At 75.0% G+C, this 56,282-nt stretch carries 46 protein-coding genes, 1 pseudogene and 1 riboswitch (2 of these 48 running past the window's edge); of the genes and pseudogenes, 10 read left to right on the top strand and 37 right to left on the bottom strand.

The genetic code is table 11. The features are described 5' to 3' along the window. The 5 genes from cbiE to ACL02R_RS06790 all read right to left on the bottom strand — a co-directional run. A protein-coding gene (gene cbiE / locus ACL02R_RS06810) for a precorrin-6y C5,15-methyltransferase (decarboxylating) subunit CbiE (RefSeq protein ID WP_412795943.1) crosses the window boundary here: on the bottom strand, positions 1 to 984 show its 5' portion. 354 nt of this gene lie to the left of the window's left edge; the window shows 984 of its 1,338 coding nt (coding positions 1-984); its start codon is at positions 982 to 984; the stop codon falls past the left edge of the window. Between the two features lie 67 nt (positions 985 to 1,051). Beyond that, positions 1,052 to 1,648, bottom strand: coding sequence for a GNAT family N-acetyltransferase (locus ACL02R_RS06805; protein ID WP_412795942.1), 597 nt, complete (start codon positions 1,646 to 1,648; stop codon positions 1,052 to 1,054). 141 nt (positions 1,649 to 1,789) lie between these two features. Next, positions 1,790 to 2,656, bottom strand: coding sequence for a MetQ/NlpA family ABC transporter substrate-binding protein (locus tag ACL02R_RS06800; RefSeq protein ID WP_412795941.1), 867 nt, complete (start codon positions 2,654 to 2,656; stop codon positions 1,790 to 1,792). Positions 2,657 to 2,739: 83 nt separating this feature from the next. Next, complete coding sequence (locus ACL02R_RS06795; RefSeq protein ID WP_362967406.1) at positions 2,740 to 3,411, bottom strand: methionine ABC transporter permease; 672 nt, start codon at positions 3,409 to 3,411, stop codon at positions 2,740 to 2,742. Then, positions 3,408 to 4,454 (bottom strand): methionine ABC transporter ATP-binding protein, encoded by a 1,047-nt coding sequence (locus tag ACL02R_RS06790; RefSeq protein ID WP_412795940.1) that lies wholly within the window; start codon positions 4,452 to 4,454, stop codon positions 3,408 to 3,410. Before ACL02R_RS06790 ends, ACL02R_RS06795 begins: the two co-directional genes overlap by 4 nt. 381 nt (positions 4,455 to 4,835) lie before the next feature. Between ACL02R_RS06790 and ACL02R_RS06785 the strand changes: the two genes are divergently transcribed. Then, positions 4,836 to 5,213 (top strand): hypothetical protein, encoded by a 378-nt coding sequence (locus ACL02R_RS06785; RefSeq protein WP_412795939.1) that lies wholly within the window; start codon positions 4,836 to 4,838, stop codon positions 5,211 to 5,213. Further along, positions 5,206 to 5,631 (top strand): hypothetical protein, encoded by a 426-nt coding sequence (locus tag ACL02R_RS06780; RefSeq protein WP_398843664.1) that lies wholly within the window; start codon positions 5,206 to 5,208, stop codon positions 5,629 to 5,631. Before ACL02R_RS06785 ends, ACL02R_RS06780 begins: the two co-directional genes overlap by 8 nt. A 254-nt stretch (positions 5,632 to 5,885) precedes the next feature. On the opposite strand, the gene ACL02R_RS06775 is transcribed toward ACL02R_RS06780, so the two are convergent. Together ACL02R_RS06775 and ACL02R_RS06770 are read right to left on the bottom strand one after the other, a co-directional pair. Further along, entirely contained in the window at positions 5,886 to 6,380 is a 495-nt protein-coding gene (locus tag ACL02R_RS06775) for a GNAT family N-acetyltransferase (RefSeq protein WP_412795938.1), read from the bottom strand. A 171-nt stretch (positions 6,381 to 6,551) separates the two neighbouring features. Next, complete coding sequence (locus tag ACL02R_RS06770) at positions 6,552 to 7,730, bottom strand: glycerophosphodiester phosphodiesterase family protein (RefSeq protein WP_412795937.1); 1,179 nt, start codon at positions 7,728 to 7,730, stop codon at positions 6,552 to 6,554. A 198-nt stretch (positions 7,731 to 7,928) separates the two neighbouring features. On the opposite strand from ACL02R_RS06770, the gene ACL02R_RS06765 reads away from it, so the two are divergent. Continuing rightward, positions 7,929 to 8,606 (top strand): lysophospholipid acyltransferase family protein, encoded by a 678-nt coding sequence (locus tag ACL02R_RS06765; RefSeq protein WP_412795936.1) that lies wholly within the window; start codon positions 7,929 to 7,931, stop codon positions 8,604 to 8,606. A 19-nt stretch (positions 8,607 to 8,625) separates the two neighbouring features. Here the strand turns inward: ACL02R_RS06765 and ACL02R_RS06760 are convergent, their stop codons facing one another. The 6 genes from ACL02R_RS06760 to ACL02R_RS06735 all read right to left on the bottom strand — a co-directional run bounded on the left by ACL02R_RS06760 (position 8,626) and on the right by ACL02R_RS06735 (position 22,356). Continuing rightward, positions 8,626 to 9,600 (bottom strand): aldo/keto reductase, encoded by a 975-nt coding sequence (locus ACL02R_RS06760; protein WP_412795935.1) that lies wholly within the window; start codon positions 9,598 to 9,600, stop codon positions 8,626 to 8,628. 366 nt (positions 9,601 to 9,966) lie between these two features. Further along, positions 9,967 to 11,790, bottom strand: a complete 1,824-nt coding sequence (locus ACL02R_RS06755) for a hypothetical protein (protein WP_412795934.1) — start codon at positions 11,788 to 11,790, stop codon at positions 9,967 to 9,969. Continuing rightward, positions 11,787 to 15,329, bottom strand: a complete 3,543-nt coding sequence (locus ACL02R_RS06750; protein ID WP_412795933.1) for a DUF5682 family protein — start codon at positions 15,327 to 15,329, stop codon at positions 11,787 to 11,789. The genes ACL02R_RS06755 and ACL02R_RS06750 overlap by 4 nt, the downstream gene beginning before the upstream one ends. 6 nt (positions 15,330 to 15,335) lie before the next feature. After that, complete coding sequence (locus ACL02R_RS06745; RefSeq protein WP_412795932.1) at positions 15,336 to 16,523, bottom strand: ATP-binding protein; 1,188 nt, start codon at positions 16,521 to 16,523, stop codon at positions 15,336 to 15,338. Continuing rightward, positions 16,520 to 21,505: a hypothetical protein gene (locus ACL02R_RS06740; RefSeq protein ID WP_412795931.1), complete on the bottom strand. Its 4,986-nt coding sequence runs from the start codon at positions 21,503 to 21,505 to the stop codon at positions 16,520 to 16,522. The genes ACL02R_RS06745 and ACL02R_RS06740 overlap by 4 nt, the downstream gene beginning before the upstream one ends. Next, a complete protein-coding gene (locus ACL02R_RS06735; RefSeq protein WP_412795930.1) occupies positions 21,502 to 22,356 on the bottom strand; it encodes a DUF4132 domain-containing protein in 855 nt (284 codons plus the stop codon). The genes ACL02R_RS06740 and ACL02R_RS06735 overlap by 4 nt, the downstream gene beginning before the upstream one ends. A 103-nt stretch (positions 22,357 to 22,459) precedes the next feature. On the opposite strand from ACL02R_RS06735, the gene ACL02R_RS06730 reads away from it, so the two are divergent. Beyond that, complete coding sequence (locus ACL02R_RS06730) at positions 22,460 to 23,464, top strand: Gfo/Idh/MocA family protein (protein ID WP_412795929.1); 1,005 nt, start codon at positions 22,460 to 22,462, stop codon at positions 23,462 to 23,464. A gap of 34 nt (positions 23,465 to 23,498) precedes the next feature. Here the strand turns inward: ACL02R_RS06730 and argH are convergent, their stop codons facing one another. Beyond that, positions 23,499 to 24,944, bottom strand: coding sequence for an argininosuccinate lyase (gene argH, locus ACL02R_RS06725; RefSeq protein WP_412795928.1), 1,446 nt, complete (start codon positions 24,942 to 24,944; stop codon positions 23,499 to 23,501). Positions 24,945 to 25,214: 270 nt separating this feature from the next. Between argH and ACL02R_RS06720 the strand changes: the two genes are divergently transcribed. Both ACL02R_RS06720 and ACL02R_RS06715 read left to right on the top strand, forming a co-directional pair. Then, the gene (locus ACL02R_RS06720; protein ID WP_412795927.1) at positions 25,215 to 25,571 is read left to right on the top strand and encodes a VOC family protein; all 357 of its coding nucleotides are present in this window, start codon (positions 25,215 to 25,217) and stop codon (positions 25,569 to 25,571) included. 232 nt (positions 25,572 to 25,803) lie between these two features. Continuing rightward, entirely contained in the window at positions 25,804 to 26,862 is a 1,059-nt protein-coding gene (locus tag ACL02R_RS06715; RefSeq protein WP_412795926.1) for a polyprenyl synthetase family protein, read from the top strand. Positions 26,863 to 26,883: 21 nt separating this feature from the next. Here the strand turns inward: ACL02R_RS06715 and ACL02R_RS06710 are convergent, their stop codons facing one another. From ACL02R_RS06710 to ACL02R_RS06660, 11 genes and pseudogenes are all read right to left on the bottom strand, one after another. After that, on the bottom strand, positions 26,884 to 27,198 hold the full coding sequence (locus ACL02R_RS06710; RefSeq protein WP_412795925.1) for an NIPSNAP family protein: 315 nt from the start codon (positions 27,196 to 27,198) through the stop codon (positions 26,884 to 26,886). A 65-nt stretch (positions 27,199 to 27,263) separates the two neighbouring features. Next, positions 27,264 to 27,836 carry an arginine repressor gene (locus ACL02R_RS06705; RefSeq protein WP_412795924.1) on the bottom strand — a complete coding sequence of 191 codons (573 nt, stop codon included), beginning with the start codon at positions 27,834 to 27,836 and terminating at the stop codon, positions 27,264 to 27,266. A gap of 14 nt (positions 27,837 to 27,850) precedes the next feature. After that, the gene (locus ACL02R_RS06700) at positions 27,851 to 29,050 is read right to left on the bottom strand and encodes an acetylornithine transaminase (RefSeq protein WP_412795923.1); all 1,200 of its coding nucleotides are present in this window, start codon (positions 29,048 to 29,050) and stop codon (positions 27,851 to 27,853) included. Continuing rightward, complete coding sequence (gene argB, locus ACL02R_RS06695; protein ID WP_412795922.1) at positions 29,050 to 30,000, bottom strand: acetylglutamate kinase; 951 nt, start codon at positions 29,998 to 30,000, stop codon at positions 29,050 to 29,052. Before argB ends, ACL02R_RS06700 begins: the two co-directional genes overlap by 1 nt. Further along, positions 29,997 to 31,124 carry a bifunctional glutamate N-acetyltransferase/amino-acid acetyltransferase ArgJ gene (gene argJ, locus ACL02R_RS06690; protein WP_412795921.1) on the bottom strand — a complete coding sequence of 376 codons (1,128 nt, stop codon included), beginning with the start codon at positions 31,122 to 31,124 and terminating at the stop codon, positions 29,997 to 29,999. Before argJ ends, argB begins: the two co-directional genes overlap by 4 nt. Beyond that, a complete protein-coding gene (gene argC / locus ACL02R_RS06685; protein ID WP_412795920.1) occupies positions 31,121 to 32,149 on the bottom strand; it encodes an N-acetyl-gamma-glutamyl-phosphate reductase in 1,029 nt (342 codons plus the stop codon). The genes argJ and argC overlap by 4 nt, the downstream gene beginning before the upstream one ends. 289 nt (positions 32,150 to 32,438) lie before the next feature. Next, entirely contained in the window at positions 32,439 to 33,554 is a 1,116-nt protein-coding gene (locus ACL02R_RS06680) for an FAD-dependent oxidoreductase (protein ID WP_412795919.1), read from the bottom strand. A gap of 56 nt (positions 33,555 to 33,610) precedes the next feature. Continuing rightward, positions 33,611 to 34,450, bottom strand: a pseudogene (locus ACL02R_RS06675) (alpha/beta fold hydrolase). An 80-nt stretch (positions 34,451 to 34,530) separates the two neighbouring features. Further along, positions 34,531 to 36,915: an ATP-binding cassette domain-containing protein gene (locus tag ACL02R_RS06670; protein ID WP_412795918.1), complete on the bottom strand. Its 2,385-nt coding sequence runs from the start codon at positions 36,913 to 36,915 to the stop codon at positions 34,531 to 34,533. A gap of 120 nt (positions 36,916 to 37,035) precedes the next feature. Then, positions 37,036 to 37,488 (bottom strand): hypothetical protein, encoded by a 453-nt coding sequence (locus ACL02R_RS06665; protein WP_412795917.1) that lies wholly within the window; start codon positions 37,486 to 37,488, stop codon positions 37,036 to 37,038. 128 nt (positions 37,489 to 37,616) lie between these two features. Further along, positions 37,617 to 38,510, bottom strand: a complete 894-nt coding sequence (locus ACL02R_RS06660) for a phospholipid scramblase-related protein (RefSeq protein WP_412795916.1) — start codon at positions 38,508 to 38,510, stop codon at positions 37,617 to 37,619. 364 nt (positions 38,511 to 38,874) lie between these two features. Here ACL02R_RS06660 and ACL02R_RS06655 point away from each other — a divergent pair, with 364 nt between their 5' ends. After that, positions 38,875 to 39,228 (top strand): hypothetical protein, encoded by a 354-nt coding sequence (locus ACL02R_RS06655; RefSeq protein WP_412795915.1) that lies wholly within the window; start codon positions 38,875 to 38,877, stop codon positions 39,226 to 39,228. Between the two features lie 407 nt (positions 39,229 to 39,635). Here ACL02R_RS06655 and ACL02R_RS06650 read toward each other — a convergent pair whose 3' ends face one another. The 8 genes from ACL02R_RS06650 to ACL02R_RS06615 all read right to left on the bottom strand — a co-directional run bounded on the left by ACL02R_RS06650 (position 39,636) and on the right by ACL02R_RS06615 (position 49,956). Then, positions 39,636 to 40,607: an ECF transporter S component gene (locus ACL02R_RS06650; protein ID WP_412795914.1), complete on the bottom strand. Its 972-nt coding sequence runs from the start codon at positions 40,605 to 40,607 to the stop codon at positions 39,636 to 39,638. Then, positions 40,604 to 42,235, bottom strand: coding sequence for an ABC transporter ATP-binding protein (locus ACL02R_RS06645; protein ID WP_412795913.1), 1,632 nt, complete (start codon positions 42,233 to 42,235; stop codon positions 40,604 to 40,606). Before ACL02R_RS06645 ends, ACL02R_RS06650 begins: the two co-directional genes overlap by 4 nt. After that, positions 42,232 to 43,362, bottom strand: a complete 1,131-nt coding sequence (locus ACL02R_RS06640) for an energy-coupling factor transporter transmembrane protein EcfT (protein ID WP_412795912.1) — start codon at positions 43,360 to 43,362, stop codon at positions 42,232 to 42,234. Before ACL02R_RS06640 ends, ACL02R_RS06645 begins: the two co-directional genes overlap by 4 nt. Beyond that, positions 43,359 to 44,366, bottom strand: coding sequence for a hypothetical protein (locus ACL02R_RS06635; RefSeq protein ID WP_412795911.1), 1,008 nt, complete (start codon positions 44,364 to 44,366; stop codon positions 43,359 to 43,361). The genes ACL02R_RS06640 and ACL02R_RS06635 overlap by 4 nt, the downstream gene beginning before the upstream one ends. A gap of 150 nt (positions 44,367 to 44,516) precedes the next feature. Further along, a riboswitch (cobalamin riboswitch) is annotated at positions 44,517 to 44,637 on the bottom strand. Positions 44,638 to 44,770: 133 nt separating this feature from the next. Further along, positions 44,771 to 46,588: a glycoside hydrolase family 2 protein gene (locus ACL02R_RS06630; RefSeq protein WP_412795910.1), complete on the bottom strand. Its 1,818-nt coding sequence runs from the start codon at positions 46,586 to 46,588 to the stop codon at positions 44,771 to 44,773. Between the two features lie 126 nt (positions 46,589 to 46,714). After that, positions 46,715 to 47,626, bottom strand: a complete 912-nt coding sequence (locus tag ACL02R_RS06625; RefSeq protein ID WP_412795909.1) for a carbohydrate ABC transporter permease — start codon at positions 47,624 to 47,626, stop codon at positions 46,715 to 46,717. Between the two features lie 2 nt (positions 47,627 to 47,628). Continuing rightward, on the bottom strand, positions 47,629 to 48,564 hold the full coding sequence (locus ACL02R_RS06620) for a carbohydrate ABC transporter permease (protein WP_412795908.1): 936 nt from the start codon (positions 48,562 to 48,564) through the stop codon (positions 47,629 to 47,631). A 21-nt stretch (positions 48,565 to 48,585) separates the two neighbouring features. After that, complete coding sequence (locus ACL02R_RS06615) at positions 48,586 to 49,956, bottom strand: extracellular solute-binding protein (RefSeq protein WP_412795907.1); 1,371 nt, start codon at positions 49,954 to 49,956, stop codon at positions 48,586 to 48,588. A 291-nt stretch (positions 49,957 to 50,247) separates the two neighbouring features. On the opposite strand from ACL02R_RS06615, the gene ACL02R_RS06610 reads away from it, so the two are divergent. Next, a complete protein-coding gene (locus tag ACL02R_RS06610; RefSeq protein WP_412795906.1) occupies positions 50,248 to 51,270 on the top strand; it encodes a LacI family DNA-binding transcriptional regulator in 1,023 nt (340 codons plus the stop codon). A 12-nt stretch (positions 51,271 to 51,282) separates the two neighbouring features. On the opposite strand, the gene ACL02R_RS06605 is transcribed toward ACL02R_RS06610, so the two are convergent. Beyond that, entirely contained in the window at positions 51,283 to 51,843 is a 561-nt protein-coding gene (locus ACL02R_RS06605; protein ID WP_362968026.1) for a histidine phosphatase family protein, read from the bottom strand. Between the two features lie 187 nt (positions 51,844 to 52,030). Here ACL02R_RS06605 and ACL02R_RS06600 point away from each other — a divergent pair, with 187 nt between their 5' ends. Then, on the top strand, positions 52,031 to 53,311 hold the full coding sequence (locus ACL02R_RS06600; protein WP_412795905.1) for an acyltransferase family protein: 1,281 nt from the start codon (positions 52,031 to 52,033) through the stop codon (positions 53,309 to 53,311). Positions 53,312 to 53,506: 195 nt separating this feature from the next. Here the strand turns inward: ACL02R_RS06600 and ACL02R_RS06595 are convergent, their stop codons facing one another. The 3 genes from ACL02R_RS06595 to ACL02R_RS06585 all read right to left on the bottom strand — a co-directional run bounded on the left by ACL02R_RS06595 (position 53,507) and on the right by ACL02R_RS06585 (position 56,135). Next, entirely contained in the window at positions 53,507 to 53,722 is a 216-nt protein-coding gene (locus tag ACL02R_RS06595) for a hypothetical protein (RefSeq protein ID WP_412795904.1), read from the bottom strand. Next, positions 53,722 to 54,561, bottom strand: a complete 840-nt coding sequence (locus ACL02R_RS06590) for an MFS transporter (RefSeq protein WP_412795903.1) — start codon at positions 54,559 to 54,561, stop codon at positions 53,722 to 53,724. Before ACL02R_RS06590 ends, ACL02R_RS06595 begins: the two co-directional genes overlap by 1 nt. A 122-nt stretch (positions 54,562 to 54,683) precedes the next feature. Then, complete coding sequence (locus ACL02R_RS06585) at positions 54,684 to 56,135, bottom strand: PLP-dependent aminotransferase family protein (RefSeq protein WP_412795902.1); 1,452 nt, start codon at positions 56,133 to 56,135, stop codon at positions 54,684 to 54,686. On the opposite strand from ACL02R_RS06585, the gene ACL02R_RS06580 reads away from it, so the two are divergent. Beyond that, positions 56,134 to 56,282, top strand: the 5' end (the start) of a protein-coding gene (locus tag ACL02R_RS06580) for a DMT family transporter (protein ID WP_412795901.1). The gene runs 760 nt beyond the window's last position; the window shows 149 of its 909 coding nt (coding positions 1-149); its start codon is at positions 56,134 to 56,136; its stop codon lies beyond the right edge, outside the window. The genes ACL02R_RS06585 and ACL02R_RS06580 overlap by 2 nt on opposite strands.

Here is a 56,282-nt window from a genome sequence, read left to right as displayed (position 1 = left end):
GGTGCGGGCGCAGGCGCGGCCGTCGCGGTCGATCGCGACGACGGCGGCGCCGAGGCGCGCGGCGTCGGCGGCGGCGAGTCCGTCGCCCGTTCCCACGTCCCACATCAGGTCGCCCATGCGCGGGCCCAGCACGGCGAGTTGGAGGGCGCGCAGGCGGGGGCCGCGGCCGGGGTGCTCCTGTTCCGGCACGCCGGGCGGCGCGGGGTGCGGCAGGCGGGTGCCCGTCTCGACGGTCGGCGCCGCGTTGCCCGTCCGGACGAGCCCCGCGCCCGGCAGGGGCGGGAGGTAGGCGGCGGGTGGCAGGCCCCAGCCGCGCGGCTCGGCCCGTATCCCGGGGTCCTCGCCCGCGAGCCAGCTCTCGCCGCCGCGCCCCGTGATCCCTCCCCCGCCTATGACGATGACGACGTTGGGGTCCGTCCACTGGCGCTGGGGCACGGTGTCCGAGGTGAGGACGGAGACGCGTTCGCGGTCGGTGCCGAGCGCCTCGCAGATGACGAACGTGCGGTGCACCGGGCCGAGCAGCAGGGCGATCTCGGCGGGTCCCGCGCCGGGCGCGGTGAGGACGGCGACCTTCGGGTGGGCGCGGCAGACGTTGACGGCGCGGCGGAGCGTGCGGTGGCTCGCGACGACGACGCGGGCGTCGTCCCAGGGCATGCCCGCGCGGGCGAAGGCGGTGGCGACGGCGGAGACGGCGGGAACGACCTCGACCTCCAGGCCGTGCGCCGGGTCGCGCAGGGCGCGGACGACGCCGAAGAACCCGGGGTCGCCGTCGGCGAGGACGACGGCCGTGCCCCGATGGGCGGCCACGCGGCGGGCGGCGACGGCGACGCTGCCGAGCTGGACGCGTTCCGCGTGCGGCGGCACGTCGGGCAGGGCGAGATGGCGTGGCGCGCCGGCCACCAGGGTCGCGGCGCGGAGGGCCGCGCGCGCTGCCGGGGCCAGCGGGGTGCCGTCCCATCCGATCACGGTGACGCGGTCGGCCATGGTCGGGTAGCTCCCGGACTCGTCGCGGGCGGGGTGGGGGGAACGGGGGAGAGCCTACCGCGCGGTGTCAGGCGCCCGGGGCGTCCTCCAGGTCTTCGGGCAGCAGGCCCCAGACGATGATGTCGGTGCGGATGTCGGTCCAGCCGCCGTCCTCGGTGCGGGAGCGGACTATGTCGGCGTTGCGGAGGATGCCCTCGCTGATGCAGCCGGCCTTCTGGGCGACCTGCTGGGAGGCGGTGTTGCCGGCGGCGGTGCGCAGTTCGAGGCGCTCGAAGTGCTGGTCGTGGAAGAGCCACTGGCCGACGGCGAGCACGGCCTCGGCCGCGTAGCCCTCGCCGCGTGCCCAGGGGGCGATGATGTAGCCGATCTCGCTCGACCTGGCACGCCAGTTGGTGTGGGAGAGGTGGACGGTGCCGACGAGGCGGTGGGTCAGGTGCTCGGTGACGGCGAGGACGATGCCGTGGCCCTGGGTGCGTTCGGCGGGGGCGACGCGGGTGGCCCACGCGCGTCCCTCGTCGAGGGTGTAGGGGTGGGGGACGGGGGTCCAGGCGACGGTCAGCTCGTCGTTCATCATGTCGACGAGTTCGCGCAGGTCCGCTTCCTCGAACGGGCGCAGCACGAGGCGTTCCGTGCTGATGGAGATGTCGGGGAAGGTGGGAGTCATGCGTCTCTCTCCGTGGCCTGGGGTTCTGAGGGGACAGCATGCAGCATGGGCGGGGCGGGCACGGCGCCGGGCCCCGGCATGTGCCGGGGCCCGGTCGGGGTGGTGCTGCGGTGTGCCGTGGCGTGCTGTGGCGTGCCGGTGTCAGGCGGCGGGGGCGCCGAAGGCCGGGACGACCGAGCCCTGGTAGGTGTCCTCGATGAACTGCCTGACCTCGTCGGAGTTCAGCAGCTCGGCGAGGATCTCGATGCGGGGGTCGTCCTCGTTGCCGCTCTTGACGGCGAGGAAGTTGGCGTACGGGTTGCCCTCGGCCTCCTCCAGGACCAGCGCGTCGTCGGCGGGCGAGAGGTCGGCCTCCAGCGCGTAGTTGCCGTTGATGACGGCGGCGTCGAGGTCGTCGAGGGCGCGCGGCAGGGTGGCGGCCTCCAGCTCCTCGAACTCCAGGCCGCGGTCGTCGGCGATGTCGGCGAGGGTCGCGTCGGCGCCGACGCCCTCGTTCAGCTCGATGACGCCGTTGTCGGCGAGGAGCTTGAGGGCGCGGCCCTCGTTGGTGGTGTCGTTGGGGATGCCGACGGTGGCGCCCTCGGCGAGGTCCGCCGCGTCGGTGAGCGAGTGGGAGTAGAGGCCGAGGGGTTCGAGGTGCACGTTGACGACCGGGACGATGTCGGTGCCCTGGTTGGCGTTGAAGTCGTCCAGGTAGGGCTTGTGCTGGAAGAAGTTGGCGTCGACCTCGCCGCTCTCCACGGCGGTGTTCGGGAGGACGTAGTCCGTGAACTCCTGGACGTCCAGGTCGAGTCCGGCGTCCTCCGCCAGGTTGTCCCGGACGAATTCGAGGATCTCGGCCTGGGGCACGGGGGTGGCCGCGACGGTCAGGGGCTGGGAGACGTCCTGCCCGCCGCCGTCCGCGTCGCCGCCGGTGTCCGGGTCGGAGTCGGTACCGCAGGCGGTGAGGGCCAGCGCGAGGGCGGCGGCGGAGGCGACGAGGGTGGTGGTCCTGATGGAGGTACGCACGAAAAGTGCCTTTCGGTGTGGTGCGCCCGCGCGGTTCGCGGGCCGTTCTGGGGTGGTGGGGTCGGTGGGGTGCGGGGCGGCGGTCACGAGGAGGCGCGTTCCCGGCGGGTGAGGAGGCGTACGGCGCCGTCGCCGAGCAGCTGCACGGCCGTGACGATCACGACGAGGACGGCGACCGTGACGAGGGTGAAGCCCTCCTCGAAGCGCTGGTAGCCGTAGACGAGCGCCAGGTTGCCGAGGCCGCCGCCGCCCACCGCGCCGGCCATGGCCGAGTAGCCGATGACGGCGACGAAGGTGGTGGTGAGGCCGGCGACCAGGGAGGGCAGCGACTGCGGCAGCATCACCTTGAGGACGACCGTCCAGGTGCCGCCGCCCATCGCGTGCGCCGCCTCGACCAGCCCGTGGTCCACCTCGCGCACCGCCGTCTCGACGAGGCGCGCGTAGAAGGGGATGGCGCCGATGGCGAGCGGCACGATGGCGGCGGTGGGGCCGATGGCGGTGCCCACGACGGAGCGGGTCAGCGGAATCAGCGCGACGACCAGGATGATGAACGGCAGCGAACGGCCGACGTTCACGACGACGCCGATCACCTTGTTGACCACCACGTTGCGCAGCGGGCCGCCCCGGTCGGTGAGGACCAGCAGGACGCCGAGCGGCAGGCCGCCGGCGAGGGCGATCAGCGTGGACCAGAAGGTCATGTAGAGGGTGTCGACGATGCCCTGTTCGAGCAGCGGACGCATCTGTTCCCAGGTCATCGGACGGCTCCTTCCCCGGCGGCGGTGCCGGTGGCCCGGGGGGCGGCGGGCAGTTCGACGGTGAGGCCGCGTTCGCGCAGGAACGCGACGGCCGCGGCGGTGTCCTCGCCGCTGCCGGGGAGCGCGATGCGCATCCGGCCGACCTGGCGGCCGCCGACCGTGTCCATGGCCGCGCCGAGTATGGAGACGTCGAGGTCGAACGTGCGGGACAGCTGCGAGACGACCGGCCTGCCCGTGGAGTCGCCGTCGAAGGTGATGTCCACGAGCGTGCCGCCGGGGTCCGCGGCGCCGGAGAGCGGGAACAGCTCGTGCGCGAGACGGGAGCCTGGGGTCGCCAGCAGGTCGGCGACGCGTCCCGACTCGGTGACCCGGCCCGCCTCCATCAGGGCGGCGGAGTCGCAGACGGCCTTGACGACGTCCATCTCGTGCGTGATGAGCAGGACGGTGAGGCCGAGCTGCCGGTTGAGGTCGCGCAGGAGGCGGAGGACGGAGCGGGTCGTCTCGGGGTCGAGCGCGGACGTCGCCTCGTCGGAGAGCAGCACCTTGGGGTCGCCCGCGAGGGCGCGGGCGATGCCGACGCGCTGCTTCTGGCCGCCGGAGAGCTGGCTGGGGTAGGCGCGTGCCTTGTCGGCGAGGCCGACGAGGTCGAGCAGTTCGAGCGCCCTGCGGGCGCGTTCGCGGCGGCCGAGGCCGAGGATCTCCAGCGGCAGTTCCACGTTGCCGCGCACGGTACGCGAGGTGAGGAGGTTGAAGTGCTGGAAGATCATGCCGATGTGGGTGCGGGCCTCGCGCAGGGGGCGGCCCGCGCGGTGCGAGCGGCGGCGGTCGAGCGCGGTGAGGTCCTGCCCGTCCACGGTCACCGTGCCGGAGGTGGGGCGTTCCAGCAGGTTGAGGCAGCGGATGAGCGTGGACTTGCCCGCGCCGCTGCGGCCGATGACGCCGAACACCTCGCCGGGGCGTACGTGGATGTCCACGCCGTCGAGCGCGGTGACCTCGCGGTCGCGCGAGCGGTAGACCTTGGTGAGGTCCGTGGTGGTGATCACTGGATTCCGTCACTGTCGGGACCCCGGCGGGCGTGCGGGTGCGCACCGGGGCACGGCGGGGCCGTGCGTACGGGGGCAGGTGTGAGGGCGGGCGCGGAAGCGGTCACGCGCCGGCGGGGCCGGACGGTGACGGTCGGCGGAGCCGGGCCGGAAGGCGGTCCCTCAGCGGTCGCACATTCGACACATACAACGAGCACCGGGCATCATCGCTGCCTCGGTCGTCTGCTGACGCGTGCTCGTCGTGGTCATGCCCCAAGTAAAACAGACGTTCCGGCCGGGTTACGGCCCAGGTGAGGGCGCTGTGGCCAATGCCACGTCGGGCGCGGGCGCGGGCGGGACCCGGGGCGGGGCGGCGCGGGGGCGCGTCGTAGAGTCGGCCGCATGATTGCCCCGCTGACGGTCGCGGTCGCCGTGGCCGCGCTGCTGCTGACCGCCTGGTGCGGGTACGCGGCCTTCCGGAACCAGGCCGTCAAGGACTGGCACTACCTGGGCATGGGCGTCGTCCTGCTGCTCACACTGGTGCAGCTGGCGGTGGGGCTCGTGCAGCTCGCGCGCGGTGAGCGGCCCGCGGGGGACGGGACGGCGGTGTTCGTCTCGTACCTCGTCGCGGTGGCGCTGTGCCTGCCGGTGGTGGCGATCGTCTCGCTGAGCGAGCGGACGCGCTGGGGGTCGGCGACGGTGGCGGCGGGCGCGCTGGTGCTCGCGGCGCTCCAGATCCGGGTGGCGGACGTGTGGGCGGGGGGTGTCGGCGGTGGCTGACACCGACGGGCGGACGGCGCCGGAGCGCGCCGGGCTGCGGACCGGCCCGGGGCGGCTGCTGGTGACGGTCTACGGGATCTTCACGGTCGCGGCGGCGTCCCGGTCGGCGTACCAGCTGTCGGCGCGCTTCGACGAGGCGCCGGTGGCGTACCTGCTGTCGGCGGTGGCGGCCGTGGTGTACGGGTTCATCACCGTCTCGCTCGTGCGCGGCGGGGAGCGGGCGCGGCGGCTGGCGTTCGGCTGCTGCGCGGCGGAGCTGGCGGGCGTGCTGGCGGTGGGGACGTGGACGCTGCTCGACTCGTCGGACTTCCCCGACACCACGGTGTGGTCGGGGTACGGGTACGGCTACCTGTTCCTGCCGCTGGTGCTGCCGGTGGCGGGGCTGGTGTGGCTGCGCCGGGCGCGGCCGCGGGCGTGAGGCGGTCCGCCGCGGGCGGGAGGGCATGACCGAGGGCCCGCCGTTCGCGGTCGGCGGGCCCTCGGCACAGTGGCGATGCTACGCGGTGGCCAGGCCGTGTCGTTCGGATCATGCCTGGCGCGCGCCGCCGGCCACCGCACCTCGCTGCGTTACCGCATCGCCCGGGTACGCCCGGTACGCGTGGCGATCCGGCGCCTTGCGATGCACGGCGTCCGACGACGCGGACCGATCCGCCACGATCCGAACGACACGACCTAGGCGGTCACCGCGAGCGCGACCTCCTTCTCCAGCGTCACCCGGCCCAGCTGGCGCGCGACCTCCTCCGTGGCGACCGGCACGTAGCCGAGCCTGCGGTAGAGCCGCAGGTTCTCCACCCCGCGGCGGCCGGTGCGCAACCGGTAGCGCGCGGCGGCCCGTTCACCCGCGAGGCGCGCCTCGACGGCGACGAGGAGCCGTCCGCCGAGGCCGTGCCGCTGCATCCGGGGGTGGACGATGATGCGGCTGATCGCGGCCGTGCCGTCGGCGTCGACGGTGCCGCGTACCGAGCCGACGACCTCGGAGCCGAGCCGGGCGACGAGGACGCACGTCTCGCGCAGCTCCGCCTCCAGCTCGGCCAGGGTCTGGGTCAGTGGAGCGATGGTGTAGTCCCCCTGGAGCTCCGCCTCCGGCTGGTAGCAGAGGTACTGGAGTTTGAGGATCTGCTCGGCGTCGGCCTCGGTCGCCGTGTCGATCGTGACGCTCATGCCCATGGTGTGTGCACGCCTCCCAAGCGAGGTGTTTGGGCCGGCCGGGCCTGGAGTTGAGGGTCGCGCATCCGGCCGGCGACAGCCCTGACGGCGCGGGGTGTCACCCGCGCCGTCAGCATTCTGCTTGAGCGCGCGGGCGGGGGGAATGGCGAGTGGCCAACTCGCCTGTGAGATTCATGACTCGGCGGCGCGCCGGAAGTCGCCCGCGGCGAGCAGCGCGGTGTCCGGGTGGTCGGCGAAGACGGCGTCGATACCGGTGCGGAAGTAGGCGCGGGCGGCGCCGAACACGTCGCCGTGGACGTTCGGGTCGTCGCCGCGGCGGAAGTCGGCGGGGAGGAAGGCGTTCTCGTTGCGGAGGGTGTAGCCGTAGACGCCGAGCCCGGCGTCGTGGGCGTCGTCCACCAGGGAGGACGGGCGGCCGAGGCGGTCGTCGTCGTCGCGCGGGACGACGAGGTCGAGCGTCGGGCCGATGCCGTGGGCGTAACGGGCGATGCGGCGCAGGCCCTCGGGGGTGATGAGGTCGGCGGTGGTGCGCGGGTCGTCCTCCGCCGCGAGGTCCGCCGGGCGGCTGTCGGCCTCGGCGAGCAGGAGGATGCGGGGGTTGTCCACGAGCCGGGCGAGGCGGCGGACGCTGCCCGGCTCGAAGGACTGGAGGACGACGCGCGATCCGGCGTGGTCCAGGCCCCGGCCGCGGAGGAGGTCGGCGAGCAGTTCCTCGACGCCGAGGTCGAGGGAGCGGAAGTAGGTGGCGTGCTTGGTCTCGGTGCACAGGCGGACGGGCTGTCCGCGCCGGCTGCCCTGCTCGGCGGCCCAGTCGAGGACCTCGTCGTAGGTGAGCAGGGGCCAGCGGCCGTCGTAGAGCGTGTTGTCCGGCCGCCGGCCGGGGAGACGTTCGGTGGCGCGGAGTGTCTTCAGCTCGGCGAGGGTGAAGTCTTCGGTGAACCAGCCCGTGACGCGCTCGCCGTCCACGGACTTGGTGGTGCGCCGGTCCGCGAACTCGGGGTGGTCGGCGACATCCGTGGTGCCGCCGATCTCGTTCTCGTGGCGGCAGACGAGGCGGCCGTCCTTGGTGGGGACGACGTCCTGCTCGATCATGTCGGCGCCGAGGTCGAGGCCGAGCCGGTACGCGCCGATGGTGTGCTCGGGCCGGTGGCCGCTGGCGCCGCGGTGGGCGACGACGGCGGGGGTGCGTAGACCGGGCAGGCCGCCGCCCCGCCGGGCGCGGGTGCGGGTGCGCGGCTCGGGGGCTCCGGCGGCGGGCGCGGCGGTGAGGGACACGGCGGTCCCGGCCAGCGCGGCGCCCAGCAGGGACCGGCGGCGGGGGCCGGCCGGGGCGGTCCTGTCTGCTGTCATGGCGCCTCCGTGCGGCTCCTCCGGGTGGCGTGCTCCGGCGGCGCGCGGACGGGTCACACGGAACCGGGCGTACCGGACACGACAGATCAAATCTGAGTATCCGGTGTGTGAACCCCGTGCGCGAGGCGGCCCGAAGCGCGAGTATCGTCCTGGTGGCACGCCGTGCCGCGCGGCGCACAGAAAGACCCGGAGGGGAAGTTGTCCCGATTCGTCCTGCTGAAGATGCTGGCCGGACCGCTCCTGAAGCTGTTCTTCCGCCCCCGGGTCGAGGGCCTTGAGCGCGTCCCCGGCGACGGGCCGGTGATCCTCGCGGGCAACCACCTCACGTTCATCGACTCGGTGGTCCTCCCGCTGATCAGCAAGCGCCAGGTGTTCTTCATCGGCAAGGAGGAGTACGTCAGGGGGCGCGGCCTGAAGGGCCGGGTCATGGCGTGGTTCTTCACGGCCGTCGGCATGGTCCCGGTGGACCGCGACGGCGGGCACGGCGGTGTCGCGGCGCTGATGACCGGCCGCCGCATCCTGGAGCAGGGCAACATGTTCGGGATCTACCCGGAGGGCACCCGCTCCCCCGACGGGCGGCTGTACCGGGGCCGTACGGGCATCGCGCGCCTCACGCTGATGACCGGCGCGCCCGTCGTGCCGTTCGCGATGATCGGGACCGACCGCGTGCAGCCCGGCGGCAAGGGGCTGCCGAAGATCGGCCGGGGGCGCATCACCGTCCGCTTCGGGCAGCCGCTGGACTTCTCCCGCTACGAGGGCATGGACCGCGACCGCTATGTGCTGCGCGCCGTGACGGACGAGGTCATGACCGAGGTGATGCGGCTGTCCGGCCAGGAGTACGTGGACATGTACGCCACCAAGGCGAAGGCCGCCTGAGCCGGGGCACGGCCGCGGCTCAGTGCCAGGGCAGTTCGGCGCGGGCGCGCCAGTAGGCGGCGGGCGACTGGGCCGGTCGGGTGAGCGTGTTCTGCTGCTCGTCGTCCAGGCGGACGCGGGCCGCCGCGAGGTTGGCGGCGAGCTGGTCCGTGGTCGCCGCGCCCGACAGGACGATCCCCGCCCACGGCTGGTGCAGGGCCGCGGCGAGAGCGACGGCGTCCGGTGTGGTGCCGGTCTGCTCGGCCACGAAGTGCAGTTCGCGGGGGGCGGCGTCACCGGCCAGGCGGCCGTTGGCCAGCGCTTCCTTGACGATCACGGTGAGACCCGCCTCGTGCGCCTCGGCCAGCGCGGCGGCGGCGGAGGTCTCCAGCACGTTCCAGGTGGACTGGACCGTGCTGAACAGGGGGCGCCCGTCCACCGTCACGCCGAGGGCGGCCCGGATGGCGTCGGCCTGGTCGGGGCCGCTCGTGGACAGGCCGACCGTCACTCCCCCGGCGGCGAGCCGGGCCAGCCTGCCGAGCAGCCCGGGGTCGTGGAGCGCCGGGCTGTCGGGCGTGACGGAGTGGATCTGGTAGAGGTCGAGGTACCCGTCGAGCAGCTGTTCGCTCTCCGCCCACTGCCGGTCGAACGTGGCGGCGGAGTGGTCCTTGACCTCGTGGACCGCCGCGTCGGCGCGCCAGTCGGCCGTGTAGGTATAGCCCCACTTGCTGCCGACCGTCATGGCGCGGGCGGCGTCGGGGCGGGACGCCAGCCAGGCGGCGAGGAACTCCTCGGCGCGGCCGTAGGAGCGTGCGGCGTCCACGTAGCGGACGCCGTGGGCGTGGGCGGCGTCGAGCAGGTCGTGGGCGCGGGCCCGCAGCGCCTCGGGTGAGCGGTCGGCGGGGAGGTCGCGGTCCCGTCCGAGGTTGATGTAGCCGGGGCGGCCGACGGCGGCGAGGCCGAGGCCGATGCGGGCGGCGGGGGTGGCATCGGGGCGGAAGCTGGAGAACGCCATGGCGGGACCTCTGCGCTGCTCGGGGTGCCGGTGGGGCCGGGCGGCTCGGGGCCGCGCGGGGGTGGCTCGGGAGACTCACCGTACCCGGCGGGGGCCCGGGGGCGTGCCGGCCGTCGGGTGGTGTCGGGTGGTGCGGCGCGCGAGCGGCGCCGTGGTCACCGCCGCGTCAGGTGAGAGGCCCCCGTTGTGCGTGCTGAGGGCGCGGAGCAGCTTCTTGTCGGGCTCGCACACGGCGCCCCTGCCGTCCCGCACCTGGGCGCGGATGTCGTCCGCGGTGACGGCCGCGCCGGGGCCTCCCCCTCGTCCGCCTGGGGCGCCGGACGCCCGGTGGTGCGGCCGTGGAGGACGGGGTGGGGCCGCGGTGGATCAGGCGGGCCGGCCGTCGGCGGCCTCCTCCCTGTGGGGGGCCGCGGCCTGCCAGGCGGCGGCGCAGAGTGTCCGTGCGGCACTGTCCGCGTAGAGCGCCGCCGCGAGCCAGGCGCGGGCGAAGCGGTCGGCGTCGGCGGGCAGGAGGCGCCCGAAGACGTCGCGGCCGCGGTCGGCGGCGGCCCGGTGCAGCTCGCCGAGGAGGGCCGCGCCGGTGCGCAGGCCCGCCGAGCGCAGGCGGTGGGCGTCGGCGCCGTCCCGTCCCGGCAGGGCGAGGGTGCGGCGGCCCGCGGCGGCGGCCTGGTCCGTGCGGCGGCGCAGGATGTGCAGCGGTGCCTCCGCGGCCTCGGCCACGGCCGTTCCGCCCGGGAGCGGGCGGGCCGGCGGGAGGTCGCTGCGCTGGAGCCGGTCGTGGCCGATGTCGGTGTGGCCGGAGCCGGGAGGGGTGCGCAGGACGTTGTCCCGGCCGGGTGGGCGGCCCGCGGCCAGGAGGCGCAGGCGGGGGTGGGCGGCGGGGACGAGCCGGCCCACGATCCGCAGGGCGAGGCCGGGGGCGGCGGCGAGCAGGCGCAGGTTGTCCCGGTGGGCGAGGGACGGGTGGTCGTCGGCCGCGACGAGCCGCACGGGCAGGCCGCCGCAGTCCGCCACCAGCACCTCGCCGCCGGTCTCCCGGAGGGCGCCGAGGACCGTGACGTCGAGGAACAGCAGGTCCGCGCCCGGCGGGCGCTGCGGTTCGGGGAGCGCGAGGGCGTCGAGGGCGCGGGCCGCCTGGGCGGCGGGGGGCGTCGACCAGAGCCGGTCGAGCGGCGCCTCGTCCCAGGCGGCTCCCGTGGCCCGTACGGCGCGGACGGCCGCCCCGGCACCGAGCCTGCCGTCCGGGGTGACGGTCGCGCCGGACAGGGCGAGGCCCGCGCGGGACAGCTCGCGGTGGGTGAGCGCGGTGTCGCCGAGGCGCACGGTCCGGGTGACGGCGCCGGCGGCCCGTTCCGGCCCGCCCGGCATGACGTCGGGGACGGTGTAGAGGCGGCCTTCGGCGTCCGCCGTCCAGGTGACGGCGCCGGCGTGGCCGCTGTCGGCGAGGACCGGCTCGGTGAACAGGCCGTACAGGCGGAGCGAGCCGCCGGGGCGGTACGTCCTGCGGGCGGTGCCGCGCAGGGCCGCGGTGTCGTGGGGGGCTGCGCGGGTGAGCGCGTGGGTGGTGTGCAGCAGTTCGGACAGGGCCGTGGTCAGGTCGGCGAGACGGTAGGCGGGGTCGGCCGCCCTGGCGGCGCGCAGGCGTCCGACGACGGTGAGGGCCGCGGTCGCGGGGCGTGGCAGTCCGGTGAGGCGTGCGGTGTGTGCGGCGCCGAGAAGTTCGGCCTGGAGGACGGCGCCCGCGCCGTCGATGCCCGCTTCCAGCGCGGACGCGGCGGCGTTCCACAGGCTGCGGGCGGCGGCGAGCTGATCGGGGGTGAGCGGCTGCTCCTGGGGGGTGGCGGGTACCTCGGGGACGGTGGTCGTCGCGGGGGCCGGGTCCGGGGCGTCGGCGTCGTCCGCGACGGGTGCGGCGGTGGCGATGGCGGCGCGGTGCACGCAGGCGGGTGCGAGGAGGCATGCACAGCGAATGTCGTCGGGTGAGGTGATCCGGCCGGTGGGGGCGTGCAGTTCGAGCGCCGTCCCGTCGTCGATCTGCACGCGTACGGTGTCCCTCTCGCCGGTGCGCGGGAGGCCGGCGAGCTTGGCCGTGGCGGCGTCGAGGCGCTTGCGCAGGCGCGGGCTGAGGGCGGCGACCAGTCCGGCGGTCACGGCCGGGGCGACGGGGGGCAGCGGCGGTGTGCCGGTCATCGGATCTTCTCCCCTACCCAGCGGGCGAGTTCGAGGGGGCTGAGGGCCGCGACGGGCATGCCCGCCGTGACCAGCTGCCCCGCGACGGCGGTGGAGTAGCGCGGTCTGCCGGAGTCGTCGAGCCCGGCGACGCCCAGCAGGTGGCCGCCGCTGTCGGCCAGGGCCCTGACCTCGGCGAGCAGGCCGCCGAGCGGGTAGCCCTCCTCGAAGTCGCTGATCACGACGGTGAGGGTGCGGGACGGCGTGGTGACGAGGGTGCGGGCGTGGCGGAGCGCGGCGGCGATGTGCGTGCCGCCGCCGACCCTGATCTCCAGGAGCAGCGAGAGGGGGTCGTGGACGTGGCCGGTGAGGTCCATGACCTCGGTCGAGAAGGCCAGGAAGTGGGTGCTCAGGGCGGGGACGCCCGCCAGCACGGAGGCGGTCAGCGCCGACCAGATGGTGGACGGCTCCATGGAGCCGGAGACGTCGGTGAGGATGAGCAGCCGCCAGTCCGCCGACTTCCTGGCGCGGGTGCGGAACACCGGGTGTTCGGGGACGATCCGGACCGTCCCGTCCCGCTCGCGGCGGGCGGTGGGGAGGTTGGCCCGGAGGGTGGCGGCGAGGTCGAGCGCGCCGCCGGGGCGGCGGCTGGGGCGGGGCAGTGTGGTGCCCGTCAGGGCGGGGCGCAGGTGGGTGGCCAGCTCGCGGGAGAGTTCGTCCACGAGGCGGCGGACCAGGGGGCGCAGCGCGGCGAGCCGGGCCTCCGGGAGGCCGCCCGCGTGGCGGAGCACGGTGTGGAGCAGTTCGACGGAGGGGCGGACGTGCTGGGGGTCGAGGGCCAGCGCCGCGTCGGGGCGTCCCGCGTCGGCTGCGGCGGCGAGGACCTCCTCGCGGACGCCGGGGCCGAAGAGGGCGGCCAGTTCCTCCGACCACGCGCGGACGCCCGGGAACGGGGCCTCCCGTCCCCCGCCGCGGCCAGGGACGAGGTCGCCGCGCGCGCCCTCGCCGCGGCCCGCGCCGTACAGTTCGTCGAGGGCGGTCGCGAGGCGTGCGGCGCCGGGTGAGAGGCGGTCGGAGCGGCGGCCGAGGACGAGCCGCCAGCGGTCGGCGGGCGGCAGGGCGTCGTCGGGGGAAGGGGTGGGGCCGGGCGGGGAGCCCGGTGCGGGGTCCTGGGCGGATGTCTGTCCGGCCGGGGCGGCCGGGGCGCCCGGGGCGGGGAGCAGGCCGAGGGCGGCGAGGGTGTCACGGGCCGTCAGGTCGGCGCGGGTCCACTGCTCGGCCGTGGCCGCGCCGATGTCGGCGAGCGGCGCGATCCGGTCCCCGAGCCGTTCCTCCACGACGCCCAGCAGCCGGTCGCGGGCGGCGGGGCTGAGGGTGTCGAAGCCGCCGCGCAGGGCGGGCAGCCGGTCGAGGAACGCCCGTTCCGGCAGGCCGGTGACCCGGTCGAGCAGCGGCGCCAGCGCGGATGGCGCGGCTTCGAGGAGCGGACCGGCGGCGGTGAGCAGGCCGGTGAGACGGGCGGTGAGCGCGTCGCGGGCGGCCGGGGTGGTGGCCGCGTCCACCCAGGAGGCGACGCGGTCGCCCAGCTCCTCGGGTGTGGCGTGCCCGAGGAGGACGCGTACGGCTCCCGCCGCGCCGCGCATCAGCGGGGAGCCGTCCGCGGCGAGGGCGGCCAGCTCGGCGGTGAGGCGGAGGCCGCCGGACGCGTCGGCGCGGTGGGCCAGTTCGACGAGGGCGCGGGCGTCGGCAGGTTCGGTGGAGCCGGTCAGGCCCGCGATCTGGCGGATGGCGGCCGTGGTGAGGAGGTCGGCGACGCCGTGGGGGCCCGTGGTGTCGGCGGGTACGCGTCCGGCGGCGGTGAGGCGGTCGAGGAGGGCGAGGGCGGTGAGGAGTTCGGGGAGGGTGCCGGAGGCGGGGAGGACGGCGCGCAGTTCGGTGAGCCGTTCGGCCGCCAGGGGTTCGAGAGCGCAGCCCGCGGCCTGGTCGAGGCCGGTGAGGACCTGGGCCGCCGTGGGGCCGCCCGCGTCGCGCTCGGCGCGGTGGCGTTCCCTGAGGGTGCCCTCCGCCGCCTGGGCGGCGCTCACGCCTCTGACGGTGGCGGCGGCGAGCATGGCCGCGGTCGCCGGGGTCCAGCGGACCTGCCAGCGGGTGGTGAGGGCCTCGGTGCCGCCGGGGCCGGTGACGGTCTGCTCCTCGGCGTACGGGATGCCGCAGACGCCCAGGCGGCGCAGCAGGATGTCGCGGCGGCGGTCCAGCGGGCTGCGCGCCGGATCGAGGCGCAGGTCGCGTGCCGCCGCCGGGGTGTCCGGTGGGGCGGGCAGGCCGAGTCCGGCCAGCTCGGCCTCGACGGCGGGGGCGAGGCCGCCCCGGGGGGCGCCGGGGGCGGGGCCGCCCGTGCGGGAGCCGACCAGGATCTCTTCGAGGGCGCGGGAGACGGCGCGTCCGCGTCCCAGGGGTTCGCCCTGGGCGAGGGTGGTCTGCACGGCCTCGATCAGCTCGCCGCGGCCGGGGGCGGGCAGGCCGCGGAGGGCGGCCAGGTCGGTGGCGAGGCGGGTGATCTCGGTGGCGTCGGCGGGGCCCGACGGGTGGTCCTGGGCCCGCAGCCGGGCGCAGATCCGTACGGCGGTGCGGGTCAGGGCGTCGTGCAGGGCCGCCGGGTCCCCGGCGGCGTCGAGGACCTGCTGCTGCCACTCGGGGTCACGGATGCCCGCCGGGTAGCCGGAGCGTTCGTCGAGGAGCGCGTAGGTGTAGGGGATGAGGGAGACCGTGCACGGTCTGGGGGGTACGGGTTCGGGCGGGGTGTCGCCGGTCAGCGCGCGCCGGGTGAGGGCGGGGGTGTGGAAGGCGCCGACGACCGCCGCGACGCGCTGTCCCTCCGCCATGGCCTGGCCGATGCGGTGGCGCATCCAGTGTTCGCGGCGCAGGTCGAGCGCGTCGACGCCGCGGGAGTGCGCGGTGTCGTGGCGCAGGGCCCAGCCGGTGAGGAGGGCGGCGCGGCGCAGGCCTTCGGGGGACGAGCCGGGGGCGCCGACCTCGACCAGCCGGTCCCACAGGTCGTCGCCCGCGCGGCCGGTGAGGCGGGCACGCAGGGCGTGCCGCAGTCCGGGGCGTGCGGGGGTGTCGGTACCAGGGGCGTCGGCGGGGGGTGTGCCGGGTGGGAGGCGCCATGCCGGGTCGGCGAGCGGCAGGTCGGCCGCGACGGCGGGGACCCCCCGGCGGGCCGCCCAGCGGAGGGCGGCCAGCTCGGGAGAGAAGTCGGCGAACGGGTAGAACGCCGGGTCGGGGTTCGCCTCGCCCTGGGGCACCGCCGCCAGGGCGACGGGGGCGCGGGTGTCCTCGTGGGCGAGCCAGCCCGTCAGGTCCTGGAGTTCGGCGGGCAGTTCGACGAGCAGGACGTCGGGCGCGGCGGCGTCGAGCAGGTGCGGGACGGCCGCCGCGAGCGACGGGGCGTGGTGGCGGACGCCGATCAGGTACGGCCCCGCGGGATCGGTGAGATCCCGCAGGGCGTCCTCCGGCACCGCCGCGCCGTCGGCGGGCAGGTGCTGCGGGGGTACGGGCATGGGCGGTCAGTCCTCCAGTGCCGGGCGCAGGTCCCACAGGGTGCGCCAGGTGGCGGCGCCCTGTTCGGCGCGGCGGCGCACGACGGCGTCCCAGTAGCCGCGCAGGCGGGCGGCGTCGGCGGGTTCGTCCTTGCGGACGACGCCGAGCAGGTGCCCCGGCAGCAGGCCGAGGATGTCGCGTTCCGACGGGAAGTACGCGGCGGCCAGGGCGAGCGAGCCGGCCACCGAGACGGCCTCGGCCGTGCTCATGACGCTGCTGGGCCGTTCGACCTCCCAGCCTTCGGCGGAGCGGCCCTCGCGCAGGTCGCGGAAGGCCGTGACGAGGGCTTCGAGGACGGCGTCGTCCACCTGGTAGGGGGCGCCGGAGCGTGCCACGGCCGCGCGGGACTGGCGGCGTACGAGGGCGGTCTCCGCGTCCGGGTCGGCGATCGGGCCGATCGTCTCGAAGTTGAAGCGGCGCTTGAGGGCGGCGGACATCTCGGAAACGCCCTTGTCGCGGAGATTGGCCGTGGCGATGAGGGTGAAGCCGTTCGCCGCGTGCAGCTGGGCGGCGTCCGTCCCGGCCAGTTCGGGGACGGCGACGCGGCGTTCGGACAGCAGGGAGACCAGGGCGTCCTGCACCTCGGGCAGGCAGCGGGTGATCTCCTCGACGCGGGCGACCGCGCCGGTGGTCATGGCCGTGAGGACCGGGGACGGGACGAGGGCGGCGGGTGTGGGGCCCTGGGCGAGGAGGAGGGCGTAGTTCCAGCCGTACTTGAGCTGGTCCTCGGTGGTGCCGGCGGTGCCCTGGACGGTGAGCGCGCTGGTGCCGCAGACGGCGGCGGCGAGCAGTTCGGAGAGCATCGACTTGGCGGTGCCGGGCTCGCCGACGAGGAGCAGGCCGCGTTCTCCGGCCAGGGTGACGACGCAGCGTTCGACGAGGGCGCGCTCGCCCACGAACTTGGCGCTGATCTCCTTGCGGGCCGGTATGCCCTCGGGGGCGCCCGCCGTGTCGGGCAGGGTGAGCGGGCGGCCTTCGCTGCCCATGACGAAGGTGACGGCGGCGCGGGGCGTGAGCCGCCAGCCGGGCGGGCGGGCGCCGGTGTCGTATGCGGCGAGGAAGGCCAGTTCGTCGGCGAACCGCTCCTCCGGCGGGGTGATCTGCCGGTCCGCCGCGGGGGCGGAGGGCTGGGCGGGGTGGGGCGCGGTGGTCATCGGCGGGCCTTCCGGGTGGCGCGGGTGACGAGTTCTTCGTAGGCGGGCGCGTCGCCGTCCGTGACGCGCCGCCAGGCGCGGCGGAACAGCTCGGCGACGGGGACGAGCGGGACGGCGCGGGCGGCGGTGGGCAGCGGGTGGAGGCCGCTCTTCCAGGTCTCCACGGGGAGGGCGGGCGCCTTGAGGTCCGCCCAGCCGCCGGGGAGGAACAGCGTGCGTCCGGCGCGGGAGCGCTGGGCCGTCACGACCAGGGGGGTGCCGGCGAGTTCGGCCGCCGCGCGTCTGGCCCTGGCGGGGCGCCAGCCGGTCCAGCGGGCGCGGTTGCGGTCGGTGGGGTCGGGCAGGGCGAGGAGCTGGAGGTAGAGGACGGCGGCGTCCTCGCCGAGGCCGTGCGCGGCGGCGACCTCGGCGACCAGGTCGGGGACGCTGCGGGCGGGGTCCTGGGCGTGTCCTGGCGTCCCGGCGCCGGTCGCGCGTACGGCGCCTGCCAGGTCGTCGCCGAGGAGGGCGCGCAGGGCGAGGAGGGAGTCGTGGCAACGGGGGCCGACGAGTCCTTCGATCAGGCCGAGCGCCGGGTCGTCCGGGCCCTTGACGCCCGCCGGGCGCAGCCAGGTCGCCTCGGTGGAGCCGTACCAGGGGAAGGCGACGAAGGCGTCGCCGATCCTGGTCAGGCCGTCGGGGCCGGCTCCGCCGGTCTCGGGCAGGCCGTGGACGCGGCGCAGTTCCTTCGCCGTGGCGGCGCCCTTGTCGGTCCACTCGATGTCCACGTCGAGGACGAGGCCGGGATCGGCGAAGCGGTCGCGCAGCGCGTCGAGGGCCGCGGGGAGCGCGGCGCGCAGGGGGTGCTCGTCGGGGAGCGCGTAGGCGAGTGCGGCGAGGGAGCCGACGGCGCGGGGCAGGACGCCGTGGCCGGGTACCGCCTCGGGGTCGTCGGGGGTGGGGCGGTTGTGGGCGTCGAGCGACTGGCGGGTGGTGCGGCTGAGCCAGGGGGTGGTGGTGGGGTTGAGGACGGCGGCGGCCACGCTGTCGAGCCGCATGTCGAGGGCGATGTCCTCGGGCACGAGGTGGCGTCCGCCGAGGTGACGTGCCCAGGTACGGGCGGCGGCGGCCGTGTCGGCGCCGGTCTCCCAGCGGGCCTCGGCGCGTTCGGGCAGGAGCGCGGCCACCACCTCGTGGCGGGCGTCGCGGGGAAGGCCGTCGAGGAGTCCGGCCGCCACGCCGGTCTGCCCTGCCTTGGTGCCGAGGACGGCGAGGACCCCGGCCGGCTTCTCGGCGGGGAGGGCGGCGAGCAGCAGCGCCGACTGCGCGGGGCCGAGCCCGGTGGCCTCGGCGAGGCGTGTGACGGCGTCCGGGTCCCAGGGGGCGGGGCCGTTCTCCCGTACGAGGCGGACGATCCCGGTGAGCCGGTCGGCGGGGAGCCGGGCGGGGATGACCCGGTCGGCGCCGACCGTGAAGTGGGCGACGGGGCCGAACGCCCCGGACGGGTCGTGGTCGAGCGCGTACCAGGTGGACCTGTCGCCGGTGCGGTCGAGGTTCCGGGCGCCGAGGACGACCACGGTGCGCTCGCCCTTGCGCAGGACCTGGCCGCCGCGCGACAGGCCGCTGCCCTTCTCGGTGAGGTCCACCGCGCGCAGCGGGCTCTCCCCCGCCAGCGGGCCCGCCGCGACGGCGGAGAGGAACAGCAGCAGGGCCTCCCGCTCGTCGTCGGGCAGGACCGGGGTGGTGGCGCGGTAGGCCAGGGCGGGGAGGGCGGGGAGCGCGCCGTGCCATTCGTGCGCCGCGGCGGGGCCGGTGGCGGCGTCGGTGGTCCAGCCGCCGGGCAGGGTCTCGTTGCGGTGGCGGGCGGGCAGCGGCTTCCCGGTGGCCGGTCCGCCCGCCAGGAGGTGGCCGGTGGCGAGGACCTGCTGGAGGACGGACCAGGACCCGCGGGTCCAGTGCCCGGCGAGGCCCGGCCCTTCGAGGCCGCTCAGGGCGTCGCGGAGGGTGCCGTTGGTGCCGTGCGGCGGCCTGTGGTCCTCGAACATGGCGGCGGTGGCCTGCCGCGCGGTGGCCGTGACGGGGTCGGTGAGCCGTTTGACGGCCGCGGCCAGGCGCTGGGTGAACAGGGCGATCCCGGCGACGCCCCTGCGGAGGCGGGGGTCGGCCACTCCGGTCAGGACGGATGCCACGGCGGTGTCGAGCGCCGCGTTGCGGGAGGCGATGCGCTCGGCGGCGGCCGGTTCGCGTCCGGCGTCCTTGGCTTCGCGGGCCAGGCGGTCCTGCTCGTCGCTCGCGGCGGACACGGCGGCGACGAGCCGGGCGGCGGCCGCGTCGTCCGTGGCGCGCAGGGCGTGGGAGCCCGCCTCGTCCCGTGGCCTGAGGGCGTGCCAGAAGGGCAGAGGCGGGACCAGCGGCGTGCCGGCGGTGAACTCGCCGCCCGGCGTGCCCGGTTCGAAGGTGGCGGCGGCGTCCCGCGTGAGGTCGGCGCCGTCCGGGGCGAGCCCGCATGCCGGGCCCGCGACGAGCACGGGGGACGCGCCGCCCGGCAGGCGCAGGCGGCCGACGGGCAGGGCCGGGGCGGCGGTGGAGCGTGTCCCGACGAGCCGTCCGGCGACCGTGGCGGTCCTGCCGTCCGTGCCGCCGGCCGTGTGGGTGCGGCCCTCCTCGTCCATGCGCACCCAGGCGCCGAGCAGACGGCCGTCCGTGCCCAGCGGGGTGCCCTCGTAGCCCGGGAGCAGCGGCATCAGGGAGCAGCGGTCGGGGTGGAGCCGACCGCCGTCCGCGACGGCGCGGCTGAAGAACGCGGGCAGCGAGGCGCGGCCGGTCTCGCCGGTGGCGGGGTCGAACTCGTGCCAGGCCGCCCGTCCGTCGCCGTACTCCAGGCGCCAGTGGCCGGTGCCGTCGCCGACGATCCGGCGGTGCGCGGCCACGGCGGTGTCGCCCGCGCGGAGCGGGCGGCCGCCGCTGGTGCGTCCGCCGTCCGGGAGGGGGAGGGAGACGGTCGTGCCGCCGTTGCGCGTACGCCGGGCGCCGTCGCCGGTCAGCTCGAAGATGTCGGCGGGACGGGCCGACCAGTAGGCGCGCTGGCTGCCCTGGTGCCACCAGGTGACGAGCAGTTCGCCGTCGGTCCAGTGGAAGGACGGCTGCTCCCAGCTCAGTTGGTCGGGTATGCGGACGTCGTGCTCGTACAGGATGCGGTCGGGGCCGACGACGACGGCCTTGACGGCGTTCCCGACGACGAGGGCCGGCCATGCCTCGCACAGGACCAGGCTCTTGTGGCCCCTGCCGAAGTGGACCTCGGGGAAGAGGCCGAGCGCCTTCTCCAGGGCGGGCCAGCCCAGTTCGTCGGCGATGCCGGTCCGCAGGGTGGTGGCGACCAGGGGCGCGAGGTCGTGGGCGGCCAGGGCGGCCGTGGCCTCCGGCGCGACGTCGGCGGCGACCGGGGCGAACGGGAGCAGGGCGTCCACGGCGGCGCGCGCCGGGGGAAGGCCGCGTGCCGCGAGGAATGTCCCGGTCCTGGCGGTCAGCCATTCCCGCAGGACGCCCCGCAGGACGGGGTGGGCGGCGACGGTCTTGAGCCGCGCCGTGTTGTGTCGGTCCCCGACCGCGCCGACGGCGTCGTGGAGCAGTGGGCCGAAGCGGGCGTCGGCGGCGACGGCGGCGAGGTCGCGGCGCTCGGTCTCCGGGGCGTCGAACCAGGTGTCGAGGGAGACCGTGAGGTCGTCGCCGGGATCGGCGACGGGTATGCCCGCCGCGAGGCAGACGTCCAGGAGTTCGAGGTCCACGCCGCCGCGCCAGCCGCGCCCGTGGCAGATGGCGGTGGGTGTGCCGTCGGCGCGCAGGCGGGGCGCCATGCGGGCGACGAGGTCGTACGTGCGGGGCGAGCGGCGGGAGCCGCGCCAGCCGGAGCCGAGGTGCCTGGACCAGCGGGTGAGCCAGTCGGCGGGAGCCGTCACGGTGTCACCGGTCCCGGGGTCCGTGTGCGCGGGACCTTCGGTCAGCAGCGTGTCGGCGCCCGTGTCGGCGAGGAGCGGAAGCCAGACGTCGTCGCCGGTGTCCTCGCCTGACGCGAGGCCGGAGGGCGTGATGGCGAGCAGCCGGGCGCGGGTCCCCGGCTGTTCGGCGGCGAGCCTGACCAGCTGGTCGTGGTAGCCGGTCCAGAAGGTGCGCGGCGCCCAGTCGACGGCGGGGGACGCGAGCAGTTCGGTGAGCAGGCCGCGCTCCTCTGCGGCGGTGTCGAGACCGGTGGCGCGCAGGAGCTTGCGCGCGTCGCCGGGGAGCGAGGAGTACGGCGGAAGACCGGCGGCGCAGCGCTCGACGGTCAGGCGGCGGAACTGCTCCCAGGCCGTGGCCGGGTCGAGGCGGCGGACGAGGTCGCGGACGTGGTCCTTGAGCGCGGTGACGGTGAGGGCGCCCGCGTAGGCGAATTCGAGGAAGACGGCCCGCTGGCGTTCCTCGTCCACGGTGAGGCCGTGGACGCGCTCGGCGGCGCGCGCCTTGCCGAAAAAGGTGGCGGCGTACCGGGTGTTGTCGTGGCCGAGGAAGACGCGGGCCGCCTGCTCGTAGAAGGTGGGCAGGAAGTGCGGGGCGGAGCGGCCGAGCTGCTCGCCGAGTGCCTCGAAGGCGTCCTTGGCGGCGCCCGCGCGGGCGGCGGCCATGCGGGAGAGCCGCTCGATGTCCTGGACGAGGGCGAGGGCGTGGTGCCCGTTGGCCGGGTCGTTGACCAGGGCCCAGGCGGGGAAGCCGAGCGTCTCGCGGCGGACACGGCCGACGACGGGCGTCCGGGGCGCGCGGGCGAGCCCGAGGTAGTCGAGCGCCAGGTCCTCGGCCTCGCCGAGCGTGCGGGGCACGAGGCGGACCACGGCCCGGTCCCCGAGTGCGGGATGGAGGTAGGTGCGGGCGGTGAGGTCGTCGGCGGTGTCCGCGGCGGCGGTACCGGTGGTGCCGCCGGCGGGCCCGGCGGGCAGGATCGCCCCGGCGTCGAGGGCGTGGTCGGTGCTCATCGGGCGTCCTCCGTGGTGTCCGTGTCGCGGCCGGCGTACAGGGCGGCGGCCATCCGCATGCCCTCCGACCAGGCGACGGGGCCGGTGTCGGCGGGGCGGACCCGCTTGCCGTCGGGGGTGTTCCAGGTCAGGGGGCCGGTCTCGGTCTCGGACCAGCCGTCGAAGTCGCCGAGCCAGACGCGGGCTTCGAGGGCGCGCCCGTCCTCGTGGACGGAGCAGACGGCCTGGCCGCCACGGACGCGGTAGCCGAGCGAGACGGCGCGGCCGGTGAGGAAACGCAGCTGCTTGTACCGGCCGCCCGCGTAGGTGCTGACGGCGGTGAGGGCGGGGTCGGTGTCCTCGCGGCGCCACACCTCGCGGTGGAGCTGGCCGATGCCCTGCCCGAGGTCGAGTTCGGTGGCGAACTCCCGCAGCTCGTCGAGGTCTTCCAGGAGGACGGGGTGGGGTATGCGCAGGGTCGTGGCGGTGGTCCTGACCGTGTCGCCGTCGAGGTCCACGAGGCCGATGCCGCGCTCGGGGTCGGCGTCGCGCAGGAATCCGGCGACGGCGCCGGACGGGTCGGTGACGACGAGGTCGCGGAGCGCGGCCTGCCAGGAGGGGTCGGGCCAGACGCCGACCAGGACGTCGGTGGGGACCGGCAGGGAGCGGATCATCCAGCGTTCCGCGGTGGCGACGCACTCCCGCCCGTGCCGGGCGAGCCATTCGGCGAGCTGGCGGAGCTGGACGACGGCCGGGTCGCCGGCGAGCTTGCCCGGCACGGACTTCAGGCGGCGGCCGGCCCTGTTGCGGCAGACGACCCTGCCCCCGTCGTCGAGGGCGACTTCGTAGTCCCCCGCGCTGATCCACCCCATGCGTGACTCCTGGTGATCGCGTTTCCTTACGATGATCGAGACTGTAGGAGCACCCACTGACAATCGGCGCCGCCGGTGTCGGGGACCGGCGGGAAGGAAGCGTGTGGACGGCGTTGCAGGGGATCTGACGGGGCGTCCGGTGCGGTGGGGCGTCGTGGCGACGGGCGGTATCGCGGCGAAGTTCACGCGCGATCTGGCGGCGGAGCCCGACGCCGAGGTGGTGGCCGTGGCGTCGCGGACCGAGGCGTCGGCCGCCGCCTTCGCCGAGCGGCACGGCGTCCCGGCCGCGTACGGCGACTGGGCGGCGCTGGCCGCCGATCCGGCGGTGGACGCGGTGTACGTGGCAACGCCGCACAGCGCGCACCACGACGCGGTGCGGCTGTTCCTGGACGCGGGCAGGCCGGTGCTGTGCGAGAAGCCGTTCACACTCGACGCGGCCGAGGCAGGGGCGCTGGTCGCGCTGGCCAGGGAGCGCGGTGTCTTCCTGATGGAAGCGATGTGGATGTACTGCAACCCGGCGATCCGGCGCATGGTCGAGCTGGTGCGCGACGGCGCGATCGGGGAGGTCCGCGCGGTGCACGCCGACTTCGGGATCGACGTGCCACCCGACCCGGCGCACCGGCTGCTCGACCCGGCGCTCGGCGGCGGCGCGCTGCTGGACCTGGGCGTGTACCCCGTGTCGTTCGCGCAGCTCGTGCTGGGCGAGCCGGCGGACGTCACCGCCTGGGCGCGGCTGCGCGGCGGCGTGGACACGCACACGGGGATGCTGCTCGGCTACCCGTCGGGGGCCATGGCGGCGCTGACGTGCTCGCTGGTGGCGGACACGGCGCGCACCGCCGTGGTGACAGGCTCCACGGGGCGCGTCGAGTTCCACCGCGGCTTCTTCCATCCGCGCGGTTTCACGCTGCACCGGGAGGGCCACGCCCCCGAGGAGTTCTCGGAGGCGGGCCCGGCCGACACGCTCGCGTACGAGGCGGCCGAGGTGGCGCGCTGCCTGCGGGCGGGCGAGCGCGAGTCGCCCCTCGTGCCGCTGGACGGCTCGCTGGCCGTCATGCGGACGCTCGACACCGTGCGGGAGCGGATCGGCCTGCGCTACCCCGGGGAGTGACGCGGGCCGGTCCCGCCCACCGCGTCACTCGCCGTCAGGCGGGGTCGGGCGCGACGGAGAGGGGGCGTGCGGCGATCCATTCGCGCTGCCGCACGAGCCCGTTCCTGACCTCCCCGAACTGCACGGCGACGGCCGAGGGCGCGGTGCCGCCCCGGGCGGAACGTGCCGCCAGGGAGCCCTCGACGGTGAGGACCGTGCGGACCTCGGGCGTCAGGTGCGGCGAGATCTTGGCGAACTGCTCGTCCGTCAGGCCGTCGAGTTCGATGCCCTCGGCCTCGCAGACCTTGACGCACTCCCCCGCGACCTCGTGCGCGTCGCGGAACGGCACGCCCTGCTTGACCAGCCACTCCGCGATGTCGGTCGCCAGGGAGAACCCGGCGGGCGCCAGCTGTTCGAGCCGCTCGGTCTTGACCGTGAGGGTGGCGAGCATGCCGGTGAACGCGGGCAGCAGGACCTCCAGCTGGTCGCAGGAGTCGAAGACGGGCTCCTTGTCCTCCTGGAGGTCGCGGTTGTAGGCGAGGGGCAGGGCCTTCAGGGTGGCCATGAGACCGGTCAGGTTGCCGATGAGGCGGCCCGACTTGCCGCGTGCGAGCTCGGCGATGTCGGGGTTCTTCTTCTGCGGCATGATCGAGCTGCCGGTGGAGAAGGCGTCGTGCAGCGTCACGAAGGAGAACTCCTTCGTGTTCCAGACGATGATCTCCTCGGCGATGCGGGAGATGTCCACGCCGATCATGGCGGTGATGAACGCGAACTCGGCGACGAAGTCGCGGGACGCCGTGCCGTCGATCGAGTTGGCCGCCGAGCCGCCCTCGAAGCCCAGGTCGGCGGCGACCGCCTCCGGGTCGAGGCCGAGGGACGAGCCCGCCAGCGCGCCGGAACCGTACGGCGAGACGGCGGTGCGCGCGTCCCACTGCCGGAGCCGTTCCGCGTCCCGGGACAGGGCCTGGACGTGCGCCAGGACGTGGTGGGCGAAGAGGACCGGCTGCGCGTGCTGGAAGTGGGTGCGGCCGGGCATGGCCACGCCGGGGTGCGCGTCGGCCAGCGCGATCAGGGCCTCCTGCACGTCGGCGACGAGCCCGGCGATGATCCGCGCGTGGTCGCGCAGGTACATGCGGAAGAGGGTGGCGACCTGGTCGTTGCGCGACCGGCCCGCGCGCAGCTTGCCGCCGAGGGCGGGGCCGAGGCGCTCCAGCAGGCCGCGTTCGAGGGCGGTGTGGACGTCCTCGTCGGCGACGGTCCCGGTGAACGAGCCGTCCGCCACGTCGGCGGCGAGCCGGTCGAGGCCCGCCAGCATGGCCGTCAGCTCGTCGGCGGTCAGCAGCCCGGCGCCGTGCAGGACGCGGGCGTGGGCGCGCGACCCGGCGATGTCGTAGGGCGCGAGCCGCCAGTCGAAGTGGACGGAGGCGCTCAGCGCTTCGAGCGCGGCGGCCGGGCCGTCGGCGAACCTGCCGCCCCACAGGCGGACGTCGTTGCCGCTCACAGGGCGCCCTCCCGCCGGGCCACGGCGCGCCCCGCGCCCGTGTGGTGGGGGGCGGGGCCTCCCTGGTCGGCCAGCACGACGCGCTCGGTCACGGGTTGTCTCCTTCGGTCCCACACACTGAACAGAATAACTATGCAGCACTCTGCATGATTCGTCAATCCAGCCGTTCCGGCCGCCGCCCGCCGCCGGTCCCGCGTGCCGCCCGGCCGCGTGCCCGTCGCTGGCTATGGTGGCTCAGGTCTGCGCAGCCAGGGCGGAAGGAGCCGTCGCATGCCCGGTGAGGTCGCGTTCGTCGAGCTGGGCGTGGCCGACGTCTCGCTCGCCAGGACGTTCTACGCGGGCCTCTTCGGGTGGAGTTTCGCGCCGGGCCCGGCGGAGGACGGGGTGATGGTCTCGGGCCTCGGGGTGCCCGGCGGGCTGCACGGCGGGGACCGGGGGGCGCGGCCGGTCGTCTTCTTCCTCGTCGAGGACATGGACGCGGCGCTGACGAAGGTCCAGGCGCTGGGCGGCTCGGTGGACAGCACGGCGCTCGACGGCGACGCCGGGACGCAGGCGCGCTTCGGCCGTTTCGTGCTCTGCCGGGACGACCAGGGGTCGCGCTTCGGACTGCACCAGCCGCCCGCCTGACGCCCGCGCTCATCCGTACGGGTGATTTTCGGCCGCGCGGAACGACGGGTGCGCGGGGCGGTGGCGGAGCCGGACGCGCTGGTCAGCGGCTCGCGGCCGACCGCGGGGCGCGTACGGGAGGCGCGTGGGCCGTGCGAGGGGTCGCGGCACGCCCCGTTCCGGCGCACCGGCCGAGCGGCCAAGCTGTCGCGAGGGCCGCGGACCGCCCGGCCCAGAAGCGGAGGGCACAGTCATGACCACAGCACCGGACGCCGGGGTCGGGCAGGCGGCCCGCACGGCACTGCGGCGCAGCCGCACGGTGATGGACCCGGCGCTGCGGGAGTGGGTGGCGCGGCTTCCCGAGCCGGTCGCGCGCGTGGCGTCGTACCACTTCGGCTGGACCGACGCGGCGGGGCGGCCGTCCGACGCGTCGGGCGGCAAGGCGCTGCGGCCCGCGCTGGTCCTGGTCAGCGCGGAGGCCGTGGGCGGGCTCGCCGCCGACGCGGTCGCCCCGGCCGTCGCCGTCGAACTGGTGCACAACTTCTCCCTGCTGCACGACGACATCCTCGACGGCGACACGACGCGGCGGCACCGCCCGACCGCCTGGACCGTCTTCGGCTCGCCCGCCGCGCTGCTCGCCGGGGACGCGCTGCTCGTCCACGCGGGACGCGTCCTGTGCCACGAGGCGGCGGAACCCAGGACGGTGATGGGGCTGCGCTGGCTGATGGAGGCGACGACCCAGCTGATCGAGGGCGAGCAGGCGGACATCGGCTTCGAGGAGCGGGACCGGGTGACGCTCGCCGAGTGCCTCGCGATGACGGAGCGGAAGACGGCGTCGCTGCTGGGCTGCTCGTGCGCGCTCGGGGCGCTGTGGGGCGGCGGGGACGAGGCGCGCGTCGAGGCGCTGCGGCGCTTCGGCACCCACCTGGGCATGGCGTTCCAGCTCGCGGACGACCTGCTGGGCATCTGGGGCGATCCGGCGGTGACGGGGAAGCCGGCCGGGGCGGACCTGGCGGTGCGGAAGAAGTCGCTGCCGGTCGTCGCCGCCCTGGACTCCGGCACCCCGGCCGGGCGCCGCCTCGCCGAGCGGTACGCCAAGCCGCCGGGCGAACGGGACAGCGCGCCGGACCCGGAGGAGGTGGCGGCGCTCGCCGGACTGGTCGAGGAGGCGGGCGGCCGTGCGTGGGCGGAGGAGGCCGCCGGGGAGGAACTGCGGCTGGCGCTGGAGAGCCTGGAGTCGGCGCGGCCGGAGGGGCCCGCGGGCGAGGAGCTGGCGGCGCTGGCCCGGCTCGCGGCGCGGCGCGACCACTGAACGGGCTCCCCCGGCGCGCGGTCAGCCGTCGCCGGGCGGGTCGCCGGGCAGCGTCGGGCGCATGAACGTGCGCTCGTGGCGCAGCACGCAGCCGCTCTCGTCCCTGATGCGGTCCGCCTCGACGAACGCCGGGGCGCGGCCGAACAGCGCGCGGTACCGCTCGTACGCGGCGAGGCCGGGGAAGCTGAAGAGGGCGAGCGCCTCGTCGCTCGCCCCCTCGGCCGGGAGGAAGCAGCCGTGGTGCGTGCCGCCGTGGGCGTCGACCAGTTCCGTCCAGCGGCGCCCGAAGCGTTCGAACGCCTCGGTCTTCGCCGGGTCGGTCACGTACCGGACCACACAGGTAATCCCCCGCACGAGACCAGCGCGGTGCCCGCGCCGGGTGCACGGCGCGGGCGGTCCGGCTACGCGTCCGGCTGGTCCGCGTCCTTGTGGGCCGGGTCCTTCTGGGCCAGCCGCAGCAGGTGGTCGGCGAGCGGCTGGCCGCCGGCCGGGTCGCGGCTGATCAGCAGGACGGTGTCGTCGCCCGCGATCGTGCCGAGGATCTCGTGGACCTCGGCCTGGTCGATGGCCGAGGCGAGGAACTGGGCGGCGCCCGGCGGGGTGCGCAGGACGACGAGGTTGGCGGAGGCCTCGGCGGAGATCAGGAGTTCGCCCGCGAGGCGCGCCATCCGTTCCTCCTTGGCCGACTCGCCGAGCGGCGCGCGGGGGGTGCGGAAGCCGCCCTCGCTGGGCACGGCGTAGATCAGCTCCCCGCCGGCGCCGCGGATCTTCACCGCGCCCAGCTCGTCCAGGTCGCGGCTGAGCGTCGCCTGGGTGACGCTCAGGCCGTCGTCCAGGAGCAGCTTGGCGAGCTGGCTCTGGGAACGCACGGGCAGCCGGTTCAGGATGTCCACGATCCGGCGGTGCCGTGCCGCGCGGGTCTGCGGCACGGCGGGGCGCGCGGGCTCCCCCGGCGACTGCGGTCCGTCGTTCATGTTCCCCCTCCGGGTCATCTGCCGTCCGCCGCGCGGGCCGCCGCGTCGGCCGTGTCCAGGATGCCGGGGAGTGCCGCGAGGAGCGCGTCCACCTCGGCGTCGCCGATGATCAGCGGCGGGGCGAGCCGTACGGCGTCGGGGGCGGCCGCGTTGACGAGGAACCCGGCGTCCTGCGCGGCCTGCTGCACCTCGCGCGACACGGGTCCGGTGAGCACGACACCGATCAGCAGCCCGGCACCCCGCACGCTGTCCACCAGGGGGTGGCCGAGGTTCCAGATCCCGTCGCGCAGCCGCTCCCCCATCCGCTTGACGTGGGCGAGCAGCCCTTCGGACTCGATGGTGTCGAGGACCGCGAGGGCGGCGGCGCAGGAGACGGGGTTGCCGCCGAAGGTGGTGCCGTGGCCGCCGGGGGCGATCAGGCCGGCGGTGTCGCCGAACGCGAGGACCGCGCCGATCGGCAGCCCGCCGGCGAGGCCCTTGGCGAGCGTGATGACGTCGGGCTCGACGCCCTCGGCCTGGCAGGCGAACCAGTGGCCGGTGCGCCCTATCCCGGTCTGCACCTCGTCGAGGACGAGGAGGGTGCCGGTGGCCCGGGTGATCTCGCGGGCGGCCGTCAGATAGCCCTCGGGCGGGACGACGACGCCGTTCTCGCCCTGGATGGGTTCGAGGACGACGAAGGCGGTGTCGGTGGTGACGGCGGCGCGCAGTGCCTCGGTGTCGCCGAAGGGGACGTGGGTGACGGAGCCGGGCAGCGGGTGGAAGCCCTGCTGCTTCGCCGGCTGGCCGGTGAGGGCGAGTGCGCCCACGGTCCGGCCGTGGAAGGCGCCCTGGGTGGCGACCATGTGGGTGCGGCCGGTGAGGCGGCCGATCTTGAACACGGCTTCGAGCGCCTCGGTCCCCGAGTTGCAGAAGAACGCGCGGCCGGGGCGGCCGGCCAGGGCGAGGAGCCGCTCGGCGAGGGCGACGGGGGGTTCGGTGACGAAGAGGTTGGAGACGTGGCCGAGGGTGCCGATCTGCTCGGTGACGGCGCGGACGACGGCCGGGTGGGCGGTGCCCAGGGAGTTGACGGCGATGCCGGCGAGGAAGTCGATGTACTCCTTGCCGTCGGCGTCCCACAGCCGGGCGCCCTCGCCGCGGGCGACGGGGATGCGGGGGGTGCCGTAGTTGTTCATCAGCGCGCCCTGCCAGCGGGCGGTCAGCGACTCGTTGCTCATCACGGCTCCCCTTGTGTGTCGTCGGGTGTGTCGTCGGGTGTGTCGACCGGCGTCTCGTCGGGCACGACCATCGTCCCGACCCCCTCGTCGGTGAAGATCTCCAGCAGGATCGCGTGCGGCACGCGGCCGTCGATCACGCGCGCGTTGCCGACGCCGTTGCGGACGGCGTACAGGCAGCCCTCCATCTTGGGCGCCATGCCGCTCGACAGCTCGGGCAGCAGGGTCTCCAGCTCGCTGACGGTGAGGCGGCTGATGACCTCGTCGCTCGCGGGCCAGTCGGCGTACAGGCCCTCGACGTCGGTGAGGACCATCAGCGTCTCGGCGCCGAGTCCGGCGGCGAGGGCGGCGGCGGCGGTGTCGGCGTTGATGTTGTAGACGTGGTCGTCGTCCTCGCTGCGGGCGATGGAGGAGATGACCGGGATGCGGCCGTCCGCGAGCAGCGCCTCGACGGCGCCGGTGTCCACGGCGGTGACGTCGCCGACGCGGCCGAGGTCCACGCGTTCGCCGTCGACCTCGGCCCAGCGCTTGGTGGCGGTCATCAGGTGGGCGTCCTCGCCGGTCATGCCGACGGCGAGGGGGCCGTGCCGGTTGAGCAGGCCGACCAGTTCGCGCTGGACCTGCCCGGCGAGGACCATGCGGACGACGTCCATGGCCTCGGGCGAGGTGACGCGCAGGCCGGCGCGGAACTCGGAGGTGAGGCCGACGCGTTCGAGCTGCGCGTTGATCTGGGGGCCGCCGCCGTGGACGACGACGGGGCGCAGTCCCGCGTGGCGGAGGAAGACGACGTCCTGGGCGAAGGCGGCCTTCAGCTCCTCGTCCACCATGGCGTTGCCGCCGAACTTGATGACGACCGTCCGGCCGTGGTGGCGGGTGAGCCAGGGGAGCGCCTCGATGAGGATGCGCGCCTTGGGCAGCGCGGTGTGTTTGCGGGTGGTACCGGCAGCAGTCATGTGGAGTGGGCGCTGTTCTCGTGAACGTAGTCGGCTGTCAGGTCGTTGGTCAGGATCTCGGCGGATGCCTCGCCCGCGCCGAGGTCGGCGGTGATGCGGACCTCGCGGTAGCGCAGGTCGGCGCGGGTGGGGTCGTCGGCGGCCTGCCCGTCGCGGCAGACCCGGACGCCGTTGAACGTGACGGCGAGGCGGTGCGGCTCGAAGGCGGCGGACGTGGTGCCGAGGGCGGCCACGACGCGGCCCCAGGCGGGGACCTCGCCGTGGACGGCGCACTTGAGGAGGTTGCTGCGGGCGATGGCGCGGCCCGCCTCGACGGCGTCGTCCTCGGTGGCGGCTCCGGTGATCTCGACGCGGATGTCCTTGGAGGCGCCCGGGGCGTCCTGGACGAGCTGCCGCGTGAGGTCGGCGCAGACGGCGCGGACGGCCTCGGTGAACGCGGCCTCGTCCGGCGTGGTTCCGGAGGCGCCGGAGGCGAGGAGCAGGACCGTGTCGTTGGTGGACACGCGGCCGTCGGATTCGACGCGTTCGAAGGTGGTGCGGGTGGCGGCGCGCAGGGCGCGGTCGAGGGTGTCGGGCGGGAGGTCGGCGTCGGTGGTGAGGACGGCGAGGAGGGTGGCGCCCGTGGCCATGCCGCCGACCGTCCAGCCGTCGCCGTCTGCGGTGGCCGTCTTGTGGGTGGTGCCGGTGCTCTTGATGGCGAGGGCGGCCTTCTCGCCGCCGTGGGGAGTGCGGGCGGCGGCGGCGCTGTCGATGCCGGGCAGGAGCCGGTCCATGGGCAGGCGGGTGCCGAGGGGGCCGGTGGAGGCGACGGCGATCTCGGCGGCGTTGTGGCCGAGGGCGGCGGCGGCGCGTTCGGCGGTGGCGTGGGTGTCCTGGAAGCCGAGGGGGCCGGTGCAGGCGTTGGCGCCGCCGGAGTTGACGACGACGGCGGTGACCTGGCCGGCGGCGAGGACCTGCCGCGTCCACAGGACGGGGGCCGCCTTGACGCGGTTGGCGGTGAGGACACCCGCGGCGGCGGCGCCCGGTCCCTCGTTGACGACGAGGGCGAGGTCGGGGGTGCCGCCCGGCGTGATCCCGGCGGCGACGCCGGTCGCCGTGAAGCCCCGCGCGGCGGTGACGCTCACGGCGCGATCCCGGCGGCGGGCAGGCCGAGGTCCTCGGGGATGCCGAGGGCGACGTTCATGCTCTGCACGGCGCCGCCCGCGGTGCCCTTGGTGAGGTTGTCGATCGCGCTGATCGCGATGAGGCGGCCCGCGGCCCCGTCGTACGCGACCTGGAGCAGCGCGGCGTTCGACCCGACGACGGCGGCGGTGGTCGGCCACCGGCCCTCGGGCAGGAGGCGGGCGAACGGCTCGTCCGCGAGCGCCTTCGCGTACGCCTCGCGCAGGCCGCCGGCGGTCAGGCCCGGCTTGGCCTTGGCGCTGCACGTCGCGAGGATGCCGCGCGGCATGGGCGCGAGGGTGGGGGTGAACGAGACGGTGACCCGCTCCCCGGCGACGGCGGAGAGGTTCTGGACCATCTCGGGGGTGTGCCGGTGGAGGCCGCCGACGCCGTACGGGCTCATGGCGCCCATGACCTCGCTGCCGAGCAGGTGGGGCTTGGCGGCGCGGCCCGCGCCGGACGTGCCGGACGCGGCGACGACGACGGCTTCGGGCTCGGCGAGACCGGCGGCGTAGGCCGGGAAGAGCGCGAGGCTGACGGCGGTGGGGTAGCAGCCGGGGACGGCGATGCGCCTGGTGCCGCGCAGGGCGGCGCGGGCGCCGGGCAGTTCGGGGAGGCCGTAGGGCCAGGTACCGGCGTGGGGGGAGCCGTAGAAGTGCTCCCAGTCGGCGGCGTTCTCCAAGCGGAAGTCGGCGCCGCAGTCGACGACGAGGACGGCGTCGCCGAGTTGCTCGGCCACGGCGGCGGACTGGCCGTGGGGCAGGGCGAGGAAGACGACGTCGTGTCCGGCGAGGGTCTCGGGCGTCGTGGTCTCCAGGACGCGGTCGGCGAGGGGCAGCAGGTGGGGCTGGCTCACGCCGAGGGGCTGCCCGGCGCTCGCGTTCGCCGTGAGGGCGCCGATCTCGATCTCCGGATGTCCCAGCAGCAGGCGCAGGATCTCGCCCCCCGCGTAGCCACTCGCTCCCGCCACCGCAGCGCGCACGGTCATCGCCTCCTCGTCACTGAAGGCATGACTATACGCAACACGACAGTTTTATGCAATCGAACAGCCGGATACCGGCCTCCCTGAGGGTGAGGTGCCCGCCCTGGGAGCAGCCTGCCGCCGGGCCGCGGAAGAAGCGCGCGGAGACGGTGACGGCCGAGGAGGGCGCCCGGAGGGCGACTTGTCGACATAGCCGGCGGGAGCGCACGTACACGGAGGAGAGGGCCGAGCGCACAGGGCGGGCCTTCCCCGGGTCTGGCGGATGGCGCTCGACGGCGTGGGACACCGTCCGGGGTCAGGACGGCTGGAGTTCGTCGAAGAAGGCGAGGGCTTCGGCGGGGTCCGGGCTCACGAGGCGTTCGAGGCCCGCCGCGGTGATTCTGGCCCACTTGGCGGCCCGTGCCCACATCCGTTCCTCGAAGGCGCGGACGGCCGCGTCCAGGCCGCCGGGGGCGGCGGTGGCGAGGGATTCGGCGAGTTCGGCGCCTTCGAGCAGCGCGAGGTTCGCGCCCACGCCCAGGGGCGGCATCAGGTGGGCGGCGTCGCCCAGGAGCGTCACGCCGGGGACGTGGGCCCAGCTGTGGGACACGGGCAGGACGTGGAGGGGGCGGCGGGCGAAGGCGGTGCCGTGGCGGAGGAGGCCGAGGACGGGAGCGGCCCAGCCGTCGAACAGGGCCAGCAGTTGCGATCGCGTGGTGTCGGCGCCGGCCGGGCCCGTGTGCCGTTCCAGCGGCGCTCGGAACTGGGCATACACCTTTACATGGCCGCCGCTGTTGCGCTGGGCGACGAGGGAGCGGTTCGCGCCGTACACGGCCATGGAGCCGTCGCCGACCAGGCGGGCGAGGCCGGGGTGGCGGGTGTCGATGTCATCCAGGGAGGTTTCGACGACAGTGACGCCCGTGTAGCGCGGCGTCGCGGGCGAGAGCGCCGGGCGGACCCGGGACCAGGCGCCGTCCGCGCCGATGACGAGGTCGAACGCCTCCTGCCGGCCGTCCGCGAGGCGGACCAGCGCGCCGTCCGGGGTGCCGGGCGCCACCTCCGTCACGCCGCTCCCCCACTGGACGTCCAGGGGGGCGAGCAGCAGGTCGCGGAGCTGTCCGCGGTCGATCTCGGGGTTGGCCAGGTCGCCGGCGGCGGGCCGCCGGTCGCGCAGGACGGTCCCGTCCGTGTCCAGGATGCGCATGGCCTGCCCTTCGGGACGGGACAGGGCCCGGAAGTCCGGCAGCAGGCCCGCCTTGTCCAGCGCGAGCTGGCCCAGTCCGTCGTGGAGGTCGAGCGTGCCGCCCGGGGGGCGGGCGCCGGGGGCGGGGTCGCGTTCGAGGACGGTGACGGGATGGCCGTGGCGGTGCATGACGCGGGCGAAGGCGAGGCCGCCGGGACCGGCGCCGATCACGGCGATACGGTGTCTCATGACGATACACTGTATTGAGGTAGGCGGCGCACCGCAAGAGCCGGTGGCGGCGGTGGTCAGCGCGTCCGTTCCGCGGGTGGCGATGTCCGCCAGAAGCCGCGCAGGGCGATGGCGAGTTCGTCCGGCGCCTCTTCGGCGATGTGGTGGCCGGAGGCGATCGGGGCGCCTTCAAGACGGTCCCCCGCCCAGTCGCGCCAGACGGCGAGGACGTCGCCGTAGAGGTCCGCCATGTCGTCGCGCGTGGCCCACAGCACCTGGACCGGGCAGGCGACGCGCCGTCCCGCCGGCCGGTCGGCGTCGTCGTGCTCACGGTCCACGCCGAGGCCGGCGCGGAAGTCCTCCTACGCCTCGGGGCCCATGTGCTCGGGCGTCGTCCCGTACCAGGCGTCGGGGTCGGCGGTGATGACGCGTTCGGCGGGCTTGGCGGTCTGGCCGAGGAGGAACCAGTGCCACCAGCGCGCGGCGAATCTCGCGTCGCAGCGCCGCAGAGCCTCCCCGATGGGTACGCCGGCCAGGACCGTGAACGCGGAGACCGCCGCCGGGTGGTCGAGGGCGAGGCGGGTGGCGACGTACGCGCCGCGGTCGTGGCCGACGACGGCGAACCGTTCGTGCCCCAGGCCGCGCATCAGGGCGCGGCAGTCGGCGGCCATGGCGCGTTTGGAGTACGGGCGGTGGTCGGGGTCGGTCGGCGGTTTGGCGGACTCGCCGTAGCCCCGCACGTCGGGGCGGACCACGGTGTGGCCTGCGGCGGCGAGTTGCGGGGCGACGCGGTGCCAGGTGGCGTGCGCGCGGGGCTGGCCGTGCAGGAGGAGGACGGGCGGGCCGCTGCCGCCGTGCCGGACGCGCAGCTCCGCGCCGTCCCCGGCGCGCCGTTCCAGCGTGAATCCGTCGAACACAGGGCCTCCCGCGTCTCATGGACCACGGTCCTGCTGCCCGGACGGGGTGGGGTACGCGTCGCGGCGGGCGGCGGGCGGGGTCAGGCGCCGGCGTACGCGGCGAGGTGCTCGCCGGTGAGGGTGGCGCGGGCGGCGACGAGGTCGGCGGGCGTGCCCTCGAAGACGACGCGTCCGCCGTCGTGCCCGGCGCCGGGGCCGAGGTCGATGATCCAGTCGGCGTGGGCCATGACCGCCTGGTGGTGCTCGACGACGATGACCGACTTGCCGGCGTCGACGAGGCGGTCGAGCAGGCCGAGGAGCTGCCGCACGTCGGCGAGGTGGAGTCCGGCGGTGGGTTCGTCGAGGACGTAGACGCCGCCCTTCTCGGCCATGTGGGTGGCCAGTTTGAGCCGCTGCCGCTCGCCGCCGGACAGGGTGGTGAGCGGCTGGCCGAGGGCGAGGTAGCCGAGGCCGACGTCGGCGAGCCGGTCGAGGACGGCGCGCGCGGCGGGCGTACGCGCCTCGCCGTCGCCGAAGAACGCGCGGGCCTCGGTCACCGGCATCGCCAGGACCTCGCTGATGTCGCGGCCGCCGAGGCGGTGTTCGAGGACGGACGCGTGGAACCGCTTGCCCTCGCACTCCTCGCAGGTGGTGGCGACGGGGGCCATCGTGGCCAGTTCGGTCCAGATGACGCCCGCGCCCTTGCACTCGGGGCAGGCGCCTTCGGAGTTGGCGCTGAACAGGGCGGGCTTGACGCCGTTGGCCTTGGCGAACGCCTTGCGGATCGGGTCGAGCAGGCCGGTGTACGTGGCGGGGTTGCTGCGGCGCGAGCCGCGGATCGCGGTCTGGTCGACGGACACGACGCCGGCGCCCGCGGGGATCGACCCGTGCACGAGCGAGCTCTTGCCGGAGCCGGCGACCCCGGTGACGGCGACCAGCACGCCGAGCGGGATGTCCACGTCCACGCCGCGGAGGTTGTGCGCCGAGGCGCCGCGGATCTCCAGCGCGCCGGTGGGCTTGCGCACCGTCGCCTTGAGCGAGGCGCGGTCGTCGAGGTGGCGGCCGGTGAGGGTGCCGCTGGTCCTGAGGCCGTCGACGGTGCCCTCGAAGCAGACGGTGCCGCCCGCCGTGCCCGCGCCGGGGCCGAGGTCGACGACGTGGTCGGCGATGGCGATGGTCTCCGGCTTGTGCTCGACGACGAGGACGGTGTTGCCCTTGTCCCGCAGGCGCAGCAGGAGGTCGTTCATGCGCCGGATGTCGTGGGGGTGCAGGCCTGTGGTGGGCTCGTCGAAGACGTAGGTGACGTCGGTGAGCGCCGAGCCGAGGTGGCGGACCATCTTGACGCGCTGGGCCTCGCCGCCGGACAGCGTGCCCGAGGAGCGGTCGAGGCTGAGGTAGCCGAGGCCTATCTCGACGAACGAGTCGAGAGTGCGGCCCAGTGTCGTGAGCAGCGGGGCGACGGAGGGCTCGTCGAGGTCGCGGACCCAGGCGGCCAGGTCGCTGATCTGCATGGCGCACGCGTCGGCGATGCCGGTCACGCCGATCCGCGACGAGCGTGCGGCCTCGCTGAGGCGTGTGCCGTCGCAGTCCGGGCAGGTGGTGAAGGTGACCGCGCGGTCCACGAAGGCGCGGATGTGCGGCTGCATGGCCTCCCGGTCCTTGGCGAGGAACGACTTGCGGACCTTCGGGATCAGTCCCTCGTAGGTGAGGTTGACGCCTTCGACCTTGACCTTGGTGGGCTCGCGGTGGAGGAAGTCCCGCATCTCGGTCTCGGTGTAGTCGCGGATGGGCTTGTCGGGGTCGAGGAAGCCCGACTCGGCGAAGAGCCGTACCGTCCACCAGCCGTCCGCCTTGTAACCGGGGACGGTGATCGCGCCTTCGGCGAGGGACTTGGAGTCGTCGTAGAGCTGGGTGAGGTCGATGTCGGAGACGGTGCCGCGGCCCTCGCAGCGGGTGCACATGCCGCCGGTGCGGCTGAAGGTCTGCTTGACAGTCTTCTTGGCGCCGCGTTCGACCGTGATCGCGCCGCTCGCCCGGACCGTGGGGACGTTGAAGGAGAACGCGCCGGGCGGGCCGATGTGCGGCTGTCCGAGGCGGCTGAAGAGGATGCGCAGGAGGGCGAGGGCGTCGGTGGCGGTGCCGACCGTGGACCTGGGGTCGGAGCCGAGACGCTGTTGGTCGACGACGATGGCGGAGGTGAGGTTCTCCAGGACGTCGACCTCGGGGCGTGCCTGGGTGGGCATGAAGCCCTGGACGAAGGTGCTGTAGGTCTCGTTGACCAGGCGCTGGGACTCGGCGGCGATGGTGCTGAAGACGAGGGAGCTCTTGCCGGAGCCGGACACACCGGTGAAGACCGTCAGCCTGCGTTTGGGGATCTCGACGCTGATGTCCTTGAGGTTGTTCTCGCGTGCGCCGTGCACGCGTATCACCTCGTGGCTGTCGGCGGCGCGGGGTGCGGGGGAACGGTGGTGCGGTGTGCTGGGCATGCTGGTCGTTTCTCCCTGCTGGGGGCGGGCGGGCCGCGGGGGCGGTGTCATGGCCGACGCTACGAGGTGGCGGTGGATCGTGCTTCTTCGTTCCTGACCGGTTGCGCCGGGGCCCCGGTTTCAGAGGTTGGTGACCGAGCGGTGGAGGGGGATGGCGGTCGCCGCGACGAAGAGGCCGAAGAGTGTGATGGGGAGGAGCCCCACGGGGCGGAGGAGCCATGTGGGGTCGTCGCGGAGTGTGGGCCAGTTGGTGATCCAGTTCGCGGTCATGTCGGCGGCCATCACGGTTGCCGCCAGGGCGATGCCGCGCGGGCGTACGCGGGACACGAGGAGTACCACCAGCGGGTCGAGGACAACCAGGCTGAGGTAGAAGGCCTGCATCGCGGGAGGGCCGAGGCCCGCGTAGGCGTGGATGCCGCCGGTGGCGATGTCGAGGGCGTGGGCGGCGGTTCCCTCGGCGAAGCCGGCGAGGTAGGCGGTGAGCGCCCAGCGGACGGGACGGGTCTGGGCCGCCCAGCGTTCACGGACGGGTGTCGGTGCCGGGGCGTCGGGGGTCGGGGACGGCGGGTTCACGGCGAGGGGCGCGGGAGGTGCGGCGGATTCCCGTGGCCGGGCGGCGCGGCCGGGCGGCGCGGCCGGCCCGCGCTCGTTGCGGTGGCGAGCACGGCCGGCCGGGTGGGGGCGCCGGTCGGCGGAAGGGGTCAGCCCAGTCCGCGCGCGTCCTGCTTGAGGGCCGTGTCCACGGTGAGGGCGGTGGCGACGACCAGGCTGAGCAGGGGGTCGGGCAGCTGGCGGTGGATCTGGAGGACGTAGTTGTCCGCCGTGGTGAACATCGTCTTGGCGAGGCCTTCCCACGTCTTGGTGATGCGGGCGACCTCGGCGCCGCTGTGGTCGGTGACGCTGAAGTTCCACGCGCGCCAGTTCTCGGCCTGGAGGGTGCCGAGCCGCTGGCCGTTGGCCTCGATGGAGAAGTTGATCTTGCCGATCGCGTTCTGCTGGATGATCTCGCCGACCTGCTGTCCGTCGGGCCGGGCGACGATGACGCGCGACTTGATGAACTTGGCGGGGCGGGTGAGCATCAGCTGGGGCTGCCCGTGGGCGTCGCGTATCTCCAGCCGGTGCGTCATGTACTGGTCGAGGCTGGTGAGGAAGCGCGCGGCCTTCCGCAGGGCGCTCTGGCCGACCTGCGTCACGGTGCCGATGGTCCGGCCGTGCTGGTCGAAGACGCTGTACTCGTTGGTCAGCTCGATGAGCTTCGTCTTCTGGTTCACGACGAGCACCGGCTCGGTGAACAGGGAGCCGCCGCTGACTCCGGCGGGCGCCGCGCCCGCGCCGTACTGGCCCTGCTGCGGGATCTGGGGCTGACCGTAACCGGGGTTGCCCTGGGCCTGGGCCTGGGCCTGGGCCTGGGCCTGGGCCTGGACCTGCGGAGGCTGGGAAGGCTGCTGCGGCTGCGCCGGGGGAGCGGACGCGGGGGCGGCGCCGCCTGCGTGGGTGTGCGAGGTCCACTGGCCCCCGTCCCACCAGCGGAGCTGGTTGGGGGTTCCCTGGGGGTCTGCGTACCAGCCCGCCGGCGTGCTCGGTTGTCCTGTCATGCGGGGCAGGTTACCCGGCGGGAGTGACGTGGTGGCGGGGAGGAAGGGGCAAGGCGGACGGGCAGAGGGTGCGGTGGTGAGTCTGCGCGGCGCGACGGGGGATGCGTGAAGGGGTTTGCGGGGCTGCTGACCAGGCATGATGCGGGGTACCGGGTGGTGCGTGGAGTGGTGTGGCGCGGGTCTGGCGGGTCTGGGCGTTCGACCGGGCAGGGGAGCACGGGCGACCGGGGTTGTTTGCGATGAGGAAGATTCGGATGGGCTGGCCGAGAGGATGTGGGGCATGGTCGTGGCGGAGGGGAATCGTCCGGTGCTGGACGCCGAGGGAGCGGACCGGTTTCCGTCACGGCCGGTGCGGGACGTGAGGGTGCTGCACGCGCGTCAGACGTCGTGTCCCAGTGACTTCGCCCTTGTCCTGGTGGACTTCGAGCCGCGGCTGCCCGGGGTGACGCTGGAGACGGCGGCGGAGTACCTGGCCAGGGAGGGTACGCGGGAGGAGCACCGGCAGTATCGCGAGGCGTTCCTCGACGGGGTGCGGACGGAGGTGGACGCGAGGTCGCTGGACGCGGCGGTCGCGTTGGTGCTGCGGGAGCTTGTCGTGCACGAGGTGGACTCCCATGAACGGGCGTTCCATTGGGCGGGGCGGCTGGCGGTCCGCGCGTGTCTGGAGCGGCTCACCGGCCGGGCGCCCCGTCCGAAACGCCCTCGGCCCCGGCGCTGAACCGTGATCGCGTCCTGAACCACCATCGCATCCCCACTGAAAATCGGACCATCCGCCTTATCGGGCGGGCTGTGGACAACGCACGACGGCTGTCGGCGGGCGGCTGACAGGATCGCCGCCATGAACGCACTGAGGCAGTTCCGGAAAACCCGGGACAAGAAGGTCAAGGACAGGGTCAGCGACCCGGCGACCACCGCTGCCGCCACGTCCACCGCATCCGTGTCCTCCCCTCCTCCCCCGCCGTGCGCGGGTCTCCGGTCGCGCCGGGGAGCGCGAGGGCGGAGCCCGGCGTCTGGCGCCATCCGGAGCGGGCGCGCGGGCAGGGCATGCCTGCCGCCGCCTCGGAGCGGCGGGACGCCGGACGGGCGCGCCTGTGGCGGGTGGGGAGGGCTGTGCGCGGCGGCGTGTCACGGCCGGGACGGCGTGGAAGACGCCGCCGGAGGCGGGACCGGACGGCCGGGAGCCGCGGTCGCGGCCGTCCCGTGCTCCGGTGCGGTCCCGGTCGTGTTCCCGATGCCGATGTCGTCCGGGCCGGCGGGGGCGGCGAAGGTGACCGGGGCGGTGAAGGCGGCGCGCCGGGCGGCGCGGCGCAGCGTCGTGAGCACGGCGGGTCCGAGGGCCAGGATGGCGGCGGCGTTGGTGAGGGCCCGACCGGTGTCCCAGCCGAGGGTGGAGGTGACCAGGGTGTAGACGCCGAAGGTGTGGAGGTTGTCGAGGACGCCGGCCTCGGGGTCGATGGAGAGTTCGGTCCCGTCTCCGGTGGCGTAGGGCCAGAACCAGAGGTTCATCAGGAGGCCGAAGGCGTAGGCCGCCACGATGCCGTAGCAGACGAGCAAGGCCGTCTCGGCGCGTCCGGTCGCCCGGCGCGGGAGCAGTCCCGCGCCGAGGCCGACCCAGCCCGCCGCCATCATCTGGAAGGGCAGCCAGGGGCCGACGCCGGCCGTCAGCAGGGCGGAGGCGAAGAGGGAGACGGTGCCGAGGGCGAAGCCGAAGCCGGGGCCGAAGACGCGCCCCGCCAGGATGAGGAGGAAGAAGACCGTCTCGATGCCGGCGGTGCCGGCGCCGAGGGGCCGCAGGGCGGCGTTCACTGCCGCCAGAACGCCGAGGAGGGCGAGCGCCTTGGGGTCGAGGCCGCCCTCGGTGATCTCGGCCAGGACGACGGCGAGCACGACGGGGAGGAGGAGCACGAACAGCAGGGGGGCGTGCCCGCCGTGGGCGATCGCCTCGGGTTCGGGAGGTGAGAGGAGGGGCCAGCAGAACATGGCGAGCCCGATGAGGGAGGCCAGGACGAGGACGACGGCGGTGCGGGGTCCGATGCGCAGGACGGTGACCCGGTGCGTGGTGGCGGCTCCGGACGACGGCTCGGGGAGGGCGGTCATGGGCGCGCCTCCGAGAGGGTGAGGGCGGCGGCGACCTGGTCGGGGGTCAGCCAGGGTTGGGGGCGCAGCACCTTGGCCACCTGGGGTGCGAGGGACGGGGAGGAGCAGATCACGTCGGCCGTGGGGCCGTCGGCGACGATCTCGCCTTCGGCGAGCACGGCCACCCGGTCGGCGGTGGCCGCGACGAACTCGATGTCGTGGGTCGCCGTGAGGACGCTGTGGCCGCGGTCGGCGAGGTCGCGGACGACGCGGCCGAAGGCGCGCTTCGCCCGGTAGTCGAGACCGCGGGTGGGTTCGTCCAGGAGCATCACGGCGGGGGCCGCGGTGAGCTGGATCGCGAGGACGAGGGCGAGGCGCTGGCCTTCGGAGAGGTCGCGGGGGTGGCGGTCGCCGGGGATGCCTGGGGCCAGCCGGTCGAGCAGTGCGCGGCAGGTGCCGGGGTCGGCTTCGGACTCCTCGTCGGACTGGGCGCATTCGGTGTCGACCGTCTGGAGGTAGAGGAGGTCGGCGGCGCTCTGCGGGACGAGTCCGACGAGTGTCCTGGCCCGGTGGGCGGGCAGTGAGGCGGGGTCGCTGCCGGAGACGGACACGTCGCCGGAGCGGCGGGGTCCCGAGCCCTGGAGGGCCCAGAGGAGGGAGGACTTGCCGGAGCCGTTGCGGCCCATGAGGGCGGTCACGTCGCCCGGGTACAGGGCGAGGTCCACCTCGCGGACGGCGACGGTGGAGCCGTAGGCCACGGTGATCCGCCGGGCGGTGAGGGCGGGGGCTCGGTCGGCGGGGGGAGGTGGTGGCGGGGGCGGCAGGCGGTCGGCGAGGCGTTCGCGCAGGGAGGGGGCGTGGCGGCGGGCGTCGCGGACGGAGAGGGGCAGCGGGTGCCAGCCCGCGACGCGCCCGAGGTGGACGACGGGCGGGGCGACATCGGCGGCGGCGAGGTCTGGCATCAGCTCGCCGGGGGTGCCGTCGCGGACGGTGCCGTCGCCGGGGAGGTGGAGGAGGCGGTCGGCGTACTGGAGGACGCGTTCCATGCGGTGCTCGGCGATCAGCACGGTGGTGCCCAGGTCGTGGACGAGCCGCAGGACGGCGGCGAGGACTTCCTCGGCGGCGGTCGGGTCGAGGGCGGAGGTGGGTTCGTCGAGGACGAGGACGGCGGGGTGGGCGGTGAGGACGGAGCCGATCGCCACGCGCTGCTGCTGGCCTCCGGAGAGGGTGCGCAGGGCGCGGTGACGCAGGTCGGCGATGCCGAGGAGGTCGAGCGTCTCCTCCACGCGCTTGCGCATCGTCGCCGGGGGGACGGCGAGTTGTTCCATGCCGTAGGCGAGTTCTTCCTCGACCGTGTCGGTGACGAATCCGGCGAGGGGGTCCTGGCCGACGGTGCCGACGAGATGGGCGAACTCCTGTGGGGGCGCCGAGGCGGTGGACCGGCCGGCGACGGTGACGGTGCCGGTGAGGAGGCCGCCGGTGAAGCGGGGCACGAGGCCGTTGACCGCGCCGAGGAGGGTGGACTTGCCGGAGCCGGTGCGCCCGGCGACGAGGCACAGCTCGCCTTCTCCGACGGTCAGGTCCACGCCGGTGAGGGTCGGTGTGTCGGCGCCGTGGTAGATGAGTCCGACCTGGTCGAAGCGGATCACGCGGCGGCCTCCCTGGGCTGCGGCTGTACGGAGGGCCGGGTGGGCGGGGTGGGGGGTGGGGGCGGGGCGAGATGAGCGGGCAGGAGACCGGCGAGGACGGCGAGGAGGGGAAGGAGCGTGACGTCGGGCCAGGTCAGCGGCGAGAGAGCCGGGTAGAGGGTGGCGGGGTCGGTGCGGGAGGCCGCGTACATGAGGACGGCGGCGGTGAGTCCGGAGGCGGCGGTGAGTAGTTCTCCGGCACGCCAGTGGTCGGGTCGGTAGCCGGTGCGGCGTACGCGGCGCCCGCCGAGGGCGAAGCCGAGCACGGCGACGGCGGTGCCCGTCAGCAGCATCGGTACGCCGAGGTAGCCGGGGGCGTTGGTGTCGAGCACCCCGTAGAGGCCCGCGGCGATGCCGAGAAGCCCGGCGATGACGAGGACGCCGACGGTGAGGCGGGCGCGGGGGGTGGCGGTGCCGGTGCGCCCGTAGCCGCGGGCGGACATGGCGGCGGCCAGGGCGAGGGAGCGGGCCAGGGCGTCTTCGAGGACCGGGATCAGAATGCCGCGCAGGGCCCGCCGTCCGCGTTCGCGCGCGCCGCGGAGCCGCCGGGCGCGGCGGACCCGCTGGACGCTCTCGATCAGCTGCGGCGCGACGGTGAGGGCGACGACGACGGACGTCCCGATCTCGTGCAGCGCGCCCGGCATGGCCTTGAGCATCCGCTTGGGGTTGGCGAGCGCGTTGGCCGCGCCGACGCAGACGACCATGGTGGCGAGCTGGAGCCCGTCGTAGAGGCCGCCGAGCACCTCCTCGGCGGCGACCGGGCCGAACAGCCGGATACCCGCGGCCGCGTCGGGCAGCGGGATCTCGGGGAGGGTGAGCAGGATGTGCTCGCCCTGTCCCCCGCCGAGGACGACCCTGAACACGACGCGCATCAGGACGATGACGGCGCCGAAGACCAGGTACATCCGGAATGACAGGGCCCAGGGGGCGTCGGTGCGCCGCCGCACGACGACGTAGCCGGTCACCGCGAGCAGCAGGGCGAGCAGGAGCGGGTTGGTGGTCCGTCCCGCGACGACGGCGAGCCCGAGGGCCCACAGCCACCACGCTCCGGGGTGCAGGGCACGGGGCAGCGGGCCTGCGGGCGTCATGCGTCGTCGGCCGATGCGGCGGCGGCGCGGCGCCTGCGGCGTGCGGTGACGATGCCGCCGGTGCCGAGGACGGCCAGCAGGGCGAGGACGCCGAGGGTGAGGGGTGACGGGCCGGAGGAGCCGTCGATCTCCGCTTCGGCGTAGGCGCTGTCCTCGCCGGCCCAGTCGGAGTCGCCGGCGGCTCCGGCGGCCTGCCCGGAGGCTGTGGCGGTTCCGGTCGCCGGTCCGCCGGTCGGCGTGGCATCGGGTGAGGGGGTGGGGCTTTCGTCCGGCGGGGTCTCGTCCGCCTCGTCCGGCTCGTCCGGCTCCTCGTCGGGGGCGGGCTCGGTGGCGGCCGGTTCGCCGGTGGGTGCCGTGCCGCCGCTGTCGCCGCCCGTGGCCGGTGTGTCCTGAACGGGTGGCTGCGGGGTGGGCGGTGCATCGGGTGCGCTGTTGCCGCTGCCCCCACTGCCACCGCCGCCGGGTGCGGGCGGTTCGGCGGGCGTGCCGACGCGCAGGGGTGCGACGCCGGGGGCGATCGACTCTCCTTCCGCCACGCCGAGCTGGAAGGACCAGCCGTCGATGCTGCCCTGCGGCGGCGTCCGGTTCACCGCGCCGCGCTGGCTGTAGCGCCACGGTCCGCCGTTCTCCGCGTGCCAGTAGGACCAGTACGCGGTGGTGGGCGGTGTGTCGGCGCACGGCTCGCGGTCCACGCCGGGACGCCCGTTGATCCGGCAGACGAACGAGTCGCCCCAGCGGGCGGTGCCCGCCACGTCGAAGCCCGCGTTGCGCAGCGCCGCCAGGCCGTCGCGCTGGCTGCCGGGCGCGCAGCGGACGACGCGGCCACCGCCGAGCTCGCGGAAGTCCACGACGACGCTGACGCCGGAGTCGTCCGGGCAGAACCCGGGCGTCCCGGCCGCCGCCGGACGTGCCGCGAGCGCGCTCCCGGCCGCGGCGGGCCACAACAGGTGGAGCACCGCGACGAGCAGGCCGGTGACGGCTGCTCTGACGGTGGGGCGGGACATCGCGTGCCTTTCCCGTTGGGCAGCCGGAACCGGCCCACCGGGGTTCCCGGCACGGCGGCCCCTGACGCGCGTTCGTACGGCTGGTACGAGGCGGCAGGGGCCGGGGGGCCGGGACGGCTGAGGGCTCCACGCTGCAAACCATGACAGTGAGAGAAGTCCGCGTCGCACGGTGAGCGTTCCGGCTCACGGCACCCTCGCGGGAGCCGCTCACGGTTGCAGGTCAGCGCCGGATTCCCACCGGCTTCCCTCCGCCGTACACGCATTCAGTTGTGGGGCGCCCGCCCGGACACACGGGCGAACTGCGCACAAGGATACGGCCGTCCGCGCCGCCCCGGCCAGGGCACCACCCGCGCGGGCCCCGCCCCAGCGGGTGGGACGGGGCCGGAACGGGGCGGCGGGGGACGTCAGTCGGTCTCGATGGCAGCCGGGCGGAGCTGGGCCTCACGCACCCGCGCCACGTCCAGCTTCTCGCTGCGGTCGAAGCGGTAGACGCCGTTCTGCTCCTGGAAGACGTCGGTGAGCTGCGTGTAGCAGTAGCCGAACATGTCCGGGTCGTCGAGCAGCACGCCGGTGAGGCCCGCGAAACGGGTCTGGAACTCCTCCTCGTCGCGCGGCCGGTCGCCGTAGCCCCAGGACTCGGTGCGGTCGTCGCCCGCCGCGTCGGCGGCGGCCTCGGGGTCCCACCAGATGCCGCCGAACTCGCTGACGAAGTACGGCTGGCCGCGGTAGGGCAGCGAGTACGCGGCGCCGTCCGCGTACGCGTTGGCGAAGGGCTTCCCGTCGGCGAGGCCCGAGACGGCCTCGGCGAACCGGCCGGGGTCCTGCTCGTAGTTGTGCGAGTCCCAGATGTCCGTCTCGATGACGCGGTGGGCGTAGCCGGAGGCGTCGATCACGGGCCGGGTGGTGTCCATGGCCTTGGTGGCGAGGAACATGCCGCGGGTCACGGCGTCGAGCTGCGTGATGCGGTCGTGCAGCTTCTGGTAGGTCTCGTTGAGCGGGCACCAGCCGATGATCGAGGGGTGCGAGTAGTCGCGCTCGATCGCCTCCAGCCACTGCGCCGGGTACGAGGCGTCGGGCTGCTGGTTGTCGCCGGAGGAGCCGCCCACCTCTGCGCCCCAGTCGCCGAACTCGCCCCAGACCAGGTAGCCGAGGCGGTCGGCGTGGTACAGGAAGCGCTCCTCGAAGACCTTCTGGTGCAGGCGCGCGCCGTTGAAGCCGGCCGCCATCGACAGTTCGATGTCGCGGACGAGCGCCTCGTCGCTCGGCGCGGTCATCAGCCCGTCGGGGTACCAGCCCTGGTCGAGCACGAGGCGCTGGAAGACGGCGCGGCCGTTCAGCGTGACCGCCTTGCCGCGGATGCCGACGGCGCGGAGCCCGGCGTAGCTGTCGACGGTGTCGAGTTCGGTGCCCTCGGCGTCCAGCAGGGTCAGCCGCAGGCCGTAGAGGTGCGGGTCCTCAGGGCTCCACTCGCGGCGGCGCTCCTCGGACACGGGCAGGTACAGGCGGGGCGCCAGGTCCAGGTCCGCGCGGGCCTCGGCGCGCGCCACCTCGCCGTTCTCGTCCGACAGGACGGCCACCACGCGGTGCCCGGGGCGGTTGCCCGACAGCGGCAGCTCCAGGTGGAACGCGGAACCCGCCAGGTCGGGCGTGATCCGGGGGCGGCGCAGGTGCACGTCGGCGACCGGCTCCAGCCACACCGTCTGCCATATGCCGGTGGTGCGCGTGTAGTTGCAGTCGTGGTTGGCGTACTTCAGGGCCTGCTTGCCGCGCGCCTGCGGGCCGGACTTCGGGTCGCGGGCGCGGACGGTGATGACGGCCTCCTCGCCGGGCCCGGCGACGCCGGAGAGGTCGGCGGTGAAGGACGTGAAGCCGCCGCGGTGGCGGACGACCTCGGTCCCGTTGACCCACACCGTCGCGTCGTGGTCGACGGCGCCGAAGTGCAGCAGCACGCGGCGGCCGGTCCACTCGGCGGGCAGGACGAGGGAGCGCCGGTACCAGACGGCCTCCAGGAAGTCGGTGTCGCCGATGCCGGACAGCTCCGACTCCGGGGCGAACGGGACGGTGATCGTGCCGGTCAGCTCGCGGTCGAGCAGTCCGCGTTCCAGGCCGCTGTCGCCCCTGTCGGTCTCGAACTGCCAGGTGCCGTTGAGGTTGAGCCAGTCACGGCGGGCGAACTGCGGGCGCGGGTACTCCGGACGCGGCACGGCGGTGGGAGTGGGCACGGGTGCTCCTTGCGGGATGGTGCGGAGGGTGGCGCGCGGAAGGGCGCAGCCCTATCGCACCACGGATTTACATCGATGTACAAGCCCATTCCGGCGGCCCTTGAGGGCCGCCGGAAGCGGGTCGCGTCAGGCTCCGCCGAGGCCGGTCGTGGCCACCGAGCGGACGATCCGGCGCTGGAAGAGCAGGAAGACGACGATCAGCGGCAGCGCGGCGAGCAGGGCCGAGGCCATGGACTGCGCGTACTGGATGCCGTAGGTGTCCTTCACCGTCGCGAGGCCGACCGGCAGCGTCATCAGGTCGGGGTCGTTGGTGACGATGAACGGCCACATGAAGTTGTTCCAGGCGCCGATGAACACGAAGATCGACACCGCCGCCACGATCGGCCGCGACAGCGGCAGCACGATCGACCAGAAGACCCGCAGGTCGGAGGCGCCGTCGATCCGGGCGGCCTCCTCCAGCTCCCGCGGGATGCCGTCGAAGAACCGCTTGAGGATGAACACCATCATCGGGGCGACCACCTGCGGCAGCACGACCGCCGCGTAGGTGTCGACCAGGTTGAGCGTCAGCATCTCCTGGAACAGCGGGATGATCAGCAGCTGCGGCGGCACCATGATCGACGCGACGGTGACCGCGAGCAGCGCGCGCCGCCCCTTGAAGGTGCCGCGCGAGAAGCCGTAGGCGGCCAGCGTGGACACGACGATGGTCAGCGCCGTCACCAGGACGGCGATCAGGATGCTGTTGAACGCCCAGGTCGTGAGGTTGCCGCGCTCGAATATCTGCTGGTACGCGTCCAGGGTCAGCGCGCCCTTGAACGGCCACAGGCCCGGCGAGGCCGCGTCCTCCTCCGTCTGGAAGGAACTGGCGACGGCCCAGGCGAACGGCGCGAGCCACACGACGGCCGCCACGAGGAGCGCGCCGCCGGCGAGGACGCGCGGCAGGCGTCCCGCGCCCAGCATCATCGGCGATCCGGAGCGTTCCCTGGCGCCCCGGGCGCCCCGGGCGCCGCTGCGCCGCGGAGAGGTTGCGGTAGCTGACATGGTCAGTCCTCCTGGCGGAAGAAGCGGAGCTGCGCGAGGGACACGATGATCACGATCGCGAAGAACACATAGGAGATGGCGGAGGCGTAGCCCAGCCGGTAGCCGGTGAAGCCGACGTCGTAGACGTATTCGAGGACCGGCCGGGTCGATCCGTTCGGCCCGCCCTTGGTCAGGATGTAGATCTGGTCGAAGACCTTGAGCGAGGCGAGGATCTGGAGCATGCCCACCAGCGCGGTGGTGCGGCGCAGCTGGGGCAGGGTGATGGACCACAGCCTGCGCCAGGCGCCCGCGCCGTCCAGGGAGGACGCCTCGTACAGCGTCTCGGGCAGTGCCTGGAGGGCGGACAGGTAGAGCAGGAAGTTGAATCCGGCCGTCCACCAGACGGTCAGGGCGGCGATGGCCCACATGGCGACGTTCTCGTCGGACAGCCAGCCGACGGGGCCGATGCCGGCCTTGTCCAGCACCTGGTTGGCGAGGCCGAGGTCGGGCTGGTAGATCCAGGACCAGATCATGGTCACGACGGTGACCGGCATCAGGTACGGCGCGAAGAAGGCCAGCCGCCACACCCACTGCCCGGCCAGCCCGGTGTGCACGAGCAGCGCCATCACCAGGGCGACGAGCACCAGCGGGATGCTGGACGCGACGGTGAAGAAGAGGGTGTTGCCGAGGCTGCTCCAGACGTCGGGGTCGCTGAGCGCCTCGGTGTAGTTGTCCAGGCCGACGAACGAGGTGTCGCGCAGGGCGAGCGACTTGTCCGTCAGGCTCATCCAGACGCCCTGGACGATCGGCCAGACCATGAAGGCGGCGAAGACCAGCAGGAAGGGCAGGACGAACGGCCAGCCCCTGCCGCGGCGGGGACGCCGGGCGGGGCCGCCGCCGCGCGCGGGGCCGCCTGCCGCGGGGGGTGGCGCGGTGTCCAGGGAAGCAGTGGTACTCATGTCGAACGCTCCTTCGCGCGGTCAGGCCACCGGGTCGGGCTGGTCGAGCAGGGTGGCGCACTCGCGGACCATCTGCTCGACCGCGCCCTCGGGTGAGGTGTTGCCGAGCAGCGCCGACTGGAGCGGCTGGCTCATGCGGTTCTGGAAGTTGGAGCCCGCTCCGGCGAACCAGTTGGGCGGGTCGAAGACGGCGATCTCGCCCGCGGCGGCGTAGGACGACTGGATGCCGAGGCCGGCGTACTCCGGGTCGCTCACGATGGGCTGGTACGCGGGTATGTGGCCCGCCTGGGCCCACGTCATGCTGCGCTTCAGGATGGACGCCACGTAACGGTGGGCCTGCCGCCGCCGCCCGGCGTCGGGGCTGTCCTGGTGCGGGAGGACGAAGCTGTGCGCGTCGGCGTAGACGGCGGGGTGCTCGAAGACCTGGAGGAACGGCGCGGCGCCGAGGTTGACGCCCGAGCCCTCCAGGGTCGGCAGCTCCCACTCGCCGAGCATGATCATGCCGGCCCGGCCGCCCATGAAGGCGGCCATCGCGCCGTTGTAGTCGAGGTTGCCCGGGTTGGGGCTGCCGCCGAACAGGCGGGTCATGAACTCGACGACCCGCAGCGCCGCGTCCTCGTCGATCTGCGGCGTCCCGCCCTCGGGGAGGGTGAACTCGGCGCCGGTCTGGGCGTAGAGCCCGAGGAACTGCCGCCAGTTCTGCGCGGTGTCGTTGACGTGCCCGAAGACGATGCCGGGCCCGCCGGTCAGTTCGGCGAGCGCCTCACCGGCCGCGATCACCGCGTCGGGTGAGCCCATGGGGGCGAGGGCGCCGGAGGAGTCGAGGAGCCCGGCGCGGTCGGCGAGGTCCTGGTCGTAGAAGACGATGAACGGGTGGGTGTCGAGCGGGACGGCCCACAGCTTGTCGCCGTCCTTCACGCGGCTCCACACGGCGTCGGTGAAGTCGGCCTCGGTGACGCCGAACTCGGCGAGCAGGTCGAGGTCGAAGGGGTCCACGAGCCCGCCGGGCGCGTATCCGGCGAGGCGCGAGAGGTGGCAGATGGCGACGTCGGGGGCCCGGCCGCCGGCGGCCGACATGGCGAGCTTCGTGTAGTAGGACGGGCCCCACTCCAGGGTGGTCCGGTCGATGTCGAAGCCGTTCCTCCCCCGGGACACGGCGTCGACCATGTCGTCCATGAGCATGCCGTCACCGCCGGAGAACGGGTCCCAGACCTTGAGGGCGTTGGGGCCCGACGAGGCGGCGGGCGAGGCGCAGGCGGCGAGCGGGCCGCCCGCGAGCAGGGCGGCGGTCCCGGCGAGGCCGAGCCGCAGGAAGCCGCGCCGGCCAGGACCCGCGGCGCTTCCCTGGCCGGGCGCGGACGGTCCGCCCGGCGCGGACGATGGGTGGTTCATCAGTGACCTTTCGACATGGGCCCGGTGGCGGGAGGGACGCCACGGCGGACCGGAGTCGGAACAGCCGGTCACGGGCGTCGTCGCCTGCCGGGGCCACGAACCCCGGTGCATCCGCACCGGTCGCCGGTGCGGGTGCACCGTTTTTACATCGATGTACAACATCTGTAAAGACTTCTGCCCCCTCGGGATCGCGAGCACGACGGAGCGGTACGGCAGGCGGACCGGACGTGACGATTCCGCCGCCGGCGGGCCGCGTAGGATGCGGGACGCGCCCAGTTCAGGGGAGGTGACGTGGCGAGACCGAGGATCAAGGACGTCGCGCGGCGGGCGGGGGTGTCGGAGAAGACCGTCTCCAACGTGATCAACGACTACGCGCACGTCTCCGAGAAGACACGGAGCGTGGTGCGCGAGGCGATAGCCGAGCTGGGCTACCGGGTCAACCTGGCCGGGCGCCACCTGCGGCGCGGCCGGACCGGCATCATCGCGCTCGTCGTGCCGGAGCTGACCATCCCGTACTTCGCGGAGCTGGCCACCCAGGTCATCCGCGAGGCGGAACGGCGCTCCCTCACCGTGCTCGTGCACCAGTCGAAGGGCAGCCACGAGCACGAGCTGGCCGCGCTCGACGGCTTCGGCTTCGACTTCACGGACGGCCTGATCCTCTCGCCGCTCGCCCTGACCACCCAGGACATCGCCGAGCGCACCGGCACGCTCCCGACCGTGCTGCTCGGCGAGTACCTGGAGGAGGGCGCCGACCACGTGGCGATCGACAACGGACTGGCCGCCCGCGAGGCGACGGAGCACCTCCTGGCCCTCGGCCGCCGCAGCATCCTGGCGCTCGGCGGCCGCGACGCGCCCGGCACGGGCACCGCCGAGGCGCGCACCCGCGGCTTCCGGGCCGCGCTGGAGGCGGCGGACATCCCCTACGACCCGGCCGACGTGCTGCCGGTGCCCGAGTACCGCATCGGCGACGGCCTCACGGCGCTGCGGGCCGTCCTGGCGGCGGGGCGGCGGCCGGACGCGGTGCTCTGCTACAACGACCTGCTGGCCCTGGGCGCGCTGCGGGCGCTGCACGAGGCGGGTCTGCGGGTTCCGGCGGACGTGGCGGTGATCGGTTTCGACGACGTGGAGGCGGGCCGGTTCAGCGTGCCGAGCCTGACGACGGTCGCGCCCGACAAGGCGGCGGTGGCCCGTACCGCCGTGGAGCTGCTGGTGCGACGCATCGAGGGCGGTTCCCGGGACGACGGGCCGCGCAACGTGGTGGTGCCCCACCGGCTGCTGGTCCGGGAGAGCGCGGGCCCGGCGCCAGGACGGTGACGGCGGTGCCCGTCAGCCGATGCGCAGGCTCCAGCGGCCCCGGCCGCCGCTGAGGCTGACGACCGACAGCGGGTGCACCTCGGTGCGCCAGTACGACTGCGGCGGGGCGCCGAGGGCGTAGAGCATCGCCGCGCGGATGACGGAGGACTCGGTGACGGCGACGACGTGCCCGTCGTGGTCCACCGGCCGGGTGTCGAGCCAGCCGCCGATGCGGGAGACGAACGCGAGCAGCGCCTCGCCGCCGTGCGGGGCGGAGCGCGGGTCGGCGAACCAGGCGTCCACGGCGGCGGGTTCGCGTTCGCTCGCCTCGCGCAGGGTGAGGCCCCGCCAGCGGCCCATGTCGCAGTCGCGGAGCGCTGGCTGGGCGAGGGGGGCGAGTCCGAGTGCCTCGCCGGTCTGGCGGCTGGCGGGGGTCGGCGAGCAGTAGCGCAGTTCGGCGGCGGTGAGGGGGATCAGGGCGGGGATGGCGCGTTCGAGGGTCCCCCAGGCCGCGATGTCCAGCGGGCGGTCGTCGCCGAACCGGGTGTCGAGGAGGGGTGTGCTGCGGGCAGCGGCGACGAGCGTGACCAGCATGGCTCGGATCGTACGAGCATTCGATGAAGGTGACTACCGCGCGGACGTAAAACCCGCGTACGTTCCCGTGTGCCCCGGCTGACCTGCGGTGACGCGGCCGGTGGTGTTTCCCGCCACCCGTCCGGGGCCGGTGCGGTGGCCGCGCGCTGCGGGGCGCGGTGCACTGGAGCGGGTGACCGGAGGCGCCGTGACGACTGGCAGGGGCCGCAACGGACCGGCCGATCTGCTGCGTGTGACCGCCATCGGCGCGGTGGTGGTCGGGCACTGGCTGCTGACGGACGTGACGTACTACGACGGTCCCCTCTCTGGCCGCGACGCGCTGCGGTACGTGGACTGGGCGCCGTGGGTGACGCTTGTCCTCCAGGTGATGCCGGTCTTCTTCGTGGTGGGCGGGTACGCGAACGCCGCGTCCTGGTCGGTGCGCCGGGAGCGCGGCGAGCGGGGTACGGGGTGGGTGCGCGTGCTGGGCCTGCTCTTCCCGGCGGCGGTGTACGTGGGGGTGGCGACGGCGGTCGTGTGGGGGGTGGTGCTCTCCGGGGTGGCGCGGCGTGAGGAACTGCGGGAGGCGGGGTGGTTTGTCGCGCTGCACCTGTGGTTCCTGCCGGTGTACCTGGTGCTGATCACGCTCACCCCGGCGCTGTACGCGCTGCACCTGCGGTGGGGGCTGTGGCTCCCCGCCGGGATCGCCGTGGTCGCCGCCGTGGTGGACACGCTGTCGCTCGGCGCCGGTGTGCCGGGGGTCGATGCTGCCAACTACCTGCTGGTGTGGGGCGTGATGTACCTGTGGGGCTTCTCCTGGTACAGCGGATCCCTGGTGCGGCCGCGCATACGATGCGCCGCGCTGGGGGCGGGAGGGGCCGTCCTGCTGGCTGCCCTGCTGGTGTGGGGGCCGTTCCCCGTGGCGATGATCGGTGCCGGCACGCGGGTGGGGAACACTTCCCCGCCGACCGTCGCCCTGCTGGCCTTCGCCGCCGCCCAGACGGGGCTGCTGCTGACGGCCGGTCCGCTGCTGGACCGCTTCCTGGCCAGGCCCGCGCGGTGGCGCCGCGTCTCGCGCGCGAACACGGGGGTGCTGACGGTCTATCTCTGGCACATGGTGCCCGTGATCGCCGTCGCGGTGGCGCTCTACCCGACCGGCATCGCGCCGCAGCCGACGATCGGGTCGGGCGCCTGGCTGGCGCTGCGCGTGCCATGGGTCGCCCTGCTCGCCGTACTGCTCGTGCCGCTGGTGCTCCTGATGCTGTGGGCGCAGCGCCCGCTGCGCCGCCTGCCCCCGGGGATCGGCTACCCCCGGCGCTGGTCACCCGTCCTGCTCGGCGTGGGCACGCTCGCCTGCGCCGTGGCGCTGGCGCGCTTCGCCGCTGCGGGCTTCGCACCCGGCGGTCGCCTCGCGTGGCCCGTGCTGCTCGTCCTCGCGGCCGGGCTGGCACTCGTGCTGTTCTCCGGGCGGGAGACGGCGCCCGCCTGACGCCGCCGCTGCCGCTGCCCGTGAAGTTTCTCGTGCTGCCCCGCCGGAGTGATGGCCCGGGGGCGCCAAGGCCGGGGGTGTCCGCCGGAGACGCTGAGGAAAGGCCCGGCCACCCGGTCCGCACGGCGTGTGCTGCCTGGGCACGGCACCCGAGCCGGGACCGGCGCCGTCAACCACCTCGGAAAGGGTTCCCCGTCACCGGCCGGGGCCGCTCGCCGCCGCGCGGTCCCGCCAGGCCGGGACGAGGGCCGGGAGCATCAGGAGCGCGGTGAGGACGAACGCCCGGGAGTGGCCGGTCACGTCGGCCACCGCGCCGAAGCCGGCCGCGCCGACACCCATGCCCCCGTCGTAGGCGATGTTCCACAGGGCGGTCACCGTGCCGTACCCGGACAGCGCGACCCGGGCGTACATCAGTGTGAGGGTCGCGCTCTGGGTGATGCCGAAGCCGGCCCCGGCACGAGCAGCCCGGCGGCGCCGTGCCGGTCGGCGCGCCTCCCGGCGACCCAGCGGGCGGCGGTCGCGGCGGCGGGCTGCACGAAGAGGGCCACGGCGACGACGCCCGCGTGCTCGGGCGCCACCGCCGACGGCAGGAAGGTGACGACGATCCCCGCGCCCACCGCCGTCACCGCGAACACGGCGGTGGGACGGCCGAGCGCGCCGGACCTGGCCGCCGCGAGGGTCCCGGGCGGCGGCTCGGACGCCGCCTCCCTGCCCGGCAGGCCGGGGACGGCGGCGATGGAGGCCAGGGCGGCCAGGGCCGCCACCCAGCAGACGGGCCCGTACCCCGTGTGCAGCGCCAGCCAGGCTCCGAGCGGCAGGCCCACCAGCGACGGCACGCCGCTCATGACGCCGATCAGGGCCAGCCCCTCGCCACGGCGCTCCCGCGGTGTCAGCTCCGCCGTCAGCGCCCCGCCCGCCACCAGGGCGAACGCGAAGCCGAGCCCCCGGACGAGGCAGACCGCCACGAGGCACGCCGCGCTCTGCGACACGATCAGGGCAAGCGCCGGAGCGCCCAGCAGCAGCAATCCCGCCCCGAGCAGCAGGCGGTAGCCGCAGCGCGCCGCCAGCCACGGGGCCACCAGTTCGCCGGCCACGGTCGCCAGCATCAGCGTGCCGGTGGCCAGACCCGCCATGCCGCTGCCGGCGCCCGGCGCGCTCTGCGTGTACGCGGGGACCGCCGACAGCATGAGGTGGAAGCTCGCCGAGGAGCCGACGACCGTCACCAGCCGCAGGAGCAGCGGACGGGTCACCAGGCGCGGCCGCTCCTCGGCTGCCCGGTCCCCGGGAGGGGCGGAGGAGGCCATGGGGCGGCACCTCAGAAGGCGGGCCGTCCGGCGGCCACCCGTTTTCCGCCTGCCGCCAGGGCGGTTGCTCAGGCGCGGGCGCGTCCGCCCGGCCAGGACGCGTACAGGCGCCGTACGCCCTCGGCGATCTCGCGGGGGCCGGTGGCGGAGGCGATGCCGAGTCGCAGGAACGGCGCGGGCGGCTCGGCGGCGAAGTACGGGCGGCCCGGTGCGACGGACACCCCGGCGCCGAGCGCGGCGGCGGCGAGCGCCGTCTCGTCGGTGCCCTCCGGGAGGGGCAGCCAGACGTGGAAGCCGCCGCGCGGCAGCGGCGGGACCGCGACCCCCGGGGGTGTCCCCGTGGCCAGCGCGGCGCCCATCGCCTCACGCCGCAGCCGCAGTTCACGGGCGACGGTGCGCAGGTGGCGCGGCCAGGCGGGGCCGCCGACGAGGTCGAGGGCCGCCTCCTGGAGCGGGCGGGCGACGAAGAAGCTCTCGACGGTCTGGATCGCCCGGAGCCGTTCCGCCACCGGGCCGCGCGCCGCGATGGCGCCGACCCGGAAGCTGGGCGATGTCGCCTTGGTGAGCGAGCGGATGTGGACGACGGTGCCGTCGGGGTCGTCGGCGGCCATGGGCGGCGGTGCGGGCGGGGCGTCCTCGTGGGCGAGCATGCGCGCGTAGTCGTCCTCCACCACGAACGCGCCCGCCGCGCGGGCCACCGCCAGTACGGCGCGGCGCCGTTCGGGGGCGAGGACGGCGCCGGTGGGATTCTGGTGCAGGGGCTGGCAGATCAGTACGCGGGCGCCGCTGGCGGAGAACGCGCGTTCCAGCAGATCGGGTCTGATGCCCTCCCCGTCCACCGGTACGGGCACGGGCCGTACGCCGGATGCGCGGGCCACGGCCAGTATCCCCGGGTAGGTCGGCGACTCCACGAGGACCGGGGACCCGGGGGGCGCGAGGGCGCGCAGCGCGGTGGTGATGGCGCTCTGGCCGCCCGCCGTGACGAGGACGTCGGCGGCGGTGAGTGTGCCCGTGCCGCCGTCGATCTCCCGGGCGAACCAGGCGCGCAGGTCGGTGAGCCCTTCGACGGGCGGCCGGTCCCAGGCGCCCGGCCGCCGTCCGGCGCGCGCGAGAGCTGCGGCGAGGGCGCGTTCCGCGCGCAGCCCGTCGGGGAGGTATCCGCCGCTCAGCTCCACCGCGCCGGGGGGCGGGGCGGCGAGCGTGGCGAGGACGCCCCCGGCCTCGACGGTGCGCGGGACCTCGCCGGACAGCTCGGCGCTGAGGGCGACCTGCTGCCAGGACGTGTCCCCCGTGCTCCGGCCGGTGGCGCGCGGCTGCGCCCGGAAGGCACCGGCGCCCGGCCGTGTGACGACGAGCCCTTCGGCGGCCAGCGCGGCGAGGGCGCGGGTGACGGTGACGGGGCTGACGCGGAAGCGTTCGACGAGCGCCCGGCTCGACGGCAGTTTCTCGCCCGGTGAGTAGCGGTGCAGCTCTCCGCGCAGGAACGCGGCCAGTTCACCTTCGCTGCTACTCTGTTTCATGAGAGTAGAGAGTAGCGCTACTGCCCCCGCCGCGATAGCGGTCCCGCCCTCCGCCACCGGGGGCACCGTCCTCGCGGCCCTCGGCGTCGTCGCCTTCTCCCTCACCTTCCCCGCCACCGTCTGGGCCATGGACGGCCTCGGCCCGTG

The organism is Streptomyces sp. MS19 (genome assembly GCF_047200595.1).
Classification (GTDB): Bacteria; Actinomycetota; Actinomycetes; order Streptomycetales; family Streptomycetaceae; genus Streptomyces.
This window is presented reverse-complemented; position numbering and strand designations above follow the sequence as displayed.

What these genes read in the sequence shown, in the direction of transcription:
- ACL02R_RS06615 (WP_412795907.1), bottom strand. Translation starts at nt 49,956, where the DNA reads ATGAACCACCCATCGTCCGCGCCGGGCGGACCGTCCGCGCCCGGCCAG.
- ACL02R_RS06715 (WP_412795926.1), top strand. Translation starts at nt 25,804, where the DNA reads ATGACCACAGCACCGGACGCCGGGGTCGGGCAGGCGGCCCGCACGGCA.
- argC (WP_412795920.1), bottom strand. Translation starts at nt 32,149, where the DNA reads ATGACCGTGCGCGCTGCGGTGGCGGGAGCGAGTGGCTACGCGGGGGGC.
- ACL02R_RS06775 (WP_412795938.1), bottom strand. Translation starts at nt 6,380, where the DNA reads ATGGGCATGAGCGTCACGATCGACACGGCGACCGAGGCCGACGCCGAG.
- ACL02R_RS06700 (WP_412795923.1), bottom strand. Translation starts at nt 29,050, where the DNA reads ATGAGCAACGAGTCGCTGACCGCCCGCTGGCAGGGCGCGCTGATGAAC.
- ACL02R_RS06595 (WP_412795904.1), bottom strand. Translation starts at nt 53,722, where the DNA reads ATGTACGCCCGGGTCGCGCTGTCCGGGTACGGCACGGTGACCGCCCTG.
- ACL02R_RS06760 (WP_412795935.1), bottom strand. Translation starts at nt 9,600, where the DNA reads ATGGCGTTCTCCAGCTTCCGCCCCGATGCCACCCCCGCCGCCCGCATC.
- ACL02R_RS06705 (WP_412795924.1), bottom strand. Translation starts at nt 27,836, where the DNA reads ATGAACGACGGACCGCAGTCGCCGGGGGAGCCCGCGCGCCCCGCCGTG.
- ACL02R_RS06605 (WP_362968026.1), bottom strand. Translation starts at nt 51,843, where the DNA reads ATGCTGGTCACGCTCGTCGCCGCTGCCCGCAGCACACCCCTCCTCGAC.
- ACL02R_RS06735 (WP_412795930.1), bottom strand. Translation starts at nt 22,356, where the DNA reads ATGGGGTGGATCAGCGCGGGGGACTACGAAGTCGCCCTCGACGACGGG.
- ACL02R_RS06785 (WP_412795939.1), top strand. Translation starts at nt 4,836, where the DNA reads ATGATTGCCCCGCTGACGGTCGCGGTCGCCGTGGCCGCGCTGCTGCTG.
- ACL02R_RS06640 (WP_412795912.1), bottom strand. Translation starts at nt 43,362, where the DNA reads ATGACGCCCGCAGGCCCGCTGCCCCGTGCCCTGCACCCCGGAGCGTGG.
- ACL02R_RS06770 (WP_412795937.1), bottom strand. Translation starts at nt 7,730, where the DNA reads ATGACAGCAGACAGGACCGCCCCGGCCGGCCCCCGCCGCCGGTCCCTG.
- ACL02R_RS06585 (WP_412795902.1), bottom strand. Translation starts at nt 56,135, where the DNA reads ATGAAACAGAGTAGCAGCGAAGGTGAACTGGCCGCGTTCCTGCGCGGA.
- ACL02R_RS06805 (WP_412795942.1), bottom strand. Translation starts at nt 1,648, where the DNA reads ATGACTCCCACCTTCCCCGACATCTCCATCAGCACGGAACGCCTCGTG.
- ACL02R_RS06795 (WP_362967406.1), bottom strand. Translation starts at nt 3,411, where the DNA reads ATGACCTGGGAACAGATGCGTCCGCTGCTCGAACAGGGCATCGTCGAC.
- ACL02R_RS06625 (WP_412795909.1), bottom strand. Translation starts at nt 47,626, where the DNA reads ATGTCAGCTACCGCAACCTCTCCGCGGCGCAGCGGCGCCCGGGGCGCC.
- ACL02R_RS06740 (WP_412795931.1), bottom strand. Translation starts at nt 21,505, where the DNA reads ATGAGCACCGACCACGCCCTCGACGCCGGGGCGATCCTGCCCGCCGGG.
- ACL02R_RS06720 (WP_412795927.1), top strand. Translation starts at nt 25,215, where the DNA reads ATGCCCGGTGAGGTCGCGTTCGTCGAGCTGGGCGTGGCCGACGTCTCG.
- ACL02R_RS06745 (WP_412795932.1), bottom strand. Translation starts at nt 16,523, where the DNA reads ATGACCACCGCGCCCCACCCCGCCCAGCCCTCCGCCCCCGCGGCGGAC.
- ACL02R_RS06670 (WP_412795918.1), bottom strand. Translation starts at nt 36,915, where the DNA reads ATGCCCAGCACACCGCACCACCGTTCCCCCGCACCCCGCGCCGCCGAC.
- ACL02R_RS06755 (WP_412795934.1), bottom strand. Translation starts at nt 11,790, where the DNA reads ATGACCGGCACACCGCCGCTGCCCCCCGTCGCCCCGGCCGTGACCGCC.
- ACL02R_RS06680 (WP_412795919.1), bottom strand. Translation starts at nt 33,554, where the DNA reads ATGAGACACCGTATCGCCGTGATCGGCGCCGGTCCCGGCGGCCTCGCC.
- ACL02R_RS06750 (WP_412795933.1), bottom strand. Translation starts at nt 15,329, where the DNA reads ATGCCCGTACCCCCGCAGCACCTGCCCGCCGACGGCGCGGCGGTGCCG.
- ACL02R_RS06620 (WP_412795908.1), bottom strand. Translation starts at nt 48,564, where the DNA reads ATGAGTACCACTGCTTCCCTGGACACCGCGCCACCCCCCGCGGCAGGC.
- ACL02R_RS06650 (WP_412795914.1), bottom strand. Translation starts at nt 40,607, where the DNA reads ATGACCGCCCTCCCCGAGCCGTCGTCCGGAGCCGCCACCACGCACCGG.
- ACL02R_RS06660 (WP_412795916.1), bottom strand. Translation starts at nt 38,510, where the DNA reads ATGACAGGACAACCGAGCACGCCGGCGGGCTGGTACGCAGACCCCCAG.
- ACL02R_RS06635 (WP_412795911.1), bottom strand. Translation starts at nt 44,366, where the DNA reads ATGTCCCGCCCCACCGTCAGAGCAGCCGTCACCGGCCTGCTCGTCGCG.
- argB (WP_412795922.1), bottom strand. Translation starts at nt 30,000, where the DNA reads ATGACTGCTGCCGGTACCACCCGCAAACACACCGCGCTGCCCAAGGCG.